At 71.4% G+C, this 57,671-nt stretch carries 35 protein-coding genes (2 of these 35 cut by a window edge); 21 read left to right on the forward strand and 14 right to left on the reverse strand.

Annotated features, from left to right (window positions below; genetic code table 11):
- Positions 1 to 19,343, forward strand: the 3' portion of a protein-coding gene (locus ASF40_RS10685; protein ID WP_157549620.1) for a hypothetical protein. The gene continues 9,577 nt to the left of window position 1, outside the view; 19,343 of the gene's 28,920 nt are visible here — the last part of the coding sequence; its start codon lies beyond the left edge, outside the window; it ends in the stop codon at positions 19,341 to 19,343.
- Positions 19,344 to 19,411: 68 nt separating this feature from the next.
- On the opposite strand, the gene ASF40_RS10690 is transcribed toward ASF40_RS10685, so the two are convergent.
- From ASF40_RS10690 to ASF40_RS10700, 3 genes are all read right to left on the reverse strand, one after another.
- Positions 19,412 to 19,900, reverse strand: a complete 489-nt coding sequence (locus ASF40_RS10690) for a nitroreductase/quinone reductase family protein (RefSeq protein WP_056368870.1) — start codon at positions 19,898 to 19,900, stop codon at positions 19,412 to 19,414.
- A 144-nt stretch (positions 19,901 to 20,044) separates the two neighbouring features.
- Positions 20,045 to 22,141 carry a YhgE/Pip domain-containing protein gene (locus ASF40_RS10695; RefSeq protein WP_200919476.1) on the reverse strand — a complete coding sequence of 699 codons (2,097 nt, stop codon included), beginning with the start codon at positions 22,139 to 22,141 and terminating at the stop codon, positions 20,045 to 20,047.
- On the reverse strand, positions 22,138 to 25,146 hold the full coding sequence (locus tag ASF40_RS10700; protein ID WP_056368872.1) for an MMPL family transporter: 3,009 nt from the start codon (positions 25,144 to 25,146) through the stop codon (positions 22,138 to 22,140). Before ASF40_RS10700 ends, ASF40_RS10695 begins: the two co-directional genes overlap by 4 nt.
- A 135-nt stretch (positions 25,147 to 25,281) precedes the next feature.
- Here ASF40_RS10700 and ASF40_RS10705 point away from each other — a divergent pair, with 135 nt between their 5' ends.
- A complete protein-coding gene (locus ASF40_RS10705; protein ID WP_056368874.1) occupies positions 25,282 to 25,920 on the forward strand; it encodes a TetR/AcrR family transcriptional regulator in 639 nt (212 codons plus the stop codon).
- 92 nt (positions 25,921 to 26,012) lie between these two features.
- On the opposite strand, the gene ASF40_RS10710 is transcribed toward ASF40_RS10705, so the two are convergent.
- Positions 26,013 to 27,014, reverse strand: a complete 1,002-nt coding sequence (locus tag ASF40_RS10710) for an o-succinylbenzoate synthase (RefSeq protein ID WP_056368876.1) — start codon at positions 27,012 to 27,014, stop codon at positions 26,013 to 26,015.
- Positions 27,015 to 27,039: 25 nt separating this feature from the next.
- Positions 27,040 to 27,204: a hypothetical protein gene (locus tag ASF40_RS21255; protein ID WP_162239851.1), complete on the reverse strand. Its 165-nt coding sequence runs from the start codon at positions 27,202 to 27,204 to the stop codon at positions 27,040 to 27,042.
- Positions 27,205 to 27,302: 98 nt separating this feature from the next.
- On the opposite strand from ASF40_RS21255, the gene ASF40_RS10715 reads away from it, so the two are divergent.
- The 4 genes from ASF40_RS10715 (at position 27,303) to ASF40_RS10730 (ending at position 33,396) form a co-directional block, all read left to right on the forward strand.
- Entirely contained in the window at positions 27,303 to 27,638 is a 336-nt protein-coding gene (locus ASF40_RS10715) for a PadR family transcriptional regulator (protein ID WP_056368878.1), read from the forward strand.
- Position 27,639: 1 nt separating this feature from the next.
- Positions 27,640 to 28,614 carry a permease prefix domain 1-containing protein gene (locus ASF40_RS10720; protein WP_056368880.1) on the forward strand — a complete coding sequence of 325 codons (975 nt, stop codon included), beginning with the start codon at positions 27,640 to 27,642 and terminating at the stop codon, positions 28,612 to 28,614.
- A gap of 104 nt (positions 28,615 to 28,718) precedes the next feature.
- On the forward strand, positions 28,719 to 29,516 hold the full coding sequence (locus ASF40_RS10725; RefSeq protein WP_056368882.1) for an LLM class F420-dependent oxidoreductase: 798 nt from the start codon (positions 28,719 to 28,721) through the stop codon (positions 29,514 to 29,516).
- Between the two features lie 175 nt (positions 29,517 to 29,691).
- Positions 29,692 to 33,396 carry a homocysteine S-methyltransferase family protein gene (locus ASF40_RS10730; protein WP_056368884.1) on the forward strand — a complete coding sequence of 1,235 codons (3,705 nt, stop codon included), beginning with the start codon at positions 29,692 to 29,694 and terminating at the stop codon, positions 33,394 to 33,396.
- 110 nt (positions 33,397 to 33,506) lie between these two features.
- On the opposite strand, the gene ASF40_RS10735 is transcribed toward ASF40_RS10730, so the two are convergent.
- A complete protein-coding gene (locus ASF40_RS10735; protein ID WP_056368886.1) occupies positions 33,507 to 36,566 on the reverse strand; it encodes an ATP-binding cassette domain-containing protein in 3,060 nt (1,019 codons plus the stop codon).
- 1 nt (position 36,567) lies between these two features.
- A complete protein-coding gene (locus tag ASF40_RS10740) occupies positions 36,568 to 37,113 on the reverse strand; it encodes a hypothetical protein (RefSeq protein WP_056368889.1) in 546 nt (181 codons plus the stop codon).
- Between the two features lie 76 nt (positions 37,114 to 37,189).
- On the opposite strand from ASF40_RS10740, the gene ASF40_RS10745 reads away from it, so the two are divergent.
- Both ASF40_RS10745 and ASF40_RS10750 read left to right on the forward strand, forming a co-directional pair.
- Complete coding sequence (locus ASF40_RS10745) at positions 37,190 to 38,104, forward strand: 1,4-dihydroxy-2-naphthoyl-CoA synthase (RefSeq protein WP_056368891.1); 915 nt, start codon at positions 37,190 to 37,192, stop codon at positions 38,102 to 38,104.
- Positions 38,105 to 38,117: 13 nt separating this feature from the next.
- Complete coding sequence (locus ASF40_RS10750; protein ID WP_056368893.1) at positions 38,118 to 39,272, forward strand: AMP-binding protein; 1,155 nt, start codon at positions 38,118 to 38,120, stop codon at positions 39,270 to 39,272.
- A gap of 49 nt (positions 39,273 to 39,321) precedes the next feature.
- Here ASF40_RS10750 and ASF40_RS10755 read toward each other — a convergent pair whose 3' ends face one another.
- Positions 39,322 to 39,705, reverse strand: coding sequence for a VOC family protein (locus tag ASF40_RS10755; protein WP_056368894.1), 384 nt, complete (start codon positions 39,703 to 39,705; stop codon positions 39,322 to 39,324).
- 89 nt (positions 39,706 to 39,794) lie between these two features.
- Between ASF40_RS10755 and ASF40_RS10760 the strand changes: the two genes are divergently transcribed.
- A complete protein-coding gene (locus ASF40_RS10760; protein ID WP_056368896.1) occupies positions 39,795 to 40,778 on the forward strand; it encodes a 1,4-dihydroxy-2-naphthoate polyprenyltransferase in 984 nt (327 codons plus the stop codon).
- Positions 40,779 to 40,797: 19 nt separating this feature from the next.
- Here the strand turns inward: ASF40_RS10760 and ASF40_RS10765 are convergent, their stop codons facing one another.
- The gene (locus tag ASF40_RS10765; protein WP_056368898.1) at positions 40,798 to 41,106 is read right to left on the reverse strand and encodes a DUF4229 domain-containing protein; all 309 of its coding nucleotides are present in this window, start codon (positions 41,104 to 41,106) and stop codon (positions 40,798 to 40,800) included.
- Between the two features lie 102 nt (positions 41,107 to 41,208).
- Here ASF40_RS10765 and ASF40_RS10770 point away from each other — a divergent pair, with 102 nt between their 5' ends.
- From ASF40_RS10770 to ASF40_RS10800, 7 genes are all read left to right on the forward strand, one after another.
- Positions 41,209 to 41,700, forward strand: coding sequence for a PLDc N-terminal domain-containing protein (locus ASF40_RS10770; protein ID WP_056368900.1), 492 nt, complete (start codon positions 41,209 to 41,211; stop codon positions 41,698 to 41,700).
- 1 nt (position 41,701) lies between these two features.
- Complete coding sequence (menD, locus tag ASF40_RS10775) at positions 41,702 to 43,543, forward strand: 2-succinyl-5-enolpyruvyl-6-hydroxy-3-cyclohexene-1-carboxylic-acid synthase (RefSeq protein ID WP_056368902.1); 1,842 nt, start codon at positions 41,702 to 41,704, stop codon at positions 43,541 to 43,543.
- 27 nt (positions 43,544 to 43,570) lie between these two features.
- Complete coding sequence (locus ASF40_RS10780; protein WP_056368904.1) at positions 43,571 to 44,494, forward strand: PPK2 family polyphosphate kinase; 924 nt, start codon at positions 43,571 to 43,573, stop codon at positions 44,492 to 44,494.
- 129 nt (positions 44,495 to 44,623) lie between these two features.
- The gene (locus ASF40_RS10785) at positions 44,624 to 44,977 is read left to right on the forward strand and encodes a PadR family transcriptional regulator (protein ID WP_056368906.1); all 354 of its coding nucleotides are present in this window, start codon (positions 44,624 to 44,626) and stop codon (positions 44,975 to 44,977) included.
- Positions 44,974 to 45,864 carry a permease prefix domain 1-containing protein gene (locus ASF40_RS10790; protein WP_056368908.1) on the forward strand — a complete coding sequence of 297 codons (891 nt, stop codon included), beginning with the start codon at positions 44,974 to 44,976 and terminating at the stop codon, positions 45,862 to 45,864. The genes ASF40_RS10785 and ASF40_RS10790 overlap by 4 nt, the downstream gene beginning before the upstream one ends.
- A 67-nt stretch (positions 45,865 to 45,931) precedes the next feature.
- Positions 45,932 to 46,960: an ATP-binding cassette domain-containing protein gene (locus tag ASF40_RS10795; protein WP_056368910.1), complete on the forward strand. Its 1,029-nt coding sequence runs from the start codon at positions 45,932 to 45,934 to the stop codon at positions 46,958 to 46,960.
- Positions 46,957 to 47,763, forward strand: coding sequence for an ABC transporter permease (locus ASF40_RS10800; protein WP_056368912.1), 807 nt, complete (start codon positions 46,957 to 46,959; stop codon positions 47,761 to 47,763). The genes ASF40_RS10795 and ASF40_RS10800 overlap by 4 nt, the downstream gene beginning before the upstream one ends.
- Positions 47,764 to 47,883: 120 nt before the next feature.
- Here the strand turns inward: ASF40_RS10800 and ASF40_RS10805 are convergent, their stop codons facing one another.
- Positions 47,884 to 49,182 (reverse strand): isochorismate synthase, encoded by a 1,299-nt coding sequence (locus tag ASF40_RS10805; RefSeq protein WP_056368914.1) that lies wholly within the window; start codon positions 49,180 to 49,182, stop codon positions 47,884 to 47,886.
- Positions 49,183 to 49,269: 87 nt separating this feature from the next.
- On the opposite strand from ASF40_RS10805, the gene ASF40_RS10810 reads away from it, so the two are divergent.
- Positions 49,270 to 49,578 carry a hypothetical protein gene (locus ASF40_RS10810; protein WP_056368917.1) on the forward strand — a complete coding sequence of 103 codons (309 nt, stop codon included), beginning with the start codon at positions 49,270 to 49,272 and terminating at the stop codon, positions 49,576 to 49,578.
- Between the two features lies 1 nt (position 49,579).
- Here the strand turns inward: ASF40_RS10810 and ASF40_RS10815 are convergent, their stop codons facing one another.
- The 4 genes from ASF40_RS10815 to ASF40_RS10830 are packed head-to-tail and all read right to left on the reverse strand — an operon-like array spanning position 49,580 to position 54,682.
- Positions 49,580 to 50,887 (reverse strand): lanthionine synthetase LanC family protein, encoded by a 1,308-nt coding sequence (locus ASF40_RS10815; protein WP_056368919.1) that lies wholly within the window; start codon positions 50,885 to 50,887, stop codon positions 49,580 to 49,582.
- A complete protein-coding gene (locus ASF40_RS10820) occupies positions 50,884 to 51,873 on the reverse strand; it encodes a T3SS effector HopA1 family protein (protein ID WP_157549622.1) in 990 nt (329 codons plus the stop codon). Before ASF40_RS10820 ends, ASF40_RS10815 begins: the two co-directional genes overlap by 4 nt.
- Positions 51,870 to 52,925, reverse strand: coding sequence for a phosphotransferase (locus ASF40_RS10825; RefSeq protein WP_056368923.1), 1,056 nt, complete (start codon positions 52,923 to 52,925; stop codon positions 51,870 to 51,872). Before ASF40_RS10825 ends, ASF40_RS10820 begins: the two co-directional genes overlap by 4 nt.
- Complete coding sequence (locus tag ASF40_RS10830) at positions 52,922 to 54,682, reverse strand: peptidase S8 (protein ID WP_056368925.1); 1,761 nt, start codon at positions 54,680 to 54,682, stop codon at positions 52,922 to 52,924. The genes ASF40_RS10825 and ASF40_RS10830 overlap by 4 nt, the downstream gene beginning before the upstream one ends.
- A 92-nt stretch (positions 54,683 to 54,774) precedes the next feature.
- Between ASF40_RS10830 and ASF40_RS10835 the strand changes: the two genes are divergently transcribed.
- From ASF40_RS10835 to ASF40_RS10850, 4 genes are all read left to right on the forward strand, one after another.
- Positions 54,775 to 55,413: a DUF402 domain-containing protein gene (locus tag ASF40_RS10835; protein ID WP_327037407.1), complete on the forward strand. Its 639-nt coding sequence runs from the start codon at positions 54,775 to 54,777 to the stop codon at positions 55,411 to 55,413.
- Between the two features lie 10 nt (positions 55,414 to 55,423).
- Entirely contained in the window at positions 55,424 to 56,158 is a 735-nt protein-coding gene (locus tag ASF40_RS10840) for a demethylmenaquinone methyltransferase (RefSeq protein WP_056368929.1), read from the forward strand.
- Between the two features lie 55 nt (positions 56,159 to 56,213).
- Complete coding sequence (locus ASF40_RS10845; protein WP_056368931.1) at positions 56,214 to 57,269, forward strand: polyprenyl synthetase family protein; 1,056 nt, start codon at positions 56,214 to 56,216, stop codon at positions 57,267 to 57,269.
- A 109-nt stretch (positions 57,270 to 57,378) separates the two neighbouring features.
- Positions 57,379 to 57,671: the 5' portion of an FAD-dependent oxidoreductase gene (locus tag ASF40_RS10850; RefSeq protein ID WP_056368933.1), read on the forward strand. Its footprint extends 1,090 nt past the window's final position; only the first 293 of its 1,383 coding nucleotides appear in the window; the start codon lies at positions 57,379 to 57,381; the stop codon falls past the right edge of the window.

The following is a 57,671-nucleotide window of genomic DNA, read 5'->3' on the forward strand; positions in this document are numbered from 1 at the left end:
CTCTCGGCGCAGGATCGGTGGTGGATGCCGCGGCCACGGGCGCAGGGCTCCCCGATGTGTACGCGGGCACGATCACGGGCGACCGCTTCGACCGCTACGGCGTCGGCACCCCGTTCCACGGCGTCGCCATCCAGGCGTCCAGCTCCGAGGATGTCTTCGGGCTCGTGCCGGCGATCGGCGGCGGGTTCGTCGGCGTCGCAGGCGGCATCGCCGTCACGCTGCTCCGCGTCACCACCAAGGCCTTCATCGCGGCCGGCAGCCTCGTGAACACGCTCGCCGGAGCCTCCGCCGCGCAGTCGGTGAACGTGTCGGCGGTCGACCGCTTCAAGTCCCTGACGATCGCCGGCGGCGCGGCGGGCGGATTCGTCGGCGTGGCGGGCGGCATCGACATCGGCATCGCCGACACCAGCGTGCAGGCGGCGATCGGCACCGGCGCCACGGTGCAGGCGAACGACGACGTCGAGGTCTTCGCGCTGTCGGTGAAGGACGTCAGCTCGATCGCGGTGAGCATCGCGGGCGGCGCCGTGGGCCTCGCGATCTCGCTGTCGATCTGGGCGATCGGCGTGCAGCAGTCGGGCACCTACCACCAGGCCGACGGCGGCCGGTTCCGGGGCGACTACAGCTCGACGGTCGCGAACGACGCCGACCTGTTCTACCTCAAGGGCGACGTCGTCACCCACGGCGGCAAGCGCTGGGCGGCGACGATCGACCACGCGAACGACACCCCCGGCACCAGCGGCGAGTGGGAGGGCGAGACGGATGCTGCGCCCACCGCGAAGGACAACACCGACGAAGCCGACTCCATCGCCAAGGGCGACGGCGGCTACAAGGACGCGCTCAACGGCACCACCAGCACGCGGACCTTCACCGCGTGGAGCAACGCGGTCTCGTACGACAAGGACGACGCGAGCTCGTACGTGACCTTCAACGGGCACAAGTACCGCCCCACCGGGAACTCCACGACCGTGGGCGCCTCGCCCGAGGCCAAGCCGTCGGAGTGGGTCATGATCGACGGCGAGGAGAAGACGAACTCGCGCGTCGGCGCCGCCATGGCAGGCGCCTCGTCGGGCATCGCGGGTGCCGCTCCGACCACGGGACTCACCGCCGACGCCCTCGCGATCCCGCCGGCCGGCGGGACGACGGCATCCATCGACGGCATCATCAGCGCGGGCCGGTCGGTGCGCGTGTGGGCGATCGACGACCTCGAGATCCTCGGCATCGCGGGTGCGATCGGCGGCGGCTTCGTCGGCGGCGGCGGATCGGTGCTGGTGCTGAACATCCGCAGCAACACCGAGGCATCCGTCGGCCAGAACGCCCAGATCACGGCGGGCGCGGGCGGGTCCGACGAGATCAGCGTGCGCGCGGTCATGACCGAGCACGGACTCGGCTTCGGCCTCGCCGCAGGCGGCGGCTTCGTGGGCATCGGCGGTCAGGTGACCGTGATCAAGGACACCAGCCGGCAGTTCGCACACATCGACTCCGGGGCGCAGCTGCGCCGGGCCGGGGGCCGGGTGCTGCTCGAGTCCGTCGCGAACCGCTCGCTCGAGGTCTACTCGATCGGTGTCGCGGTCGGTGCGGGAGCCGTCGGGTTCGCCATCGCGTACGTCAGCGTCGACGGCGACAACCGCGCGGTGAGCGGCTACGACCCGGCGACGGCCCTCGAGAACGGCACCGTGGCGGTCGGGGCAGGCGGCGTGGTCGGAAAGTACGAGGCGAAGGTCACCGACAACGTGACGGTGACGGCACTCGGCATCTCGCTGGCGGGCGGCGCGGTCGGCATCGGCGGCGTGCTCACCTTCGTCGAACTGGGCGGCACGGCGCGCGCATCGGCGGCGCCCGTCGGCACGATCGGCGCGGGCGGCGTCTCGGTCACGGCCGACGGCACCCGGACGGTCGGCGTCACGACGCTGAACGTCACGGTCGGCGCCTTCGCGCTCGGTGTGACGGTGGCGCGCGCGAACTCCTCGCGACACCTCGAATCGACGCTGCGCGGGAACACCACGACGACCGGGCAGGTGACGGTCCGCGCGACCGCCGACAACGAGGCGAGCGTGACGGCGCCCGCGGGCGGTGGCGGAGGCGTCAGCGTCCAGATCCAGGTCGTGTTCGCGGTGCTGTCGGGTCACACCCTCGCCGAGGTCGCCGGAAGCATCACGAACGCGTCGGGCATCACCGTCGAGGCGGATGCCGAGAACCGGGCCACCTCCGACACCTTCATGGGCGGGATCGCCCTCATCGGACTCGCCGGCGCGTGGGCGAGCGTCGAGGTCACGTCCGGTGCGTGGGTGCGTGCGACCGTGGCCAGTGGCACGCTGAACTCCACCGGCATCATCGCGGTGACCGCGAAGACGCACGGCGACGGCAGCTTCGCGAAGGCGATCGTCGACGCGATCTCGGGCGGACTCATCGACCTCAAGGCCATGATCGCGATCGCCGAGGTCGACAACGAGGTCGCCGCGACCATGAACGGCGCCGTCACCGGGGCGACGGCGGTGCGGGTGCGCGCGACCGCCGGCAGTACCGCCGAGGCACGCGTGCTGACCGCGGCCATCGCGCTGGTGAGCCTCGCGATCGGCGCAGCCTACGCGCACGTGAGCGGCGAGACGTTCGCCCGTGGTGCGGGCTCGCTCGGTGCGAGCGGCGCGGACTACGACTTCACCGCGACGTCCACGAACCGCGCCACGGCGTTCTCGAACGTCATCACGGGCGGCTTCCTCGGTGGTGTCGCCGTGTCGGCGCCCGTCGCCGAGATCGGTGCGCAGACCGGGGCGGACTGGAGCGGCACCGTCACCTCGGGTCACGACCTCACCGTCGAGGCGGACGCCGACAATGAGGCCACCGCGACGGCCAAGGTGCTGTCGACGGGCATCATCGGGGTCTCGGGTGCCGAAGGCAAGGCGACGATCACCGCCGCCACCGTCACGTCCGCGGTCGTCGGCGATCCTGCCGAGATCTCGGGCCTCAGCGGCAAGCTCCTCCTCGACGCCCACGCCGACAACGACGCGACCGCGATCGCCGGCGGCAAGGGCATCGGTGCCGTGAGCATCGGGGTGATGTTCCCGAACGCCTCCAGCTTCGCCGTCACGAAGGCGCAGCTGATCGGTGATGTCGGCACGACAGCTGTCGATCCGGCCGTCGGCACCGTGGGTATCGCCGGAGCGGGTTCGATCGAGGTCAGGGCCATCGGGCAGGACTCGACCACGGCCAGCGTCGACAGCCTCAGCATCGGGCTTCTCGCGGTCTCGGCCTCTTCCGCCGATGCGACCACGAAGTCCGAGGTGCGCGCCACGATCGGCGGCGGCGAGGTCACGGCCTCCGGCGACGTGACGGTGCTCGCACAGTCGCTGGCCGACGCCGACTCCTACGCCGACGCGACCTCCGGCGGCCTCATCGACATCCAGGCCGGGTTCACGGCCGAGTCCACGTCCGAACCGAAGGTCTACGCCCTCGTCACGGGCGGGTTCGTGCAGGCCGGGGGACTCCTGTCGCTGACGGGCCTGCACGGCGTCGCACCCGGCACCGTCTCCGACGGCACGGTCCTCGCGATCAACTGCAACGGCGCCGACACCATCTGCTTCGCCCTCCCGCACGGGGTGCAGACGGGCGCCAACGTCAGCTACTCCGCCCCGGCCACCGGCATCCCGCAGATCGACAACGGGACGCTTCCGAACCCGAATGCGATCGGCGGACTCGGCGACGGTCGCACGTACGGCGTGATCAAGGTCGACGACACGACCATCCGCCTCGGCGAAGCGCTCGACTTCAACGACCCCGACACCGGCGCGGACGTGAGCGTCGAGGTGGCGACGGGCAGCATCTTCTTCCCGCAGGGCCACAACTTCCGCACCGGCGACAAGGTGGTCTACGACTGCAACGGCTCGGGCGCCATGGGCACGCTGCCCGCTGCGGGTCTCGTCTGCGGCCTGTCGTACTGGATCTTCGCGATCGACGACAACCGCATCCGTCTGTCCACGAGCCAGCTCGACGACGACGGCAACGTCGTCGTGAGCTTCACGACCGTGACCAGCCCCACCGAGATCGCGGTGGCGAACTCGGCGGGACTCGACGGGCGCGCGGTCGTCTACGCGGCACCGGCGACAGTCGACTTCAAGAACACGCTCATCGACATCGACACGAACGGCTCGGGACAGCTGGTCACGAACGGGGACGGCCAGATCGTGCGCGACGGCTCGTGGAACACCATCTACGCGCCGAGCCACGGCTGGTCGACCGGCGACGCGGTGAAGTACTCGGTCACGAACGGTCCCGCGATCACGGGCCTGAACGACGGCCAGACGTACTACGTCTACCTCGGCGACCCGGACGGCCTGTTCGGCGTCTCGGCGGCCGGGCCTCATATGCTCCGCCTCGCGCTGAACCCGTGCCGCGCCGGTATCGGCACGTACAACACGACTCCCGGCGACGGCGGCGTGGGCAACTCGTGCGCCGGCGTCATCCAGGTCATCTCGCTGTCGACGGTGCTGAACATCAGCGACCCGAACTACTTCCCCTCGATCCTCGCCAACCACTCGCTGCGTCGCGTCGGGTACGAGCCGATCGGCCTCGTCGAAGGCAACATGTACTTCATCGACGTCGTCGACGGCACGCACATCCGGCTGCTGGATGCCGCGGGCAACGTCGTCGGCGGTCTCATCGACAAGCTCGGCACCCACTACCTGATCGACCAGGGCATCGCGGTGACCAGCGGCGCGGCGGGCACGCAGCGGCTCTACATCGACCTCGATGCCGGGGGACTGCCCCCCGCCACACCGCACGTGCTGATCGGCGTCGGCGGCCCGGGCAGCCAGGTCGGCCCGTCGGAGAACGGCATCGTGAGCGCCACGTCGACCGGCGTCGGCGGCGGCCTGTTCCGCTTCAGCGACGTGTACTCGGAGGCGACGGTCAAGCCCACCGTGTCGGTCGAGGTGCAGGGCGGCACGCTCCGCGGCAAGGGCGTCCTCGTCGACGGTCGCTCGTACGCGCAGGTCGCCGTGAGCTCGGTGGGCAAGGGCGGCGGCTTCCTCGGATTCGGCGCATCGAACGCCATCGCCGATCTCGTCAACACCGTGCAGACGAAGGTCGCCGACGGCGCCTCGATCTTCGCGAGCGGCGACATCCAGATCACGGCCTTCGGCGAGAGCCGCGCGAACGGCGAGGCCGTCAACCGCACCGGCGGCCTCATCGCCGGCGCAGACACCGACGTCGACCTCGAGATCGGCTACGACATCGATGTCGAGGTCGCCGGCGACCTCTTTGCGAACCGCACGATCCTCCTCGACGCGGCGGCGGCCTTCCTCGGCAACGCCCGGGCCTCCTCCGGGTCGGGCGGTCTCGGAACGAACTCCGACGCGAATGACGACGACCAGCAGGGCGTCGGCATCGGCCGCGAGCACGCGGCATCCGTCGCCACCACCCTCACCGGCACCGCGAGCGTGCGGGGTGCGTTGGTGCAGTACTCGGCGGGCAGCGGCGTGCGCTGGAGCGTCGACTTCGCCGGCGACACGGGCGCCCGTGTCGAGCACGACGAGCTCGCGCGCGGGTTCGCGCGGTCCGACTCCGACGCGTACGCGCTGGGCGCAGATTCGGATGCCGGCGCTTATGTCCACGTCAACGACAGCGTCACCACGACCATCGCGAACGGGTCGGTGTCGGAGGGCGAGGAGGTCCGGCTGCGCGCCGTGCACAAGAACCTCGACCTGCAGGCGATCGCCAACTCCAACTGCGGCTGCGGCGGCGGCGACACGGATGCCCGGGCGCACGTGACCTTCCTCGGCGACTCGCTCATCCGCGGCGTGGACGAGTCGATCGTGCGCACGAGCGAGCTCGTCGTCTCGTCGCTGACGAGCTTCGACCGGCTGTACGCCTACGCGCACCGCTCCGGCGGCCTGTTCGACGTGGGCGGCTCGGACGCGGACGTGAACTACCAGCCCCGCCGCGACATCCTGTGGGAGTCGACCGTCTTCCTGCTCGGGGAGCCGAACCCCGTGCTCATCGTCGACTCGTCCGGCAAGATCATCGCCAAGTCGGGCAACGTCGTCGTGCGCTCGACGCAGTTCGGAGCGCCCCTCGGCATCGGCGACACGATCTCCGGCGACACGATCTGGATCGACCCGATCCTGTACGACGAGAAGCCGGCTGCGCTCTTCGAGGCCAACGACGCCGGCGGCAGCTGCGACGGCGACTGCAGCGGACTCATCCACGGCACGGCCGGCATGTTCTACATGCAGCAGACCTGGAACTCGGTGCTCATCCGCAACAGCTCCGACAAGGCCATCTTCATCAAGGGCACGGCCGACCCCGACAGCGTCTCGATCGACGTGCTCAACGCCGACCTCGACGTGGTGCCGTCCGCCATCATCAGCGTGTCGGTCGACAACGGTCCGCACGCGCCCCCGGCGACGCAGTGGTTCTGGCACCTCCAGCACATCTTCCCCGCGACCGACATCGTCATCGAGAGCCTGCGCGCCACGAAGACGACCGGCTTCGACATCGCCTACGACGGAGACATCCGCAACAACCTCGGCTCGACCCGGATCACGAACCACCGCGGCTCCATCCTTCGCGGCATCGATGCCGGCGACGAGGTCATCACGAGCAACCGCGTCACCCTCGACGCCGAGCAGGGCTCGATCGGCACGATCCCGAACCCGATCACCCTGGTCCTGGTCCAGATCTTCCACACCGGAGAGATCGGCGTCCCGGCCGTCCTCAAGCCCGTCTTCCTCGATGCCGAGGCCGGGCAGAGCCTCTACCTCGACGTCACGACGCTCCGCCGCTCGTCGCTCACCGCGAGCACCAGCCCGATCGCCCCCGTCCTCGGCCCGATCAAGGCCGGCTACGACGCCGTCGTCATCCTCCGAGACGCGGCCGAGGGCATCGACCCGCTCGATGTCGCCGACATCCGCGTCGACATCTACGACCCGAACGACAAGCCCGCCCCGTACGGCTCCGGCAGCCCGATCGAGAGCGTGCAGACAACGTGCTTCTTCCGGCCCGACGGCCCGTCGTGCGCCGGCGGCGTGGATGCACCTGTCGTCGTGGGCGGCACCGTCGTGCTCGTCGGTCTCGGCACCGACCTCGACCCGATCCGCACGAACGTCACGTTCAGCGACATCCGCGCGGGCCACAGCATCGCGATCTTCCACCCGTCGCCGGCGACCGAGGTCACCGTCCTCGCCTACACCGACGGGGACGCGACGTGGACCGACGACGAGACCGGCGCGGTGCACGGCGTCACCGACGGCTCAGGCAAGATCGACGTGCTGACCAACGGGAACATCACCGTGGTCGAGCAGAGCGCGAAGGGCGACCTGCGCGTCGGCCACGTCCACGCCACCGGCCTGTGCTCGGGTGCGACGCCGAAGGCGTGCACCATGGCCACGATCGCCGCCGATGTCACGCTCCGCTCGCCGGCGCGGATCCTGGATGCGGAGCTCGACGCCGGCATCATCGACACCGACGACGACCGCACCTGCGTCGACGCCTACGACCTCGACTGCGCGGCGGGCACGCCGACCGGCGTCGACGTCACCGGCCGCAACATCACCCTCGTCGCCGGCGACAACGGCCTCGGGCAGCCGGGGAGCGTGTCGGGCTCGGGCGGCATCGGACTGGCCGGCAACTTCCTCGAGATCCAGGTCGACGCGGTCGGCGGACCCACCGGGCACCTCGACGCCTTCGACACCGCCGCGGACGACGCGAACACGCAGGGCATCTACATCGACCAGGTCGCCGGGCACCTGCAGATCGGCATCGTGCACACGGCCGGCGACGACGCGCTCACGACCGGCAACGTGTCGCTGCGGACGCGCAGCGGCAGCATCCTCGACACCCTCGACGACGCCGCCGCCGACGTGATCGGCCAGACGATCGACATCGACGCGCACGGCGGCTCGATCGGCGTCTCCGCGAACGACCTCGAGATCGACTCGCTCGTCGGGTCGCCGTTCGCGTGCGTCAACGAGAACTGCGCCGACAACGCGAACGGCACCTCGGATGCCGGACTCGTCGCGGTCGCCGACGACGTCGCCCTCGAGGCATCCGCCGGAATCTGGCTCACCGAGACCGATGCCTACCTCCGTCTCCTCTTCGCCCACGCGACCGGCGGCGACATCCGCATCACCGTCCGGGAGAGCGCGCAGCTCGACGAGGACCTGTTCCTCATCCGCAACGGCACCGCGAACTTCGCCGAGGACGACAGCACGGTTCCGGGCAACAACCCCGACCACCCGCGCGTGATCCCCAACGGCACGGTCTTCGCCGAGGACGGCGGCGTCGAACTGCGGGTCGGCGACGACGTCACGCTGCACCAGTTCACGCAGATCCTGGCCGACCGCGCGATCGACATCCGCGGCGACCTCGGCAACGCCGACACGGGCGGCACGCTCGCGGTTCCCGACCCCGAGCACGGCACCACGATGATCCTGCGCGGTCGGATCATCGCCGACTGCGTCGTCGGGGCGGGCGGCACCTACGGCTATCCCGTCGGAACCTGCTCGCCGTCCTCCGCCAACCCCGTCGGCGACCGCCTGGCGAACGTGTGGGGCGGCAGCGACGTCGATGTCTTCCAGCTCGGCGACCGGTCGGGTCTCGACCTCGCACAGACCAGCAATGCCGCCCTCAACAAGGAGCAGTGGGGCGACGCCGGCTACATCTTCTTCGGCGCGAAGACCATCGTGCACGGCAACGCCACCCTCACGTCGACCACCGCCGACGGCGAGGACGAGTTCACGGTCTGGTACCTGCAGTCGATGGATGTCGTGACGAGCCCGACGGGCCTGCAGTCCGGCACGGGCGCGGGGCACACGCTCACCCTCGACGGCCAGGGCGAGACCGACCACTACTCGATCTACACCAACGGCAGCCACGGCAACATCCGCAACTACGTCATCAACGTCCTCGACACGGGTCTTGCGAACCAGGGCGTCGACGAGCTCGGCATCTACGGCTACGACAACGCGGCCGTGGCGTACAACGGGGCAAGCGGCGCTGCCGACGACATCTGGCTGCTGCGGGCACTGACCTGCATCGACAACGAGTCGCCGTTCGCCCTCAACGCGGGCGTCCCGGCGACGTGCGCGACGCCGACCGAGACCGCCGATCACCCCGCGTTCATCGCCCTGCTCGCCGGCAACGGCAACGCCGACGGCGGCATCGGCCTCTACCGCGACCGCACGCAGGGCAACGAGCCCAGCGCGCTCGTGCAGCGCATCAACTACGACCGTGCGCTCAACGGCCGCATCACGGTCTTCGGCCTGGGCGGCAACGACGCGTTCTACGTCGACGACACGCAGGCCACGATGACGCTCGACGGCGGCGCCGGCAACGACGCGTTCCAGATCGGCCAGATCTTCGGCACGCAGCGCGACGGCGAGGCCGCGCCCGAGGGCGGCGCCCTGCTCCCCGCCGACACGTTCCCGGCGCTCGTCCCCACGACCCGCGGCTGGCTGAGCCCCGGTGCGCACGCCCCGCTGCTGGCCACCGGAGGCACCGGCAACGACCGCTTCATCGTCTACTCGAACCAGGCCGAGATCCAGCTCAACGGCGACGACGACAACGACCTGTTCATCGTCCGGGCCTTCGCGATCGCCGCGGTGTGCGACACCGACGCCGACAACATCGCCGGCTGCGGCCTCAGCGACGTGGACTACCGGCCGGCGGGCGGCGTCTTCCCGCTGGATGCGGCGGACGGCGCCGACGACGGGCAGTGCGTGCTCGCGGGCGGCTACATCCGCTACGACAACAACGGCGACGACGTCTGCAACAACGCCGACGCGCACATCACCTACCACCACGCGCCGGGCAGCAACGTCGATCTCGACCACACGATGTGGCAGGACGACGTGATCCCGCTGGACGCCAACGGCGTCGCCGTGCCGGTGATCGGGCTCGGCTTCTCGACGAACCGTCCGCTCGACATCCGCGCCGGCGGCGGCGAGGACGAGGTCCAGTACAACGTCAACGCGCCGGTCAACGTCGACGGCGGCACCGGCTTCGACAAGCTCGTCGTCCTCGGCACCGAGTTCGCCGACGACTTCGTCATCACCGACAAGGCGATCTACGGCGCCGGGCTCAACGTCAAGTACACGACGATCGAGATCCTCGAGGTCGACGGGCTCGAGGGCGACGACCAGTTCTTCGTCCTGTCCACCGCGTACGGCGTCGCCTACCGCGTCATCGGCGGCCTGGGCTCCGACCAGATCTCGGTCGCGGGCGACGTCACCGCCGACATCGTGACCCGCGAGCTCGAGGGCATCTCGGGGGCGGTCGACCACATCGTCCTCTCGGACGACCCCCGCTACGACGGCATCGTGGTCGACGGCGTGCCCTACAACCTCGCGACCCCCGAGACCGGCGTCGTCGTGATCAAGGAGCAGGGCACTTCGACGAGTGTGCGCGAGGGCACGACGACCGGGCCCATCAGGGAGATCAACCACTACACCGTCGAGCTCAGCCATGCCCCCACCGCGAACATCTTCGTGACGGTCTCGGCCGCGCTCTCGCCCGACGAAGAGGCGCGCGACACCTTCGACAACCCGACGGGCTTCGGGCTCACCGACGGCGTCGCCGACACGATCTGGCTCTGCGTCGACACGTTCCCGTACGGCGACCAGTGCAACGGCATCGGCGACTTCCAGCGCCACTACGTACGGAACGGCGTCGTCGTCGACGAGGCCGGACGCGCCGTGGTGCTGACGTTCACGCCCGGGAACTGGAACACTCCGCAGCGCGTCTACATCCGCGCCTACGACGACCTCCGCTCGGAGGGCGACCGCACCGTGGTGGTGCAGCACTCGGTCATCGCCGCCGACAAGGTCGCGGATACCGAGTTCCACGGTGCGGCGGTGCGCCAGGTGAACGTCCGCGTGTACGACAACGACACCCCGGGCGTCTACGTCACGCACGTCGAGCCGTCGACCGAGAACCCCACCACCGCGCCGAACACGCCGGGCGAGATCGCCTGCGCCGCGAGCGCGCAGAACTGCGTCCTCGACGACCGGGGCGTCGTGATCGAGGGCAGCGGCACCACGCAGCGCACCGACGAGATCCTGGTCCAGCTCGCGAAGGACCCGGGCGCGCTCACCATCACCGTCAAGATCACGATGGATGCCGACTCCCAGCGCATCCTGCAGATCCTCGACCCCGCACTCGGCTCGCGCTGGACCAAGGTCACCGGCGAGGCGTTCGGCACGTACTACCTGCTGACCTTCGACAGCACGAACTGGAACACCCCGGTGCGGCTCACGCTGCAGGCACGCAGCAACCCCGAGCCCGGCGATCCCACCACGGCCATCATCTTCTGGGGTCAGGAGTTCGCGACCCCGGCATACACCTTCCCGAACCTGCGGTCGGGTCAGCAGCGCACCGACGTGCTCGTCTACGACGACGAGACGGCGCAGGTCGTCACGATCCCGACGGGCACCGACACCGTCGTCGTCAAGTGCGGCGACGCGGCGTGCTCGGTGCCGGGCCTCCGCGACGGCTACTACCTCCGCCTGACGACGACCCCGACCGGCGACGTGCACGTCGTCATCACGCCCGACGGTCTCGTCGACGCGGTCTCGATCAACGGGGTCGCGGTCACGCCGGACGACTATGTGGAGATCGGCGGCGACATCCCGTCGCGGGTGTTCCTGGGCAACCTCTCGTTCGCCGGATCGACGATCACGCGGGCGAACGGCAGCGACACCGGCAGCTTCTGGGACGACGGCCTCGCCGTCGGCCAGCGCCTGCGGTTCGCAGCGTGCACGGGCATCTACACAGTGCAGTCGATCTCGGTCGACGGCAAGTCCTTCACGGTGTCGACGCCGCTCGTCGGCTGCAGCGGCGCGGCGACCGGCACGTCGATCAACGTCCTGACCCGGCGAGGGATCTGGGACGGCTCGGCGGCGCTCGCCACGGCGATCGGCGATGACCTGCTCACGCACTTCCGGCTGACGCGCGCCGGCGGCGGCTGGCTCGCCGACGGATTCCTCGAGGGCCAGTGGGTGCTGGTGTGCGACGGGGACGGCGACTGCGTCCGTGCCAAGATCCAGAACATCCGCGGCACCAACCTCGCGCACGACCAGCAGCTCGAGTTCCGCCCCGACTCGTACGACGACTTCTCAGCGCTGTCGGGCTCGGCGTTCAGCGTCGTGAGGATCGCCGCGCAGGCGACCTTCACCGCCGCCGACTGGTACCTCGACCAGAAGGTCGAGCTCGAGGCCGACCTCGGCTATTACCAGCCGATCGTGCGCCAGGGCGTCAAGAACTTCCCGGCGTCGCAGCACCTGCTCACGCGGCTGCGCGGCCCGCTCGCGGTCGAAGGCGGCGTGACGGGAGCCGACCGCTCGCTCGAGCTCGGGCTGAAGCTGCCGGGCGAGCAGGACGGCCCGCTGTTCGCGATCGCGACCCAGGCGCCCGAATCCAAGCAGATCGACGTCCTCAACATCTACGGCGACGGCAGCGTGGCTCACAACTGGGGCGTCATGACCTCGACGACCCTCCGCGGCCTCGGCATGGCGAAGGACCTCGACTTCGGCGCGGCGTACGGCGGATCGCAGAACGAGACGTTCGGCGAGCCTCAGATCTTCCCCGGCGGCATCAGCTTCGGCTCGGTGTCGTTCGTCGACGGCGAGTACGAGACCTCGGCCGGCCGCAGCTCGATCGAGGTGCTCAACCTCTTCCTCGGCGCCGGCAACGACCGCCTCGACATCCAGGGCACGCTCCAGCCGGACGACCCGGTGAAGCTGAGGGGCCAGATCACCCTCGCCGCCGCGCAGTCGTACCCCGGATTCGCGGCGCCGCCGGCCGGTGCGCTCCAGCTCACACGACCGTCGCCGTTCGACTGGAAGGCGCAGGGCTTCCTGATCGGGCAGCCGGTGACGATCAGCAACCAGCCCGGGCGCGTGTTCAAGGTCGTCGGCTTCGCCGACTCCGACCCGAGCGACACCACCGACAACACGGTGATGTACCTGCAGCTCATGAGCGGCGGCGCTCCGACCCCGGGCACGTCGGGCTCCGGTGTCAACGCCCCGACCGTCGTCGCGCAGGACGTCCCGGTGACGATCACGGTCCCGGTGACCGTGGTCGGAGGCCCCGCCGGCGGCACGGTCACCCGTGCGAGCGGCAGCTGGATCGCGGACGGCTTCGTCGTCGGCCAGCTGGTGCGGATCGCGAACATCGCGGGCCAGTGGCGCCTGGTCGCGGTGACGGCCACGACGCTGACGCTCGACCGCGGCGACGTGCTCCCGTCGATCGCGGCGCCCACCTCGCAGAACGTCTTCGTCCCCGGACCGAACGGCGGCCTCACGGCGGTGCACGGCGGCGGCAACACGCCGATCCAGACGGTGTTCGAGATGACGCGCACCGCCCCGACGCCCGCTCAGGCCTCCGCGTTCCCGGGTGCGGCACTCGTCCTCACGCGACTCGACGGACTCAATTGGGCGTTCAACGGCCTGCTGCCCGGCAGCGGGTACTACGCGGGCGACCCGTACCTGCACGCCTCCCAGCACGTGCAGCTCGTGGGCGAGAACTTCACGCGGATGATCCTCGGCTTCCTCGATCTGCCGTTCGCCCAGTGCCCGTACGGCGACCCGTTCCCCGGCTGCGGCAAGGGATCGATCATGATCCTGGGCGGGCCGAACATCGCCCCCACCACCCCCGTGACGCTGCCGCTCGGCACCGGACTCGCGACCGATGTCCGCGTCGCGCAGCCGGTGAAGATCGAGGTCACAACGCCGGTGCAGGTGAGGACGTCGAGCCTGACGCGCACCGACGGCGCGAGCTGGAGCGCGGCGGGCTTCAAGGCCGGCATGCAGGTGCGCATCAGCGGCTTCGCGGGTCCGTTCACCATCTCGAAGTTCTCGGGTGCGAACGACAGCGTCGTGGAGTTCGCGAACGTCGCATGGGCGCCGAGCATGCACCTGAACGCGGCGGGCGCGGCGATCTGGGATGCCGTCACCCTGACTCTCACCGCGTGGGACGAGTTCCGCGCATCGAACGGCGCCATGATCGGCGGCGACGTTCTCACCGTCTGCAACCGAGCAGTGGACAGCCTGCTCTTCAAGATCGCCGCGCAGCCGGACGGCCTCGTCGACGATCCGGTGCGCTGCGACGCGACGCACACGGCCGGCCCCGGCTCGCCGCTGGTGGTCTACGGCGACACGTCGCAGGACGGCGTCTGGTACTCGGGCACGCCGGGCGACAACCTGGGCATGGAGTTCGGTCCCAAGCCGTTCGACCCGTTCACCCACATCCCCGACGGGGAGAACGAGGACGACGAGTGGGTGTTCGGACTCGCGAACCCCTACGACTACAGCGGCAACGACATCATCGACGCGTCCGGTCTGTTCGCCGACCTCCTCCCGGCGAATCTGCCGACCGTGGGCTTCACGGCCTACGGCGGACTGGGCGACGACCTCATCATCGGCAGCCAGGCCGGCGACCACCTCGCCGGCGGCTCGGGCGACGACGAGATCCGCGGCCTCCGGGGCGTCGACCACATCTACGGCGACTCGGGCGTCAACGTCGACGTGCTGACGCGTGCGCTCGACATCGCGACGATCAACCGCAGCCCGCGGCCCACGGTGACCGGTGCGGGCTTCATCCCGAACGGCACGACCCTCACGCCGATCGTGGGTGGCGTCATCGGCGTCGTCGACGACCTGCTCGTCGCCGGGTACGACCTCATCTACGGCGACGGCGCGCCGGGCCTCGGCCTCGGGTCGTTCGCGGTGAACGCCAATGGGCAGCCCGAGTCGGCGTACGACGACATCGTCTTCGGCGACCACGGCGCGATCGACCAGAACGTGGCCGACCCGAACGAGCCCGACCCGCGGCTGCAGAAGATCCAGACGACGGCGCTCGCCTCGATCCTGCGGATCCGCAGCGTCAACCTCGACAAGGGCGCGGACGACATCGTCTTCGGCGGCCTCGGCCGCGACGTGCTCGTCGGCGGCGCCGGCAACGACATGATCGACGGCGACCAGTCCGACGACATCCTGTTCGGCGACGCCGTGTGGTTCGACCGCACGCCGGGCAACTGGACGAGCCCGCGGTTCCAGTCGCTGTGCGGCACGCTCCTCTACAGCCGCAGCGACATCACGGACGCCTCGAACCTCTGCAACGGTGCGCCGACTCCGACCGAGAACAACTCGGGCGTGCTGCTCGTCGACGGCACGCCGCGCCCGTACCGCGACCCCGACGGGGCGCCGTGGTGGGCGGAGTACGACGTGACGAACCTGTTCCACGACGTGGCGTCGGACCGGGGTGACAAGTGGGCCGCGACGTGGGGGAACGACTACCTCGCGGGCGGCGCGGCCCACGACATCCTGTTCGGGCAGCTCGGCGACGACGTCCTGCAGGGCGACGGCGGCATCGAGGGGGCCTTCCGCCGCTGGATCGACGACCACCCGTCCGTCGTCAACGGTGTGGCCGATGCGGCGACCTCGGCCTCCCACGTGGGCGCCTCGCGCACCCCCCTCGGCTGCTACGACAACGACCCCGGCGCGGGCGTGGCGATCCTCTGCGACTACACGGGCGTTCTCGTGGTCGTGCCGTCGTTCGAGGCGGCGACGGATGGCGAGGACTACATCGAGGGCAACGCCGGCAACGACGTCGTCTTCGGCGGTCTCGGCCAGGACGACATCGTCGGCGGATCGAGCGACTTCTTCAGCCTCGACACGGCCGACAAGCGCCCCGACGGCCTGCAGAACCCGGCCCTCAACTACCTGCCCGGTCACGACCGCGGTGCCGACGTCCTCTTCGGTGGGGCGGGCTCGCGCATCGGCATCAACGACCAGACCAACGGCGGCACGATGGTCAGCACGCCGACGACCGGCGGAACGCTCGTCGACGGCACACTGCCGGCGAACATGCACGCCCGCGACGCCGACACGATCGTCGGAGACAACGGCCGCATCGTCCGCATCGTCGGCACGAGCCACGGCGACGTCAACGGGCTGGGCAACACCGGCACGGTCGGGGTCCCGCCGGCCACGGGATCGAACTACCTGACGTTCCAGTACGACAACTACGGCACGCAGAAGCTCATCGTCCGTGGCGTGACGCTCCTCGACTACACCCTCGGCGGGCCGGACTTCGAGCCCGAGAACTTCGGCCTCGGCGTGGGCAGCGACTGCACCAACGGCTCGCCGACGCAGCCGATCTGCTCGAAGGTGCTCGACACCGCGACGGGTCAGTGGCGCAACGTCGCCTACGACCCGACGGCCGGCGCGCAGACCGGCGGTCGCGACGAGGTCCACGGCGAGACCGGCGACGACACGGTCTACACCGGCGCCGACCACGACGTCGTCTACGGCGACGCCCAGGACGACGACATCATCGGCGGCTGGGGCAACGACTGGATCTCGGGCGGCACAGGTCAGGACGGCATCCTCGGCGACGACGGCCGCATCTTCACCAGCCGCAACAGCTCGACCGGCATCCTGACCGGCGGCGCCGCCTGCTCCGGCAACGCGGCCGCGCCCGGCGCGGTGAACGCCTGCTACAGCGAGCGGCTCTACGGCATCACCGCGCTCCTGGCGACAGACCCCGACACCAAGTACTCGAACGGCAACGTGCTGAACGAGTTCATCTACACGCCCGGTCAGGGCCAGACGGCGACGATCAACATCGGCGGCCAGCTGAACAAGGCGGCCGACCTCACGATCTACAACCTCGGTCCCGACGTGAACGCGAGCCTGCACCACGTCGCGAACTCGCCGCTGTACGACGCGAACAACTCCGACGACATCATCTTCGGCGGCTGGGGGAGCGACTGGATCCACGGCGGCGCCGGCGACGACGCCATCTCGGGCGCCGAGGCCATCGGCACCGACCCCGACGACAACCGCCTCGCTCCCAACGGCGTCAACGGACCGAAGCCGGCGGGCAGCGGCTACGCCCAGCACTTCGACCTCGCGGGCACCCTCGTCGGCCTCGAGTACATCGACTTCGCCCACCCGTGGAACCCCGGCGACGTGCTGCACTTCGGCGCCGACACCAACCCGTGGCACGCCAACAACCACAACGAGATGCGCCTGGGCGAGTTCCTCCTCTACGACGAGTACGACCCGCGCCGCGCCATCCTCTTCAACGGCGTCGGCCAGACCTGGGGCTGCACCTCGTGGTCGCCGAGCGGGCACACCTGCACGGGCAGTTCCGACCGCACGCTGTTCCCGAACCAGTTCTTCCTCAACAACGAGGACCTCGTCGGCGACATCCTCGTGAAGACCTGCGTCTCGGTCGACAACCAGGGCAACTGCCTCGCGTGGAAGTTCGACCAGGCCACCGACGGCGACGACGCGATCTTCGGCGATCTCGGCAACGACTGGCTCGTCGGCGGCACCGGCCAGGACACGCTGTGGGGCGGCTGGGGCAACGACCTGCACCAGGCTGACGACGATCTGCACAACGGATGCCTCGTCATGGCGAACAACGGCACGTGCCAGCAGTACGGCGACACATGGCTGAACGACATCGCGGACGGCGTCAACTCGAGCTTCCAGGACCGCGCCTACGGCGGCGCCGGACTCGACATCCTCATCGGCAACACCGCCGGCGACCGCCTCATCGACTGGGTCGGCGAGTTCAACAGCTACCTCGTGCCGTTCGCGCCATTCGGCATGGCCACGGTCAGCCGCCAGAACAACCCGGCCCTGCCCGAGTTCCTGTACGCGCTCAGCCGCAGCCAGGGCGCCGACCCGACGCGCTGGAGCGACGAGGGCAGCGACCCCGTGCGCAACGGCGAGCCGTTCGGTGAGCTGGGGCTCATCCGCCAGGAGGACCACGGCTACTGGCAGACGCAGACGGGCGGCCCGACCGACCCGCAGGCGGGGAACATCCCCGGCGGCAAGCGCGACAGCGTGCGCGGCGCGGACTTCAACGACGGCACACTGCAGGGCTTCCTCACCGACTCGGGCACCTTCACGATCACCCAGGGGGTGCTGACCGTCACGGCGGCGAGCTCGCAGGGCGACGCGGTCGCCGTCTGGTACTCGGACGCCTACCAGACCGTCTACTACGAGGTCTCGGCGCGCATCTCGATGGACAAGCCGACCGGGGGCTGGAAGGCCAACGCGTACATCATCTTCGACTACTTCAGCCCGACCGACTTCAAGTTCGCCGGAATCGACCAGTCGACGAACAAGATGGTGATCGGCGAACGCACCGCCACCGGCTGGTGGGTGCGGGCGCAGGGGAGCGTGCCCGGCGGCGTGAAGGCCAACACGTTCTACAACCTCAACGTCGTGATCAACGGCCTGCTCGTCACGGTCACCGCGGACGGCAAGAACGCCTTCAGCTACACGTTCGCGCCGCGCATCATCGGCGGCCAGCAGGTCGCCCTCAACCGCGGCCTCACCGGCTTCGGCTCGAACCAGGCGAAGGGCCTCTTCGACAACATCGCCCTCACCGTCATCTCGCCCGAGATCACCATCGACCGCACCGAGTTCTTCGAGGGCGGTGGGCCTTCGGCGAGGCAGGACGTGACCGGCACCTGGACGACGGTCGGCGGGCGACTGCAGGGGACGACGGATGCTGCGGGCACCGCGACGTCGCTCATCGGCGTCCCCGTCGGCACGGGCTACAGCAGCGTGCCGAAGCTCGACGCCACCAGCTACGTCCAGCTCACTGCGACCCTGCGGGCGGCGGGGATCACCGGCATCCTCTTCGACTGGTACTCCGCGAAGGACTACAAGTTCGTCGGGATCGACGTCGCCGGCCAGCGCGTGGTGATCGGACATGTGGCGAAGGGTGTCCGCACCATCGATTTCGCCATCGCCCGGGCACTCGCCGGCGGCACAGACTACGTGCTCGACATCGTCCTCAAGGCTACGGTGGTCACCGTCACGCTCGGCGGCCAGGTGCTCGCCTCGTTCTCGTACAACTCGCCGCTCGCCGACGGCCGACAGGGTCTGTTCGCGTTCGGGGTCGGGGTCGGGGTCACAGCATCCGCTGCCGACTATCGCCTGCGCACCGACGACGATGCGTACACGGGATCCCCGCCCGCAGCGCAGGCCGTGCGGATCTCGGACGCGACGGTCACCGAGGGCGCGGCCGGCACCACCAAGACCGTGACGCTCACGGTCACCCGCGACCAGGCAGGCTCGGCGCTGTCGATCGGGTGGAGCGTCGACACCCTCATCGCGAACGGTGTCACATGGGGCGTCGATGTGACCGGCGCCACCTCCGGCGTCGTGACGTTCGCCGCCGGCGCCACCACCGCCACCATCACCTTCACGGTCCGCGGCGACGCCGCGAAGGAACCGGACGAAGCATTCATCGTGACACTGCAGCCGGCGCCCGGCGCCAATCTGGCGGACGCGCAGGGGCTGGTCACGATCAAGACCGACGACGGGTGACCGTCGCCGGCGCCGGCGGGTCGGGTCTCACTCTCCCCCGAGGGACCCGACCCCGCCGGACATGACGCTCAGGGCGCCGGGGTGAGTACGACGACCGGGGTCTCGCGGCTGCGCAGCGCCGCCATCGCGTCGAGGTCGGCGTCGCCCTGCAGGGTGCGCCACACCGCCCAGAGGCGCTCGCGGTCGGCTCCCGTCGCCTCGCGGGCGAGCACGTCGCGCCTGCCGTCGGGAAGATCGACGGATGCCGCGGGCCGCGCCTCGAGGTTCAGCCACCAGGCCGGCGGCGGGTCGCCCCAGCCGTTCATCGCGAGGGTGACGAGGTCGGGGCCGTCCTCGAAGTACGCGACGATCGCGACGCGCGGCTCGCCCGAGCGGCGGCCGACCGTGTGCAGGCGCATCATCCCGTAGACGGTCGGGGACGGATGCCGCAGCCCCACGCGTCCGCGGGTCACCCGGTACAGCGTCCGATGGACGACCCACGCGGTGCGGATGAACCAGCGCGGTGGGATCCGGGCCGGATCGCGGCGCGCCTCGGTCGGGTGCGGGGAGGGGTTCATGCTTGCGATCCTGTCGCGCCGCGGTCCCGCCGGCAATCGGCTGATCGGCCACTGTTCTGCGGCCGATCGGACGAGCTGCCCGCACCCGACACGACACGGCGGAGCCCCGGCCGGGAGGCGGCCGGGGCTCCGAGGACGAGCGGGTCAGGCGGTGGCGGGCGCCGCCTTGAGCAGCGCGCGCGCCGAGGTGCTGCGCCGGCGCGCGACCGCGAGGATCGTCGCGCCGAGGGCGAGCAGCGTCCACACGACGAGGCCGGCGATCGCGGCGCCGAGTCCCGACGCCGAGGTGAGGGCGGCGAGCATCCCGTTGTAGGCGGGCCCGGTGGGCAGCAGCGCCGCGACGCTCGAGAGCACACCGGGCACCGTCGAGACGACTCCGGTCGCGACGGCGAACACGCCGATCAGTGCGGCGATCCATCGCCCGGCACCGCCGAACACGGCGATCAGGGCCTGGTTCACCGCGGCGAACGCGATGCCGGCGACGACCGCCACCAGGGCGAACACCCACCAGTCCGCCCACGCGTACGACGCGGCGAGCTGCACGACGCCGGCCACCAGCATGCCCTGCACGGCGCCGAGCGCCGCCGCCGGGGCGAACGAGCGCAGCGCGAGCAGCGCCGAGGGCTGGCGCGACGTGAGCGCGCGGCGCGAGACGGCCTGCAACGCGACGAAGGTGCCGAGTCCGCCGAACCACAGTGCGAGGGTCGCCAGCAGCGGGATCGCGGAGGCGCCGAACAGCGACGTGCCCACGCCCTCCGCTTCCACGGGGTTCGCCACCACGGTGGCGAGGTCGGTGGCCTGGTCGTCGGTGTACGACGGGAGGGAATCGGATGCTGTGGCCAGCCCGCTCGCGAGCTCTCCGGTGCCGTCCGCGAGCTGGGCCACGCCGTCGGCGAGGCTCGTGGCGCCGTCGGCGGCCTGGGTCGCGCCGGACGCGAGCTGCGATGCGCCGTCGGAGAGTCCGTCCGCACCGCTCTCGATGCCGGTCACGCCGGTCGCCAGCTGCCCCGCGCCCGCCGCGGACTGGTCGATGCCACCGGCGAGCTGGGTGAGGCCGCCCGCGAGCGTGCCGACGCCGGTGCCGATGGTGCGGAACTGCGTCGCGAACTCCTGGGTGACGCCGGTGTTCAGCTGAGCGATGCCGTCTGCCGTGAGCTGGGTCAGGGTCGCCGCACCGGGGTTGTCGGTAGTGGGGCCCGTGCCGTTGAGGATCACGGAGGTCTTGCCGGCCGAGGCCACGGCCGTCCCGAGCTGCCTGCAGAAGTCCGTGGACTGCGTGCAGGATGCGGCGAGCTCCTGCAGGGCTTCGAAGTTCGTCTTCGCCTCTGCTGCCGCCAGACCGGTCGCCGTCGACGCGCCGCCCGCGGCCTGCGTGAGTCCGTCGGGCACGATCCCCGTCTGCTCGAGCGCGGTCGCGCCGGCGTTCACACCGTCGGCGATCTGCTGCGCCCCCGCAGACGCTTCGCGCGTCTTGCCGGCGATCGTGGTCAGACCGGACTGCAGCGACGTCGCGCCGCCCGCGATCTGGCCGGCGCCGCTCGCCAGCTGCGAGGCGCCGCTCGCCAGCTGCTCGTTGCCGTCGGCGATCTGCGAGATGCCGTCGGGCAGCTGCGCCGCGCCGTCGGCGGCCTGGGTCGCGCCGTCGGCGAGCTGCTGCGCACCGTCGGCGGCGGTGCCGAGCTGGTCGCCCAGCGTCGTGAACCCGAGGAAGACGTTCTCGAGGTACACGGTCGACAGCTGCGTGCCCATGGTCGAGGCGGCAGCGGAGGCGACCTGCGCCGTGATGGCGTCGTCCACGATGAGGCTGTCGGGCGGCGTCGTCACCTCGATCGTGGCCTGCTCGGGCGTCTCGCCCGGGCGCGTCGACAGGGCGGCGGCTGTGAAGTTCTCGGGGATCGTGATGACGGCGGCGTAGGTGCCGTCGGCGAGACCGGCGGCCGCGTCATCCGCGTTCGACAGCGTCCAGGTGAGGTTGCTGTCGAGCTCGTCCGAGCCCTCGACGAGCCCGGCGGTGAGCTGGCGGCCGAGCGGCACCAGCTGCCCGTCGACGGTGACCGGCTCGTCCTCGTTCACGACGGCGGCGGTCAGGTTGTCGAGCCGCTCCACGGGGTTGTACAGCGCGGCCACCAGGATGCCGCCGATGACGACGGGCAGCAGCAGCACGCCGATCAGCGTCAGCCACGTGACGGGCCGGGTCGAGCGCGCGCGCTCGACGGCCGTGGTGATCCAGTTCGGGGTCATGCGTTCACCTCTGCGGTGGGGGTGGTCTGAGCGGTGGCGGAGCGCAGCGTGATCGAGGTCACGTCGGGGCGGTGCGCGTCCGCGAGGAGGGCGAGAGCCGCGCTCTCGGTGCGGCCGGTCACGACGAGCGTCAGACGCTGGTCGCTCGCCGCAAGCGCCGCGGCGGCGTCGCGCAGCAGCGCGGCGGCCTGGTCGCGCTCCGCGTGATCGAGCGCGTCGACGCCTTCGATCACGACGAGGCTCGCCTTCCCGGCGAGGGCGCGGCGCAGCGCCGGCACGCGGTCGTCGGCGTCGGCGAGGAGCGCGAGCCCGACGTGCGCGCGCACCCAGGCCCCGCGCTCGGGGAGGAGGTGGCCGGCGACGCGCAGGCGCCCGTCGGTCGGGGCCAGCCGCGCCGCGATCGTGAGCGCGAAGGCCCGCGCCGCGCGGGGGTCGCCGGTCGCGATGAGCGTGCCGCCGGGCTCCGTGCGGAAGGCGGCGTCCTCGAACAGCACGACCTCGCCGGCCGAGCCGCCCGCGTCCGCGCGCACGGCGACGCCGTCGCCGACGACCACGGCCGTCGTTTCGGGCTCCGGCCATGCGGCGAGCGAGAGCTCACGCTCGACGGCCTCGCCCTCGATGTCGAAGTGGGGGAGGATCCGCTCGAGCCAGCGCGGCATCCACCACGCCTTGTCGCCGAGCAGGGTCATGACGGCCGGCACGAGCGTCATGCGCACGAGGAACGCGTCGACGGCGATGCCGACGGCGAGGCCCAGCGCGATCGGCTTGATCGACGAATCGCCTTCGGGCACGAAGGCCGCGAACACCGCGAACATGATGACCGCTGCGGCGGTGACCACGCGCGCCGAGGCCGTGAATCCCGAGCGCACGGCGCCCACCGCGATGTCGCGGCTGCCGCGCGTCGCGTGGCCGCCCGCGGCGCGGCGGGCGTGCACATAGTCCTCGCGCATGCGGCTGACGAGGAAGACCTCGTAGTCCATGGCCAGGCCGAACAGCACGCCCATCAGGATGATCGGCATGAAGCTGATCACGGGGCCCGTACGGTCCACGTGCAGGAGCTCCGCGCCCCAGCCCCACTCGAAGACCGCGGCGACGACGCCGAACGCGGCCATCACCGACAGCAGGTAGCCGAGGGCGGCCTTGATGGGCACCCAGATCGAGCGGAACACGATCATGAGGAGCACGAGCGACAGGCCGACGACGAACACGCCGAACGGCAGCAGGGCGGCGCCCAGGCGGTCCGAGATGTCGATGCCGACGGCCGTGAATCCCGTCACCTTGAGGTCGACGCCGTACTCGTCCTCGAGCTCCGGGGCGAGCGCGCGCAGGTCGCGTACCAGCTGGGCGGTCGCCGGGTCGTCGGGCGCGGTCTCGGGCACGATCTGGATCAGTCCGGTGTCGGCGGTCTCGTTCGGCGTCGCGAGCGCGACCTCCTTCACGCCCGGCACCTTCTCGATCTCGGCCTTGAGGTCGGCCATGAGTCCGAGCGGATCCGTCGACGTCACGATCGTGCCGGTCATGATGAGCGGGCCGTTCGAGCCGGGCCCGAAGTGCTCGGCCGTGAGGTCGTACGCCTGACGCGCCTGGCTCGACTCCGGCTGCTGGCCGGCGTTCGGCAGGGCGAGCGCGAGGCTCGCCGCCGGGATCGCCATGACGCCGAGGGTGAGCACGACGGCGATGGTGGTGACGATCGGGTGCTTGGTGACGAGCGTGACCCAGCGATTGGTCTTCTTCGTCGGGGTTCCGTGGGCCGCCTCTGCTGCGAGGACGGTTTCGTTGTCCTCTGGTTCGTGCGTCTGAGCGGCATCGGTGGCCGCTCGCGCGCGCCGTGAGGTCTCCGCGGGCGCGGCTCCGCTCAGGGAGTCCGAAGCATCCGATTCGTCCGAGGCGGTGGCGCTCGTCTCGGTGAGGGTGTCCGTTTCCGCCTCCGCCGAGCGGCGCGCGCCGGGCAGCGGCATCCCGCGCCGCTTCTTGCCGTGGCCCCAGCCGGCGACGCGGTGCTTCGCGAAGCCGAGGAGCGCGGGTGTGAGGGTGAGGGCGACGACGACGGCGATCGCGACGGCGACAGCCGCGGCGATGCCCATCGTCGTGAGGAAGGGGATGCCGGCGAAGCCGAGGCCGATGAGGGCGATGAGCACCGTGATTCCGGCGAAGACGACCGCCGAACCTGCCGTGCCCGTCGCACGGGCGGCGGACTCCTCGGGCTCGACCCCGGCGCGCACCTGATCCTGATGTCGCGCCACGATGAAGAGGGCGTAGTCGATGCCGACCGCGAGTCCCAGCATGATCGCGAGCATCGGCGTGGTCGATGACACCGAGACGAACGCGGTGGCGATGAAGATGAGCGCGATCGCGAGACCCACGCCGATGAGCGCGGACACGAGCGGGAACCACGCCACCGCGAACGAGCGGAACGTCACGATGAGCACGAACAGCGCGATGAGCACGCCGACCGCCTCGATGAGGGACAGTGCAGGCACCGAGGTCGAGAAGAGGTCGCCGCCCATGGCGACCTGCGAGCCCTCGGGAAGCGTCTCGCGCAGATCGTCGGCGACCTGTTCGAGTCCCTCCTTGGTCTCGTCCGACACGTCGGTCGACTGGCCGTCGAACTGGAGGCGGATGATCGCGGCGGACTCGTCGTCCGACACCATGCCCGTCACCATCTCGTTGAAGGGGTCGGTCACGGCGATGACCCCGTCGAGATGTTCGAGGTGCGCGACCGTGTCGTCGATCGCGCCCGCGTACGGCTCCTCGTCGATCCGGTCGCCGTCGGCCGTCACGATGACGAGCTGCGCGCTCGTGCCGCTCGCCTGCGGGAAGCTGCGATCGAGCAGCTCGATGCCCTCCTGGGCCTCGGTGCCGGGGATCGAGAAGGAGTTGTCCGTCCCGCCCAGGTGCGGGATCGCGAGGCCGAGGGCGATGCCCAGCAGCATCAGCCACGAGACCAGCACCCGCCACGGGTGACGGTAGGTCCAGCGACCGAGCGCATACAGAAGAGTCGACAACAGCGCCTCCGGTTACGGGTGGAGAGTTCGGGAACCGTCGATACAGCGCTGTATCGGATACATGAGTGTATCGTAAGGCGGACCTACCGCCCCAACCTGAGTAGTGCGTGTGAGACTGGACGAGATGGAGGACCGATGACCGACACCCCCGTGGCCGAAGCGACCGGCACATCACGTCGTCGCGAGGCGACCCGGCAGAAGCTGCTGGATGCCGCCGCCCTGGTCTTCGCGGAAGTCGGCTTGGACGCGGCATCCGTCGAAGCGATCTGCGAGCGCGCAGGCTTCACGCGCGGCGCGTTCTACTCGAACTTCGAGACCAAGGACGAGCTCATGCTCGCCCTCACGGAGCGGGTCGCCGGCGAGAAGATCGACGAGGTCGCCGAGCGGGTCGCCCAGCTTCAGGAGCGCGGCGAGGACCTCGAGCCCGGCGCCCTCGTGCGCCAACTGCTCGATGTGGCGTTCGACAAGAAGCAGGGCATCCTGCTGACCAGCGAGATCCGCACGCGCGCGATGCGCGACCAGCGGCTCGCCGAGACCTACCTCGCCTGGCAGGCGGGCATGGTCGAGCGCGTCGGGTCCTTCATCGAGGAGCTCGCGCTCACGTATCGCTTCAGGCTGCGCCTACCGCCGCAGGAGTTCGCGGGTCTCATCCTGCAGACCTGGGAAGACACGTCGGCCTTCGCGGTCATGACCGGCCTGAGCGCGCCAGAGATGCACCAGCTGGTCAACGAGCGCACCGCGCGTGTGGCCACCGCCCTCGTCGACCCCCTCTGACCCCGGGCAGTCGCGCTCCATTCCCGGTCATTGAGCGAGCGAAGCGAGTCGAAACGCCCCGAGGCTTCCGCCGGCACTGAGTCCCGCAGGCATCACTCCGCGGTGCGCAGCACCTCGTAGCACCGGGCCAACCGGTCGAGCCACCACTGGCGGCGGTCGGCGGATGCTGCGTGCGCGGCGAGCAGTGCCGGGTCGGGGGTCACCCGGCCCACGACGAGCGCACCGGCGCGCGGTGTGAGCGGCGGGTCGACCACGTCCGCCGTGAACAGCGACGCCGTGCCGAGTCCGCAGTCGTAGTCGAGCTCGGGGAGGGCCGCGGCCAGCGCGACGCCCATCGACAGCCCGACCGACGTGTCGAGGGCGCTCGACACGATCGCGGGAAGCCCGGCCTCGGCGACGATCTCGAGTGCTCGCCGCACCCCGCCGAGCGGCTGCGCCTTGATCACCAGCAGATCGGCGGCTCCCGCCCGCGCGACGGCGAGCGGGTCGGCGGCCTTGCGCACGCTCTCGTCAGCGGCGATGGGGATGCCCATGTACTTCACGCGTCGGCGGAGCTCGGCGAGCTCCTCGACGCTCGCGCACGGCTGCTCGACGTATTCGAGGTCGAACTCCGCGAGCGCGTGGACCGCGTGCTCGGCCTCGTCGACGTTCCACGCGCCGTTCGCATCGATGCGCACGCGGCCCTCGGGCCCCATGGCCTCGCGCACCGCGCGCACGCGCGCCACGTCGTCCGCGAGCACCTGACCGGGCTCCGCCACCTTGACCTTCGCCGTGCGGCAGCCGTCGAACCGTGCGAGCACGGACGGGACGGATGCTGCCACCACCGCCGGCACGGTGGCGTTGACGCCGATGAGGTCGCGGCGGGCGGCGGGTCGCGGCATCCGTGAATCCTCGATGGCGGCAGCCAGCCACGTCGAGGCCTCCGCGTCGCCGTATTCGGCGAACGGCGAGAACTCGGCCCAGCCCTCGGGGCCCTCGAAGAGGAGGGCTTCGCGCACGTCGATGCCGCGGAACCGCGTCGCAAGCGGCAGTGCGACGACGTGCGCGGTGTCGAGGATCTCGGCGAGCGGGGGGAGCGGAACGGCGGTGGTCACGTACTCAGTCTGCCCCGGTGCGGACTCAGAATCCGCCGGCGTGGAATCGCGCGTCGCGTGTCTCGTAGTGCCCGACCACGCGGGCATCGCGGTACGAGGAGGACTGTGCGCTCCGATACTCCTCGTGGGTCACGGGCTTCCCGAAGACGGCCCACTTCAGGCGCATCCAGCGACTCGGCTTCTCGGACATCGGGGCTCCCGTCTCGCGGTGCCCTCAGCATCCCAGTTCTGATCTGAACTATAAAGTGTCATTGACTATAGTGTGTGACACACAGTATGGTGTGAGGCATGAGCGAAACCGAGGTCCTCGAGACGCACCTGCAGGAGCTGCGGCGCGGCACGATCGTGCTCGCGTGCCTGCGGCTGCTCGAGACGCCGGGGTACGGGTACGGGCTGCTCGAGGAGCTTGGCAAGCGCGGCTTCCCGACCGACGCGAACACGCTGTACCCGCTGCTGCGCCGCCTCGAGAAGCAGGGGTTCCTCACGAGCGAGTGGAACACCGACGAGTCCCGTCCCCGCAAGTTCTACCGCACCAGCGACGCCGGCCTCCGCCTCGCCGGCGCCCTCACCGACGACTTCCGCGCGATCGCCGTCGCGATCGGCGCCCTCCCCGAGGAGAACTGACATGACCAACACCGCCACCCTCACCGACCGCTACGTCGACGCGGCGATGCGCACCGTGCCCGAGGCGCAGCGCGCCGACCTCGCGGCCGAGCTGCGTGCGTCGATCGACGACCAGGTCGAGGCCCGCATCGAGCAGGGCGAGCCGCGCGACACGGCCGAACGTGCCGTGCTCACCGAGCTCGGCGACCCCGACAAGCTTGCCGCCGGCTACACCGACCGCCCCCTGTGGCTCGTCGGCCCGCGCTACTTCCTCGACTGGTGGCGGCTGCTGAAGCTGCTGCTGTACATCGTGCCCGCGTGCGCCGCCTTCGGGGTCTCGCTCGCGATGGTGCTCGACGGCGCCACGTTCGGCGAGATCATCGGCGCGCTCGTGCCGCTGCTGCTCTCGGTGGTCGTGCACCTCGCGTTCTGGACGACGCTCGTCTTCGTCATCCTCGAGCGCACCGGCCACGAGACGATGACCGGCCAGCCCTGGACGCCCGACCAGCTGCCCGAGCCGCGCCAGAAGGGCGTCGGCCTCGGCGACATGATCACGTCGCTGGCGTTCCTCGGGATCATGGTCGGGGTCGTGCTGTGGGACCTGTTCATCGGCTTCGTGCCCACGGAGCCCGGGCTGTCGTTCCTCGACCCGGGGCTCTGGCCCTGGTGGATCCTGGGGCTGTTCGCAGTGATGGCCCTCGAAGCGGTGCTCGCGGTCGTCGTCTACGCGATCGGACGCTGGACCATCGGTCTCGCGGTGGCGAACGGCATCCTGAATCTCGTCATCGCGGTGCCCGCGCTGTGGCTGCTGTTCGAAGGGCGCCTGATCAATCCCGCGTACTTCCCGACGATCATCCCCGACGACGGCGCCGAGGTCGGCCAGATCATCGCCGTCATCGTCGGCTTCGTCATCGCGGGTGTCGCGATCTGGGACACCGTGGATGCCGCGCTCAAGGCGGCGCGTGCGCGCCGGGGGTCGTCACGCGTCCTCAGCTGAGGATCTGACCCGAGATGCGGACCGAGCCCCCGGGGAGCGGTCCGCATCTCGGCGCATTCCCTCGAACGAGGACCGCCCCCTCCCGCCGGCCGTACGCTTTCCCCATGCCCCTCCTCGATACTCCCGTGCGCCTCGGCGTGCAGCTGCAGCCTCAGCACGCGCCCTACTCCGCCTTCCGCGACGCGGTGCTCCGCCTCGAGGAGATGGGCGTCGACATCCTCTTCAACTGGGACCACTTCTTCCCGCTCAGCGGCGACCCCGACGGCCTCCACTTCGAGTCGTGGACGATGCTCGCCGCGTGGGCGGAGCAGACCGAGCGGGTCGAATTCGGCGCCCTCGTCAACTGCAACAGCTACCGCAATCCCGACCTCCAGGCCGACATGGCCCGCACGATCGACCACATCTCGGCGAAGGACGGCGTCGGCCGGTTCATCTTCGCCACCGGATCGGGCTGGTTCGCGCGCGACTACGAGGAGTACGGCTACGAGTTCGGCACCGCCGGCTCGCGCCTGAACGACCTCGCCGCCGGACTCGAGCGCATCGAGGCGCGGTGGCAGAAGCTCAACCCGGCCCCGACCCGCGACATCCCGGTCATGATCGGCGGCGCGGGCGAGCAGAAGACGCTGCGCCTGGTCGCACGGCACGCCGACATCTGGCACAGCTACGTGCGCGCGAGCGATCTGCCTCACAAGCTCGACGTCATCGAGCAGTGGGCCGAGCGCGAGCAGACCGACACCTCGAACCTCGTCATCTCGAACGAGCTGCACCAGCGCGACGAGGCCCACGCCGACGGCCTCTACGACGCCGGCGTGCGCCTGTTCACCATCGGCTTCCAGGGCCCCGACTGGGACTACGACATCATCCGCTCGTGGCTGCGCTGGCGCGACGCCAAGAACGCCTGACGTTCTGAGGGACGGATGCTGCCACCCGGCGCCCTGCGCCGGGCCGCAGCATCCGTCCCGGCCTCGCCCGCACCGCGGACCTGGGCGAGGCCGGACCAGCGTCCGCATCGGGCACGGACCGCGGTGTCCGTCACGAAGGGCGACGCCGAAGACCCCGGCGACTAAAATCGCCGAGGTGACCGCCGCACCGCCCGCACCCCGGTTCGCCCTCGACATCGACGGGGTTGCGAGACCCGAGCGCTCGCAGCAGCTGCTCGACGGTGTGCGTGAGCGCGTCGTCATCGCCGACGGCGCGATGGGCACGATGCTGCAGCGCTACGACCTGTCGATCGACGGCGACTTCCAGGGCCTCGAAGGGTGCAACGAGATCCTCAACGTCTCTCGCCCCGATGTGGTCGGGGAGATCCACGACGCGTACCTCGCGGTGGGCGTCGACGCGGTCGAGACGAACACGTTCGGTGCGAACTGGTCGAACCTCGACGACTACGGCATCGTCGACCGCATCGCCGAACTCGCCGAGAAGGGTGCACGCATCGCGCGGGAGCGCGTCGAGGCCGCCGAGGCCGTCGACGGCCGCGTGCGCTGGGTGCTCGGCTCGATGGGCCCGGGCACGAAGCTCCCGAGCCTCGGGCACACCACGTACGACAACCTCAAGCAGACTTTCGCGCTGCAGGCCGAGGGGCTCATCGACGGCGGGGCCGACGCGTTCCTCGTCGAGACCTCGCAGGATCTGCTGCAGACCAAGGCCGCCATCAACGGCTGTCGTCAGGCGATCGTGAGCCGCGGCATCCGTCTGCCGATCTTCGTCGAGGTGACCGTCGAGACCACCGGCACCATGCTCATGGGCTCCGAGATCGGCGCGGCGCTCACGGCCATCGAGCCGCTCGGCGTCGACGCGATCGGCCTCAACTGCGCCACCGGCCCGACCGAGATGAGCGAGCACCTCCGGCACCTGTCGAAGCACGCGACGGTGCCGATCGCGTGCATGCCCAACGCCGGGCTTCCCGTGCTCGGAGCGAACGGCGCGCACTACCCGCTCACGCCCGTCGAGCTCGCGACCGCGCACGAGCAGTTCGTGCGCGAGTTCGGGCTGGGACTGGTCGGCGGATGCTGCGGCACCACGCCCGAGCACCTCGCCGCGGTCGTCGAGCGCCTGGCCGACTTCCGGTCGTCGGGCGAGCGAAGCGAGACGAGACGCGCCGAACCCGGCGCAGGCAGCGAGCGCGCGCTTCCCGTGCGGGCTCTCGGCGACCGCGCCATCGATCTCGACCCCGGCGTGGCCTCGCTCTACCAGCACGTGTCGTTCCAGCAGGACGCCTCGTACCTCGCGATCGGCGAGCGCACCAACGCGAACGGCTCGAAGGCGTTCCGCGAGGCGATGCTCGAGGAGCGGTGGGACGACTGCGTCGAGATCGCGCGCGAACAGATCCGCGTGGGCGCGCACCTGCTCGACGTGTGCATCGACTACGTCGGCCGCGACGGCGTCGCCGACATCCGCGAGGTCGTCTCGCGGTTCGCGAGCGCCTCGACCCTGCCGCTCGTCGTCGACTCCACCGAGCCCGCGGTCATCGCCGCCGGGCTCGAGCTCATCGGCGGCCGGCCCGTCGTGAACTCCGTGAACTACGAGGACGGCGACGGCCCGACCTCCCGCTTCGGCCGCATCATGCCGCTCGTCAAGGAGCACGGCACCGCGGTCGTCGCGCTGACGATCGACGAGCACGGCCAGGCCCGCACGGCCGAGGGCAAGGTGCAGATCGCGACGCGGCTCATCGACGAGCTGGTCGGCGAGTGGGGCCTGCGGGTCAACGACATCATCGTCGACTGCCTGACCTTTCCGATCGCGACCGGCCAGGAGGAGACCCGCCGCGACGCGATCGAGACGATCGAGGCGATCCGGCAGATCACCGCGAAGTACCCGGGCATCAACACGACGCTCGGCGTCTCGAACGTCTCGTTCGGCCTCAACCCGGCCGCCCGCAGCGTGCTGAACTCCGCGTTCATGCACGAAGCGGTCGAGGCCGGTCTCACCTCGGGCATCATCGACGCCGCGAAGATCGTGCCGCTCGCCTCGATCTCGGAGGAGCAGCGCAAGGTCGCGCTCGACCTGGTGTGGGACCGTCGCGAATACGACGCCGACGGCAACGTCACGTACGACCCGCTGGCACGGATGCTGGACCTCTTCGCCGGCGTCGACACCGCGGCCCTGCGCAACCAGCGCGCGGCCGAGCTGGCGGCGCTGCCGGTGGGGGAGCGGCTCGAACGCCGCATCATCGACGGCGAGGGCAAGGGCCTCGAAGCCGACCTCGACCTCGCCCGCGAGGGCGGGCTGGCGCCGCTGCAGATCATCAACGACCACCTGCTCGAGGGCATGAAGATCGTCGGCGAGCGGTTCGGCGCCGGCGAGATGCAGCTGCCGTTCGTGCTGCAGTCGGCCGAGGTGATGAAGAACGCGGTCGCCCTCCTCGAACCGCACATGGAGAAGTCGGATGCCTCGGGCAAGGGCCGCATCATCCTCGCGACCGTCCGCGGCGACGTGCACGACATCGGCAAGAACCTCGTCGACATCATCCTCACCAACAACGGCTACGACGTGATCAACCTCGGCATCAAGCAGCCGATCGCCGACATCATCGCGGCGGCAGAGGAGCACGACGCCGACGTCATCGGCATGTCGGGCCTGCTCGTGAAGTCGACGGTCGTGATGAAGGAGAACCTCGAGGAGCTCACGTCGCGGGGCCTCGGCAAGAAGTGGCCGGTGATCCTCGGCGGCGCGGCCCTCACGCGCGCCTACGTCGAGGACGACCTCGCCTCACTGTTCGACGGCGAGGTGCGCTACGCGCGTGACGCGTTCGAGGGGCTCGCGCTCATGGACCCGCTCGTGAAGATCGCGCGCGGCGCCGATCCCGCATCCGTCGGGCTGCCGGCGCTGAAGAAGCGGCGGCACGCTGCCGGCTCCAAGCTCACGCTCACGGAGCCCGAGGCCATGCCGGCACGCTCGGACGTGGCATCCGACAACCCCGTCCCCGCCCCGCCGTTCTGGGGCACCCGCATCGTCCGCGGCCTCGCGCTGCACGACTACGCCGCCTTCCTCGATGAGCGTGCGACGTTCATGGGGCAGTGGGGCCTCAAGCCCGGCCGCGGCGAGGACGGCGCCACGTACGAGCAGCTCGTCGAGACCGAGGGCCGGCCGCGGCTGCGGTACTGGCTCGACCGCATCCTCGGCGAGGGCATGCTCGACGCGTCGGTCGCGTACGGCTTCTTCCCGGTCGTGTCGGAGGGCAACGACGTCGTCGTGCTGCACCACGGCGACGATCCCTCGGGAGGGCTCGGCGCAGCCGGCCTCCTCGCCCCCGACGGTGGGTCCGGCGGCACGCTCGGCAGCGACCGCCTGCGCTTCCACTTCCCGCGCCAGCGCCGCGACCGCCACCTGTGCCTCGCCGACTTCGTGCGCTCGCGCGAGTCGGGCCAGGTCGACGTGATGCCGGTGCAGCTCGTGACCGCGGGAGCGAACATCGACTCCGTCACGGCGAAGCTCTTCGCCGAGGACAAGTACCGCGACTACTACGAGCTCAACGGGCTCGTGATGCAGCTGACCGAGGCGCTCGCCGAGTACTGGCACGCCCGCATCCGCTCCGAGCTCGGGTTCTCGCACGAGGACCCGACCGACACCGCGGGCCTCTTCAAGCTCGAGTACCGCGGCGCCCGCTTCTCCCTCGGCTACCCCGCGTGCCCTGACATGGAGGACCGCCGCAAGGTCGTCGAGCTCCTGCGCCCCGAGCGCATGGGTGTCGAGCTCAGCGAGGAGCTGCAGCTGCACCCCGAGCAGTCCACCGATGCCTTCGTCTTCCACCACCCCGAGGCGAAGTACTTCTCGGTCTGACCCGGACGCGCGCGCGAGCGACGGATGCTGCGGGCCGCCGCATCCGTGCTTCCCTTCGCGGTCCGCACGGATCGTGGTGAAACCTCACGACAGCACCGAAGCAGCCGCGCTCACGGTGCTGTTGTGACGTCTCGCGGGGATCGGTCGACCACGTGGCCGGCGACGGGACGAACGGATGCCGCGGGCACCTGCAGGGGCTTGGTGCGGCGCAGGGCCGCGAGGATCGGGCGACCCACGACGACCAGCCCGATGACGGTGGTGATCGCGCGGAGGGTGTCCCAGCTGAGGGTGGAGGTGACCAGCGAGTACAGCAGGAAGCTCGAGAGGTTCACGTCGAGCGGCGCGCTGCCGTCGTACGAGATGCCGGTGCCGTAGCCGACGGCGAACGGCCAGAACCACAGGTTCATCAGCAGGCCGAACGCGTACGAGGCGACGACGCCGTAGACGCTGAGCATCGCGATCTCACTCCCGCGGGAGATCCGCCGGGGGAGGAGCCCCGCGATCGCGCCGACCCACGCGCACGCGAACATCTGGAACGGCGTCCAAGGGCCGAAGGTGCCCGTGATCAGGGTGGACAGGGCGATCGTGGCCATGCCGAGGAGCATGCCGAACCTCGCGCCGTAGGCACGCCCCGCCAGGATCAGCAGGATGAACACGGCCTCGACGCCGCCCACGCCCGTGCCCGCGACGCGCACGGCCGCGCCGATCGCGGCGAGTGTGCCGAGCAGTGCCAGCATGTGCGCCGACCGCACGCTCCCGTCGAGGGTGGCCACGACCACGAGCGCCGCAAGGGGCACGAGCGCGAGCGCCGCGATCGGCACCGCCGCGTGGGCCTGCTCGGGCACGGCGGTCGCGACCAGCGGCCAGCAGAACGCCCCGAAGGCGACGAGATTCGCGGCCGCGAGCGCGGCGAGGGGCAGTACCTTCAGCCGCCGCCTCCGGGCAGAGTTCCCTGTCCGCAATTCAGGACGGTTGGCGGAGCCGGAATGGACGGGTCCCGATTCCTGCGGGTCTCTCGAGGGCCGCAGGGATCGGTCCTGAGTTACGGACGGGGAGGCGGTGGGCGCGAGGTCATCCACGCGAGGGGACTCCCGGAGGTCTCGGCCGCGTGAGGACGGCCGGTGCGGCCGTTCCGGCGTCCGCAATTCAGGACCGTTCGAGCGGCTGGCCTGTGCGCCCGCGGAGTTCCGTGCCTCGCGCGCGGCGGCTGCGCGTTCATCCTGAGTTACGAACGGGGCGTCGGTGAGAACACCGGCGTTCATCGTCAGCGCGCGGTCGGCCCGGGCGGCGAACTCGGGCTCGTGCGTGGCCACCAGCACCGCTGTGCCCGTGGCGGCGAGCGAGTCCAGCGCGGCCCAGACCATGTCGCGGGCGGCGGGGTCGAGGCCGCGCGTCGGCTCGTCGACCATGAGGACGCGCGGCGCGCCCGCAAGCTGGATCGCCAGCGCGAGGCAGCGTCGCTCACCCGCAGAGAGGTCGCGTGGATGCCGCGCCAGCCGTGCGGCGAGGGCCGGGCTGTCGGGGTCGAGACCCAGGAACCCGGCGAACCGTGCCGCGGTCCCCGGCGCCGCACCCGCGTCGCGGCGCGCGGCCCGACGGTCCGCCCGCCGGCATTCGGCGGCGACTGTGTCGGACACGAACAGGTCGTCCGAGGCATCCGGAACCAGCGAAACCTGACCGGCCGACTCGATGTCCGCTCCCCGCGCGGGAAGTGCGAGCGCGGCGAACAGGCTCGACTTGCCGGCGCCGTTGGGCCCGACGAGTGCGACGATCTCGCCGGCGCGCAGTTCGATGTCTGCACCCGCTACGGCCACCGTGTCGCGGTGGCGCACCGTGATTCCGCGGGCGCGCAGCACGACATCCCCCGGTTCGCCGGTTTCGGGGCGCGGCCCGTGCGTTCGGGGCGTATCCCATGCGCCCCGAACGTCCGCCGTGCGCCCCGAACCCGGCTCATCGGGGCCGACCGCTGCGACCTCGCCGCCGTCGATCCGCAGCACCGTGTCGGCGATCCCGGAGAGCGCGTCGACGCGGTGCTCCGCCACCACGACGCACATGCCGGCTTCGTGCGCGAGGGCATCCAGGAGCCCGGCGATCCGCACCCGCGCGTCGGCGTCGAGATCGGCGAGCGGCTCGTCGACGAGCAAGAGGATGGGGTGCTCGACGATCGCGGCGGCGATCGCCACCAGCGTGGCCTCGCCCGCCGAGAGCCCGCGCGTGGGGCGGTCGAGCAGCGCCGTCACGCCGACCCGGCCGGCGATCTCGGCCACGCGCGCGGTCACGAGAACGGGCGCGACGCCCCGCAGCTCGAGCGAGAGCCCGATCTCGTCGCGCACCCGCTCGGTGGCGAACGCGTCACGCGGATGCTGCAGCACCACGCCCACGCGCTCCGCGAGGTCGCGCGGGGGCACGGTCGCGCGTTCGCGGCCGACGACCGACAACGACCCCGCGATCCAGCCGCCGTCGGTGTGCGTGTGCAGGCCCGCGATCGCCCGCAGCAGCGTCGACTTGCCCGACCCGGTCGGCCCGGCGACGAGGGTGAGCGTCCCCGCCGGGAGCTCGAGCGAGGGCGGAAGACGGATGCCTCGTCTCGCAGCGCCATCGCCGAACCCGATCTCCACACCCTCGGCCTGGACCGGTGCGAGACAGTCTCCGTCGAGCCCCCGTCCCGCGAAGCCGCGCAGCTCGAGGGCGGCGGCCACGGCCCCCGCGCGCTCGAGTGTTCGTTCCAGCAGGGGAAGCAGCATCCGTGCCCCGCCGCGCTCGCCGCGGAGGCGCTGCGCGAACCGCACCGCGCGGGCGCCGTCGGCGAGCGAGGGGAGGGTGGCCGCGGCGATCGCGAGCGCCCGTGCGATGCCGCGCAGCGGCCCGCGCCGCGAGGCCGGCGCGAGCACGCGGTTCAGGTCGACCAGGGCGTTCACCACCCCGAACGCGAGGATCGTGAGGGCGATCGGCAGGGCGCTGGCGGCGGCATCCCACAGTCCATCGATCGTGACGGGACCCAGCAGCACCACATGCGCGAACGGCGACGGCAGTCGCACCGCCGGAAGGTCCAGCAGGACGAAGCCGTCGCCGTCGGCGCCGTGGAAGAGGACGCGGTAGACGACCCGGGCCGCCACGAACCCTGCGGCGAGGATCGCCGCGGCTCGCAGGGGACCGGGTCGGAACGTCATGTCAGGATGTCGGCGCTGCCGGCTCTCCGTTCAGGGTGAAGAGCAGTTCGACACCCTCGCCCGGCTCGAGTTCGAGGGTCGAGGCGCCCTCCTGGGCGTAGTCCCACTCGCCGCCCGCGGGCTTGACCCACAGCGACCAGTACGCGTACTCCGGAGCCATCGTCTTGCAGGTCTCGAAGTACTCCGAGCCGTCGGGCGCGGTGATCGCCTGGTCCTCCGCAGGCACGCCGTTGACGCGGCACACGACCTGGTCGCCGTACTGCTCGGTGCCCTCGGTCGTGACATTCACGAGCGTGAACGCATCGGCGGCGACGAGGGCCTCATCGGTCTCGATGCACCACTGCTTGCCGTCTTCGCCCAGGGCGGAGGCGTCCACGGCCACGGTGATGCCGGCGTCGTCGGCGCACGCCGCGTCGCTGACCTGCACGGCCTGCGTGTCGGAGGCCGTCGGCGCCGCCTCCGGGGCGCCGGACGAGCAGGCGGCGAGGGCGAACAGCAGGGCAGCGGATGCCGCGGCAGCCGCCACGGCGCGAAGAGTCGAAGTCACCGATCCAGGCTAGGCCCCGGCTGCCGGTGTCCGGTTGCACATGACGTCCGCACGGCGCCCGCCGTAGGCTGGCCGAGTGAGCGTTTCGGAACTGTTCGACGAAGACGAGTGGGCGACAGCCCCCGGCCAGCCGGACGGCGGCTACACCGACATCACCGCCCACGTCTCGAAGGACGGCCGCATCGCGCGCATCGCGTTCGATCGGCCGGAGGTGCGCAACGCCTTCCGCCCGCACACCGTCGACGAGCTCTACCGCGCCCTCGACGTCGCTCGCCAGGACCCGCGCGTGGGGGTCGTGCTGCTCACCGGCAACGGGCCGAGCCCGAAGGACGGCGGCTGGGCGTTCTGCTCCGGCGGCGACCAGCGCATCCGCGGGCGCGACGGCTACAAGTACTCCGAGGACGAGACGGCCGTCCCGGCCGAGGCCCAGGCCCGGGCCGGCCGGCTGCACATCCTCGAGGTGCAGCGGCTCATCCGGTTCATGCCCAAGGTCGTCATCGCCGTGATCCCCGGGTGGGCGGCGGGCGGCGGGCACTCGCTGCACGTCGTGTGCGACCTGTCGATCGCCTCGGCCGAGCACGGCCGGTTCAAGCAGACCGACGCCGACGTGGGCTCGTTCGACGCCGGCTACGGCTCTGCGTACTTCGCGCGGCAGATCGGGCAGAAGTTCGCCCGTGAGGTCTTCTTCCTCGCGGAAGAGTACTCGGCGCAGCGCGCCTACGAGATGGGCGCGGTCAACCGGGTCGTGCCGCATGCCGATCTCGAGCGCGAGGCGGTGTCGATGGCCCGAACGATCCTCACCAAGTCGCCGACCGCGATCCGCATGCTGAAGTTCGCGTTCAACGCGGTCGACGACGGCTTAGTGGGTCAGCAGGTGTTCGCGGGGGAGGCTACGCGCCTCGCCTACGGCACCGACGAGGCCGTCGAGGGTCGGGACTCGTTCCTCGAGAAGCGCGACCCCGACTGGTCGCCCTACCCCTGGCACTACTGACCCGGCGCCCGCGATGAAGCTCGTCCCCGTCATCGGCGATGACCCCCGCGAGATCCTGCGGGGCCTGCGCGGTGCGCTGCACGGCGCAGGACCGGCTCTCGGCCTCGGCCTCGTCAGCGGACTCCCCGGGGAAGTCCGGGCGGGCACCGCGGTGGTGGTGACGACGTCCGGGTCCACCGGCATCCCGAAGAGCGTGGTCCTCAGCCGCGACGCGCTCACCGCGAGCGCCCTGTCGACCGCCGACCGCATCGGCGACGGCGCGTGGCTGCTGGCGCTGCCGGCGAGCTACGTCGCGGGTCTGCAGGTGCTCGTGCGCTCCCTGGTCGCCGATCGCGAGCCCGCGATCCTCGCGGGGGCTTTCACTCCGCAGGCGTTCTCGGCGGCCGCGCTCATGATGGTGTCGACCGAGCACGGCGAGCGGGTGCCGAGTTACACCTCGCTGGTCCCCGCGCAGCTGTCGAAGCTGCTCGACGCGGCCGAGCACGACCCCTCGGTTCTCGCGGCGCTGCGCTCCTTCGAGACGATCCTCGTCGGAGGCCAGGCGCTCCCCGCCGCGACCTTCGAGCGCGCCGAGGCCGCCGGCGCGCGCATCGTGCGCACCTACGGCTCCACCGAGACCAGCGGCGGCTGCGTGTACGACGGCGTGGCCCTGGGCAACGTGCGACTGCGAATCGAGCGCGGCGAGGTGCAGATCTCCGGACCGACCCTGGCCGACGGCTACCTCGGCAACGACGAACTGACGGATGCTGCGTTCCTCCGCGACCGCGACGGAGCCCGGTGGTACCGCACCGGCGACGCGGGACTCCTCGAGGACGGGGTCCTGCGCGTGCGCGGCCGCATCGACAACGTCATCGTCTCGGGCGGCATCAACGTCTCGCTCGACCGCGTCGAGCGGATCGTGCGGGGGATCCCGGGACTCGCTCTCGCCGTCGTCGTCGGGATTCCCGACGAGCGGTGGGGCGAGGCATCCGTCGTCGTCGCCTCCCGGGGCGAGGCATTGCGGCGCAGCGAAGCGGTGCAGCTGGAGGAGGCGCGCGCCGCCGTCCAGGCCGAGATCGGCGCACACGCCCGTCCGTCGCGACTCGTGCTGGTCGACGAGCTCGCGGCGCTCCCCTCGGGAAAGCCCGACCGCGAGGCGATCCGCCGCGCCGTGATCGCCCTGCACTGACGCGCGCTTCGACAGTTCGGCGACCGGCGTGCGGGGCAGCGACCGGGGGTCAGCCCCGCGGGTACGGGCCGGTGTCGACGACGCAGAAGCGGTTGCCCTCGGTGTCTTCGAGGACGATCCAGTCGGCGTCGTCGGGGTAGTCGTGCCAGTCGACTTCGCGGGCGCCGAGCCCGAGCAGGCGCTGCACCTCGGCCGCCTGGTCCTCGGCGTACAGGTCGAGGTGGATCCGCGGCGGGTAGTGCTGCGGGTACCCGGTGACCGACAGCGCGAGGCTCGCGCCGGGCGCCGACCAGTCCGCCTTACCCGGCGGATCGAGGATCACCCAGTCATCGCCCGGCTCGTTGCGGTTGACGTAGCCGAGGGCCGCGCGCCAGAAGTCGCCGGCGCGTGAGATGTCCTCCACGGTGAGGACGATGGATCCGATGCTCAGCATGGGCTTCATCCTCGCCCCGGGCGCCGACATCCGTCAGGGGGTTGACCCGAGCAGGTGTCACATCGACTCGGCCCCTAAGATGTGCATTCGTGGCAGGAACCCCGAGCAAGAAGCGCACCACCGCCGGACGCAAGAAGCAGCCGCCCCGCGGAAACCCGCAGAAGGCGCACGTCTCGCGCGACCCCGCGCACGTTGCGAAGCCCACCGCGCGCGACTGGATCGGTGCGGCGCGCCTGCGCACCCTGCCCCTGGCGATCACGCCCATCCTCGTCGGCACGGGCGCCGCGATCCTGGTGGTGGACGTCTTCCACTGGGTGATCGCGCTCTTCTGCCTCATCGTGTCGGTGTCGCTGCAGATCGGCGTCAACTACGCCAACGACTACAGCGACGGCATCCGGGGCACCGACGACTTCCGGGTCGGCCCCGCCCGTCTCACGGCCGGCCGCAAGGTGAAGCCGCGCACCGTGCTCATCGTGGCGCTGGCCTTCTTCGCGATCGCGGCGATCGCCGGACTCGCCATCACCATCCGCACGCAGCAGTGGTGGCTGATCGCCGCCGGCGCCGTCTGCATCCTCGCCGCGTGGTTCTACACCGGCGGCAAGCGCCCCTACGGCTACTACGGCCTCGGCGAGCTCTTCGTCTTCGTGTTCTTCGGTCTCGTCGCGACACTCGGCACGACGTGGGTGCAGGCCTTCGCGCTCCCGCAGGAGGCCTGGTTCGGCGCCGTCGGCGTGGGCCTCATCGCCTGCGCGGTGCTGCTGGCGAACAACCTGCGCGACATCGACCAGGACCGTGCCGCGCACAAGCGGACGCTCACCGTGCTCATCGGCCGCACGGCGACGCGCTGGCTGTTCACCGTGTTCCTGCTGGCCGCGTTCGCCATCGCCGCGTTCCTGGCATGGATCGGGTACCCGATCGCCTGGCTCACGCTGCTCGCGCTGCTGGCCGGTGCGCCGGCGATCCTCATCGTGTGGACCTACCGCGACCCCCGCGAGCTCGTCGTCGCCCTCGGCCTCACGTCGCTGACGTCGGTCGCCTACGGCGCCTTCCTGATGTGGGCCTTCATCGGCTGACGGATGCTGCGCCCCGGCGTCAGGCGCGGGGGCCGGGGGCTTCGCCGTCGGGCGTGGCGGGGGCGGCGGCGTCGGCCGCGGCATCCTCCGCCTCCTCGTCGCTCGCCGCGGAACGCGCCTGGGCGCGGCGCTCGGCAAGGCCCGACGTGACGTCGTCGAGGGGCTTGCGCAGGAACAGCACCGAGAGGCTCAGGCCGATGAGGGCGGCGAAGATGGCGGCGAGCCAGTAGTACTCGCGCATGATCGGGAACAGCATCAGGATGCCGAACGGCACGAGGAACGCCAGCAGCCGCAGCACCGAGTAGACGATGGCAGAGCGCGCTTTCACCCATCCATCCTACGTTCCGTCACGGAGACCGCTTCTGCGACGGTTGCGTCACGGAGCGCCTGCGAACGCCCACTCGGGGCCCCGCCCGCCTAGGATGGGAAGATGCCTCGGGTGCTGCTGATTCTGGCCCTGGTGGCGACCGCGTTCTGGGTCTTCACCATCGTCGATTGCGCGGTCCAGCCCCCGACCCGCCACCGCGGCGTGAGCAAGCCGGTCTGGATCCTCATCGTCGTCCTGCTGCCCGTGCTGGGCGGACTCCTCTGGCTCATCGTGGGCCGCGGGCGCGCCCCGTCGGTCGCTGCACGCAGAGCTCCCGATGACGACCCCGAGTTCCTCGGACGCATCGGCACGATCTCCGACCAGGACGAGCGCATCCGCCGACTCGAGGAGGAGCTCGCGCAGCTCGACGCCGAGGGCGACGACCCCCGCTTCAACCCGCCGGGTTCCGCCGCGTCCGACGACACCGCCGCACCCGGCAGCGCGGCAGCCGCGGGCGGCACCGCGACGCCGGGCACCCCGCCGCAGCCGAAGCCGCCGATCCGTCCTGCAGACGGCGACGACGACGCCCGCGGTCAGCGCGGGGTCATCGGCTGACGTGACCGACTCCGACAGCGCCCCAGCACCACTCGAACCAGCTGCCGCGCTCGACCCGGCGCCCGCGACCGACGCCGCCGCGGCACTGCTGTGCCGGCTCGTCGAGCTCGGGGTGCGCCACGTCGTGCTGAGCCCGGGCTCGCGCTCGCAGGCGCTCGCCCTGGTCGCCGCCGAGCTCGAGCGGCGGGGCGTCCTCCGCCTGCACGTCCGCATCGACGAGCGCGTCGCGGGCTTCACGGCGCTCGGCATCGGACGCGAGACACGGATGCCGGCGGCCGTGGTCTGCACGTCGGGCACCGCGGTCGCGAACCTGCTGCCTGCCGCACTCGAGGCCCATCACGCCGGCGTGCCGCTGCTGCTGCTCACGGCCGACCGCCCCCCGGAGCTGCGCGGGGTCGGTGCGAACCAGACCACGCGCCAGCCGGGGATGTTCGCGCCCACCGTGCGGCTCGAGACCGACGTGCCGGTGCCCGAGGCGCCCGATCCCGACGGCACGCACGAGCAGAGCGCGATGCTCCGACTCCTCGCCGAGGACGCGGTCGCCGCGGCGCTGGGCGCGGGCACGCGGTCGCCGGGTCCGGTGCACCTGAACCTGCCGTACCGCGAGCCGCTGTCGGGCGCCCTCCCCGCGTGGATGGGCGTACCCGCCGCCGAGCTCGAGACCGCCGTCGTCGACGACCCCGACGGCCCCCCGGTGGCGATCGACGCCGAGGACGAGGCATCCGGTGCCCTGTATCAGGGCGGTGGCGGCATCGGCGAGGCCGACCTCCCGACCGAGCCGGAGGACGCGCCGCTCGTGCTCGAGCGCGGTCCCCGGACCATCGTGCTCGCGGGGTCCGACGCCGGTCCCGACGCGGAGGAGCTCGCCCACGTCGGCGCGTGGCCACTCGTCGCCGAGATCGTGAGCGGTGCGCGCTTCGGGCGTCAGCTCGTGCACGGCTACCGCGCGCTGCTGCGCGACCCCCACCTGGGCGGCCGCATCGAACGGGTCGTCGTGCTCGGCCACCCGACTCTCAGCAGAGAGACCGCCGCGCTGCTCTCCGACCCCGAGATCGAGGTCGTCGCGGTCCGGGGTCCGGGCGAGCCGCTCAACCTCAACGGCGCCACCCTGGCCGCCGACCGCATCGCGGTCGCCACGGGCGACCCCGACCGCGAATGGCTCGGGGAGTGGATGCAGGCGTCGCGCGCAGCATCCGTCGATCTCACGCCGCCGGCGCCCGATGCCGACGGTCTCTCGTCGGCGGTGCCGGGGGAGAGGCTCGGAGCGATCGCGGCGGAGCTCGGCGTGATCCGCGCGCCCGTCGACCGTGCTGCGCTCGTCGACGCCGTCTGGCGCGCGACGTGGCCCCATGACCGCCTCGTGTTCGGCTCGTCGCGCCTGGTGCGGGTCGCGGACCAGGTGCTCCCGGGCAAGAAGGTGCCGGTGCATGCCAACCGCGGGCTCGCCGGCATAGACGGGACGATCGCCACGGCGACCGGCATCGCCCTCGCGAGCCAGTTCGGCGGAGGCGCGGGCGTCACGCGCGTGATCCTCGGCGATCTCGCGCTGCTCCACGACGCCGGCGCGATGCTCCTGCCGCCACAGGAGCACGAGCCGCGCCTCCAGCTCATCGTCGGCAACGACGGCGGCGGCACGATCTTCGACGGGCTCGAGGTGGCAGCCGTCGCGGGCGCCGACGTGATGGACCGGGTGCTGCTGACCCCGCACACCGTGCGCCTCGAGCAGCTCGCACTCGCGTACGGCTGGGAGTACCGCCGGGTCACGACGCGGGCGGCGCTCGACCAGGTGCTCACATCGCCGGCCGGCGGTCGTCAACTCATCGAGGTTCCGCTCGAGCGCTGAGCCCGCGGCATCCGCCATGATGGCTCCATGATCGCCTCGAGGCAGAAGCACTGGAGCGGCGACGTCGCCGATCTCCTCCGTGTCGGGGAGGGCTTCGTCCTCGCCGACGTCGACACCCGCTCGACCCCGGGATACGAGAAGGACAAGGCCCACGCGGCCGACGACCTCCAGTCCGGCGCGGCCGAGCTCGACGAGTACCAGGAGCGTCTGTACGCGCGCAGCCGCGTCGATGCGACGATCCCCACGCCCCCTCCAGACGCCGCTGGCGCGTCGCCCGGAGCCTCCGGGCGCGTGGGCCCAGCCTCGGTGCTGCTGGTGCTGCAGGCGATGGACTCCGCCGGCAAGGGCGGCATCATCCGTCACGTCGTGGGCTCCGTCGACCCGCAGGGCATCGTGCTCTCGGCGTTCAAGAAGCCCACGGAGGAAGAGCTGAAGCACGACTTCCTGTGGCGGGTGAAGCAGCGGCTTCCCGTCTCGGGCATGATCGGCGTCTTCGATCGCTCGCACTACGAGGACGTGCTCATCGGCCGGGTCAGGCGCCTGGCCCCCGAGCAGGAGATCGAGCGTCGCTACGCGGCGATCAACGACTTCGAGCGTCAGCTGACCGATTCGGGCACGAGGGTGGTCAAGGTCATGCTCCACATCTCGCCGGATGAGCAGAAGAAGCGCCTGATGCAGCGCCTCAACCGTCTCGACAAGCACTGGAAGTACAACCCGACCGACGTCGACGAGCGTGAGCTGTGGCCGCAGTACATGGCGGCGTACCAGACCGTGTTCGAGCGCACGTCGACCGAGCACGCGCCCTGGTTCGTCGTGCCCGCCGACCACAAGTGGTACGCGCGGCTCGCCGTCCAGAATCTGCTGCTGGAGGCGCTCGAGGGCATCGACCCGCAGTGGCCGAAGGCGACGTTCGACGTCGAAGCCGAGAAGCGGCGCCTCGCGGCCACCTGACCGCTGCGCGCACCGAACGCCCTCCCCGCCGGATCATCGGCAGGGAGGCGTTCGTCGTGGAGAGGGCGGGTATTCGAGCTCGCAAAGTAGTCGATGTTCATGAGTACTTGACGTGATACAGTACTTGACATGACACAAGACGACGCGTTCGCGGCCGACCTGCTGCGCGGCCACACCGACACGATCGTGCTCGGTGTGCTGCGGCGCGGCGACGCGTACGGCTTCGAGATCTACAAGGCGATCCGCGATGCGACCGGCGGCGATCACGAGATCAAAGAGGCGACGCTGTACGCCACGTACCGCCGGCTCGAGAAGGACGGACTCGTCGAGTCGTACTGGGGCGACGAGTCCCAGGGCGGCCGTCGCAAGTACTACCGCATCACCGACGCCGGCCGCGCGGTCTTCCGCGGCAACGTCGCGGCCTGGACCGCGACCCGGCGCATCATCGACTCACTGCTCGACGTGAAGGAGAGCCAGCAATGAACACCGACATCCATCGCCTCCTCGACGAGGCGTTCCAGGGCATCGAGATGACGCCCGACGCCCAGGACCTGAAGGAGGAGGTGCGCGCCAACCTCGTCGCCCGCGCCGACGAACTCGAGGCGGCGGGAGTGCCGCCGACCGAGGCCGCGCACCGAGCGATCGCCGAGCTCGGCGATGTGCGTGCCCTTCTCGATGCGACGACGGATGCTGCGCCCCGCCCGCACGCGGACGGCTATGCGGCCCTGCAGCAGCGTCATCGCGTGCGTCCGAAGCCCGGCTTCGTCGTGCGGGCGGTGGTGTGGTCCATCGCCGCGGTGATCGGCATCACGCTCGGCATCCTCGGGGCGGCCGGCGTGTGGCCGATTCCGCTCGGTGCCCAGATCGGCGCCTTCGGGTTCGCGGCGACCGCCCTCGGCCTCCTCGTCGGCGACTCGCTCTCGCAGGAGACGACCACCAACCACCCGATGCCGCAGAACCGCGCCGCCGGGTACTTCCTCGCCACGCTGCTCGGCGCGTACGGGCTCGGCTTCGTCGCTCTCGTCGCCTTCGGTTCGATGCCGGTGTGGGGCGTGGTGTTCGCGGCGCTCGGCATCATCGCGTCGATCATCCTGTTCGCGTTCCTCGGAGCGAGCCAGACGAACCGCCACAAGGCATGGACGCGCCAGGCGCACACCAGCGAACCGCCGAACCGGTTCGAGCGCGAGCCCGAGACCGCCGCACGTTTCGGCATCTACAGCGCCGTCATCTGGCTGGTGACCTTCGCCGTCATCGCGGTGCTCGTGTTCACCGTGGGCTGGTGGTGGGCGCCGGTCGCCTTCGTCGGCGGGTTCGCGGTCATGATGCTCGTCCTCGCACGCATGCTCTTCAGCCCCGAGAAGAAGTCCTGACACGTCGGGCGACGCCGCGCGCCGCCCGACCCCTCACACACCCATTCGCAGGAAGGGATGCTTCGCCATGCCCGAAAACTCCATCGCCGACGATCGCGCGATCGTCGCCACCGACCTCGTCAAGGTCTATCCGGGTCGCGGCCGGAAGCCAGGCGTCCGAGCGCTCGACGGCCTCGCGTTCTCGGTCCCCGCCGGCCGCGTGTTCGGCCTCCTCGGCCCGAACGGCGCCGGCAAGTCCACGACGACCAAGATCCTCACGACGCTGTCCCGCCCGACGAGCGGCACCGCCGTCGTCGCGGGGCACGACGTCACCACCGACCCGGCGTCGGTCCGCGCCGCCATCGGGTACGTGTCCCAGGGGGCGAGCACGGATCCGCTCCTCACCGCCCGCGAGAACCTCGAGATCGCCGCACGACTGCGCGGCGTCGCACCGGGTGAGGCCCGCGGCCGCGCCGCGCGTCTGCTCGACGAGTTCGGGCTGGCCGAGGCATCCCGTCGTCCGGTCGGAACCTTCTCCGGCGGCATGCGCCGGCGACTCGACGTCGCTGCGGCGCTCGTGCACCGGCCGCGCGTGCTCTTCCTGGACGAGCCCACCACGGGACTCGACCCCGAGGCACGCGCCACGATGTGGGCGGAGATCCGCCGTCTCTCCGGGGAGGAGTCGCTCACCGTGGTGCTGACGACCCACTACATGGAGGAGGCCGACCGGCTCGCCGACGAGCTGCTCCTCGTCAACCGCGGCCGCGCGGTCGTGCAGGGCACGCCCGGCGAGCTCAAGGCGGCGCTGCACGGCGACTCGCTGCGGGTCTCGCTCGTGGAGCCCGACCCCGCCGCCGTGCGCGCGGCCATCGGGCGCGTGGCGGGCCTGCGGGACGTCGTGATCGAGGCATCGGGCGTCGACGGCGTCCTCGCTGCGCGCACCGACGACGCCTCGGCGGCGGTCGGGGCCGTCATCGGAGCATTGGATGCCGCGGGCATCCGCTTCGGCCAGGTCGCGGCATCCCACCCCACCCTCGACGACGTGTACCTGCACTTCGTCGGCCACACCTTCGGCGACGCGGCAGCGCCTGCCCTCACGGAAGGAGCCGCAGCATGACGACTCTCGCCCTGACCGGCGCCGCGCCCCGCGCGGGCTGGTTCACGCAGGCCGGCCAGGTGCTGCGCCGCTGGCTGATCGCGACCCTGCGCCAGGTGTGGGGGCCGGTCATGTCGCTGATCCAGCCCGTCATCTGGATCGTGCTCTTCGGGCAGGTCTTCCAATCGCTCGGCGCGCTGCCGCAGTTCGGCGGTGCCGGCTACATCGACTACCTCGTGCCCGGCATCCTCATGATGACCGTCCTCTACTCGGGGGCTTGGGCGGGGACCGGCTACATCGACGACATCAATTCGGGCGTCATGGATCAGTACCTGACCTCGCCGGTGTCGCGGTCGGCGATCATCACCGGGCAGCTGACGCAGCAGCTGATCATCAACCTCGCGCAGTCGCTCGTCGTGCTCGGCATCGGCTGGCTCGCCGGTGCGCGGTACCCGGGCGGGGTGGGCGGCATGCTGGTCGCCCTCGGCATCGCGACGCTGCTCGCGACGATCTTCTGCTGCGCCTCGACGGCGGTGGCCCTCATCTCGCGCAGTCAGATCGCGCTGATCAGCCTGTCGCAGCTCATCGTGCTGCCGGCCACGTTCCTGTCGACGACGATGATGCCGGCCGACCTGATGCCCGAGTGGGTCCAGGACGTCGCGCACTGGAACCCCATGACGTGGGCGGTCGAGCTCGGCCGCGGCGGTCTCACCGGCGATCACCCTGCGAACGGCTGGTGGCAGCTCGGCGGCCTCGCGGTGCTCGCCGCACTGGCGTTCGTCTGGGCGGTGCGCTCGATCCGCGCCTATCAGCGCTCGGTGTGACGTGACGTCTCCGTCCTCCCGGGTTGGGGCGCGGGAGGTGCGTCCGGGGCGCACCCGATGCGCCCCGGACGTGCGCAGCGCGCCCCGAACCCGGCTGACGTCGCCCGGCGGGGCCGCCCCTCAGGCGAGCGCGTCGACGATCGGGCGGAACTTGACCCTGGTCTCGAGCAGCTCCTTGTCGGGGTTGCTCTGGGCGACGATCCCGGCGCCCGCGTGGGCGACGACCGGGATCGTCGCGCTGTACTCGGCGACGTTGCGGGGCGGCTCCCCGCCGATCTGCGCGCAGCGCAGGGCGATGGCCCACTCGCCGTTGCCGTCGCCGTCGATCCAGCCGACCGGCCCGGCGTAGCGGCCACGGTCGAACGGCTCGAGCCGGCGGATCAGTTCGAGCGCAGCGTCGGTCGGCGTGCCGGCCACAGCTGCGGTGGGGTGGAGTTCGGCCACCAGGTCGAGGGCCGAGGCGTGGTCGGCCAGGTCGCCCGCGACGTCGGTCGCGAGGTGCCAGAGGTTCGGCAGCTTGAGCGTGAACGGCTCGGGATCGGCCCGCAGATGACGCACGTGCGGCCCCAGCTTCGCGAGCACGCTCTGCACGGCGAAGCGGTGCTCGTCGAGGTCCTTCGCGCTGTGCGCGAGGGAGGTGGATGCCTCGGTGTCATCGTGCGCATCGGTCCCGCGCGGGATCGTCCCGGCGAGCACGCGTGCGGTCACCACGCCGCGCGAAGCGGTGACGAGGGTCTCCGGGCTCGCCCCGATGAGACCGTCGACGGCGAAGGTCCAGGTATCGGGGTAGTCGTCGGCGAGGGCGCGCACCAGGCGGCGCACGTCGGCACCGGCGGGGATCGTGCCGACGAGATCACGCGCGAGCACGACCTTCTCGAGTTCTCCGCGCACGATCGCGTCGACGGCCTCGCGGACCGCGGCCTGGTAGCCGGCGGGATTGAGCGTGCCGGGGCCGAGCGTGGCCGACCAGTACGGGCCGTACGGCGCGGGCTCGACGACGGCGTCGCCGAGGTCGGCGGCGACGCGTGCGATGCGCGTCACCCACGAGCGTCCGCGGTGGCGCCCGATGACGGCCTGCGGGATCACGAGCCGGCTCGTGGCCGACGATCTCTCGTCGAAGACGAGCGCGCCGAACGCGACCAGCCCCGTTCCGGGGAGGCCGAGCGGATCATCGATCTCCGCGGTCGCGGCGATCTGACGCCACGTCTCTGCCGCCGACGGCAGCGCCGCCGGGTCGCCGCCGGGAGCGGAGTGGGGTCCGCGCTCGTAACCGCCCAGCTGGCCGATGCCGACGATGCCGTCGCCGCGTCTCAGCCAGGCGAGGGGCTCACCGGGAGAGGCGTAGGCGAGGAGGTCGTCGACGTGCTCGATCTCGCGGGTCTCGACCACCAGCGCAGGCGGGCGGCGCGAAGGTGTCACGACTCCAGCCTAGACTCGCCGATCCGGGCCCGACGCCGGTCACCGCCGCCCTTGTGCGTGCCGCAGCGCCGGGGTGAGGATGGCCGCGTGAGCGTGCGCTATCTGATCACCGTCGACCCCGATGCCGACCAGGGCACCATCGAGGCAGGCCTTCGCGACGCGGGCGCCGAGTCGGTCTCGCCGCCCGCGCCGGAGCTGCCCGATGTGTTCATCGCCACGGTCGACGAGTCGGTCGCCGACTATGCGGATCGTGCGCAGGCCGTGTCAGGCGTGAGGATCGCCGAGCCCGACGCGTGGGTCGGCTTCGGGGGAGAAGGCGGCGCTGAGACGCGCGACATCGGCCTCATGCCCGTCGACGAGCCGCTCGAGGAGCCGCCCGCCGGCGACGTGCGCTGAGTCACCGCAGCCGCAGCGGCGGGTGCGCGACGCTCGCCAGGGGACCGGCGCAGCGCAGCAGCGTCAGCACGACGCCCGCGGTGCCGTCGAGGACCGCCGGCGACCGGCCGCCCCGCACGCCGTGGCTGAACGTCGCGCTCCCGTCGGCATCGATGCCCGCGGCGATGACGGATGCCTCGGACCGTGCCGCGCGCCGGTGCTCTTCGCGGGACGCGGCATCGGTGGACCACGCCGCCTCGGCGCCGGCCAGGTGCAGTTCGACGATGCCGGAGCGGCCGTGGCACAGGGTGGCGTCGTCGCCTTGCTCATCGGGGAACTCGCGCCGGGCGCGCTCGACCGAGCGGAGCGCGCGCAGGTAGGTCGCTTCGCCCTCGAGGGCATCGTCCCCGTCGATGCGCGAGCGGAGCGCCGCCGCGATCCCGATCCCCGGCGCTCCGTGGCACCATGCCAGACCGATCGCCGGCTCATCCAGGCGCAGGTCGTACCAGCCGCCGTCCTCGGCGCCGTAGCCCGCGTCCTCCCACGTCCACGCGGCATCGGCGAGCGCTCGGTCCGCGCCGACGACGCCCGCCCAATCCGCGGCGAGCAGCGCCAACCCGATGCCCGAGGAACCGTGGGCGAGGCCGGTGACCGCACGGTCGCCGTCGGCCATCGGCCAGCGAGCGCCGCAGACGTCGACGACGGCGCGAGCGCGCAGGTCGCGCACGAGCCGCTCGGCGGCCGCCGCCCGATGCCGCTCCGCGCTCGCCGGCAGTGCGGCGGCGAGCACGGCGAGCAGATGGCCCGCCGAGCCGTCGAGAAGGTCCGCGTACCCGGGGAGCCACGAGTCGTCCGCCGTCGCGAGCGCCGCGACCGCGCGCGCGGCGAGCACACGGCCTCCGTGCGCGAGGTCGGGCCGGCCGAGCAGGTCCGCGATCCGCTCGGCGGCGATCGCGATCCCCAGGTCTCCGCTCTGCCAGCCGAGCTGTCCGCGCCGCGCGGCACGGCGGCGGTCGAGAACGTCGGCGAGCGTCGCCTGCGCGAGCAGTGACAGGGATGCGTCGCGCGCGTGCCGTGCCGCCGCCGCGAGGGCGAGGGCGATGCCTGCCCGCCCGGTGAGGAGGCCGTCGTCGACGGGCCCGGTCTTCAGGACGGATCCGTCGGGGCTCGCGGCGAGGTCGATCTCGTCGCCGATCCACTGCGGCGCTCCGCGGTCGTCGACGCCCACGTCGGCAGCGAGGCGGCGTGCCAGCACGATCGCGGCGATGCCGAGTTCGGCGGGCGACCGCACCGCGGCCGGCGCACCAGGGGCCAGGGCGACCGCAGTCATGGTCGTGCCTTCCAGGGGCGTGTCACGTCGAGGCCGACCGCGTCGGCGGCCTCGCGCAGACGGTGGGGTGCAGCATCCGTGTTCTCGGCCATCGCCGCGATCGCGGCGACCTGGGCCGTTCGCAGCTGACCGAAGCTGGTGCCGTCGGCGGGATCCTCCGACATCCCGATGCCCCGGGCGATGCGTCGCGTCGTGGGCGGGATCGCGGCATCGACGTGCGGCGCGATGTCGACGGCCTGCCGACGAAGCGACGCAGCCACCCGCGCCCGGACGACCCGAGGCGTGTAGACGACGAGCGCATCGGGCCGTCCGTACCCGGCGGGAGTGGGCAGGCACTTGAGCGAGAAGGCGCTCCCGGCGTCTGCGAACGCGCCCATCAGCGCAGGCAGCAGGGCCGCCGAGTCCTCCGGAGAGCGGGAGTGCGTGTACCAGCGGTCGAGGGGGCCGTCGGGGACGCCCTCACCGGAATGCGCCCACCACCATCCCGACTCGCGGTCCCATCCCGACGACCCTCGGGTGATCGTCACCAGGTCGCCCGGGGCGGGGCGGCAGCCGGGCCGCGAGGACGAGACGATGCGGTCCGTCGCGATGCGGAGGTGGCCCGGCGGGGCGGAGGAGGGAGGCCGGGATGCCACGACCGTGACCGTCCCATCGCCCACGGCGAGCACGATCCACGCCTCGGACGTGCCCGCCGCCCGGCGTCGCATCGCCTCGAGCAGGCCGACGCGGGGGAACGCGGGAGGGGCGACGAGGGCGCGCTCCGGTGGTGTGATCGCATCGCCGGACTCGGCGGTCCACCAGTTCGCATACAGCCACTCCGCGAGGGGGTTCTCGATCTCGACCCCGGTCGGAGCGCTCCCGCGCAGTTCGCGTGCGTCGTCCGAGGCCTCGACGAGCGCGAGCGCCCGGCTCAGTGCGCGCAGTGTCGCCTCGGCGGCGCGCTCGCCGCGGGCGACCGCCGCCTCGGCTGCGGCTCGGGAACTCATCGTGCGAGGCATGAGCGCAGCTCCTCCGTCAGTGTGGTCAGGTGATCCTGGTGTCCGATCGCGAGGCCCGCGAGCCCGTGGGACTGCTCCTCGTCGCCGTGCTCGCTCCGCTCGGCGACCTCGAGGGCGAACTGCGCGAGGCGCAGCACCGCGGCCAGCGCGACGCGCTCCGCGAAGAGTCCTGTGGCGCGCGACGAGATCCGCGCGGCTTCGCCGTAACCGCGCACGAGCTCACGGCCCGTCGACGACAGCCCGGCCGCCTCCGACCTGCCGCGCAGCAGATGCTCGGCGACGAGGCATCCGAGATCCCAAGCCGGATCGCCTGCCCCCGCGAGCTCCCAGTCGACGATGACGGGGGAGGGGCCGGGTGCGACGGCCACGTTGTCCCACTTGAGGTCGTGGTGCACGAGAGCGCGCCCTGCGGGCGTGCGCAGACGCGCGGCTGCGGCCATCAGGGCCGGCTGCGCGCGAAGGAAGCCGATGAGGTCGCGCGTGGCCGCGGCGAGGCCGAGCGCGTCGCCGCGCTCGCCCGCGCGCAGCACGTGGAGCACGAGCGGCGGGCGCGCCGGCGGCAACGGCAGCCCGGCGGTGGCGCGGTGCACGGCGCCCACGCGGGCACCGAGGAGACGGAAGAAGGCATCCTCGTCGCCGATCGTGCCGGAGACGAGGGCGAGCGACGCCGGGTGCCCCGCCCCGAGGTCCTCCACGACGAGGATGCCGTGCTCCTCGTCGACGGCCGCGGGCGACGGGATCGCGTCCTGTAGGGGGAGGCACCAGCGCGCCATGCGCTGCACGAACAGCTCCGCGCCGAGTCCTTCCTGGGCGGAGTCGGTCGATCCGTCGGTGGGCGGCGTGAACGCGCCGGACTTGACGACCACGCGGCGGCCGTCCGGCAGGTGCACGGCCCACACCCCGTGGGCGCGGGAGAGGTCGACGGGCTCGGCGCGCAACAGCTCGGTGGGACCCAGCAGCCCCACCGCGCGCAGAGCGGTGACGGACGGATGCGGGGTGGTGCCCGCATCCGTCCGCACCATGGTCGCGTCGGCGATCACTCGTCGAACAGCCCCTCGCCGTAGGCGTCGCCGCCGCCGGACTGGAGCTCCTCGATCGCCGCGGCATAGCCGGCGGCGAAGCCGGCCTCGTAGTCGCCCTGCTCGACGCCGAACGGGTCGGCGCCGCCGGGCTGGGGCCCGGGTCCCGGGCCCGTCACGGTCGTCGGGACCTTGGTCACCGTCGTCGTCACGGGGCACGCGATGTGGATCGACTTGATCTTCTTGCACTGCAGCGGAAGGACGGTCTTGATCGTCCCGCACTCCGGGAGGGTGATCGTCCTGGGTACGCAGGCCACCACCGGAGTGCGCAGCTTGACGGTGATCGTCGGCTTGAGGACGATCGGCCCTCGCGCCTTCAGCACCGCCGCACTGGCGTCGAGCAGCCCCCAGCCGTACCTGTCGTTCGGCACGGGATCGCTCGCGACGTCGCGCAGCGGCTTCGCCGTCGAGCGGAGGATGTCGCCGATCTCGGTCGCCGTCAGGCTCGGCTTGACCGCCTTCACGAGTGCCGCGACACCCGCCACGTGCGGCGAGGCCATCGACGTGCCGGCCATCGTGGCGAGGCCGCCGGCGAGGTACGTCGACAGGATGCCGACGCCCGGCGCCGAGATGTCGATGTGCGGTCCGGTCTGCGAGAACGCCGCGCGCGACTCGTTCGACTGGATCGCGGCGACCGCGATCACGTCCGGGTAGGCCGCGGGGAAGCTCGGCGAAGAGCTGCCGTCGTTGCCCATCGCGGCCACGACGACCACGCCCTTGCTCACCGCGTACGCCACCGCGCTCGCCTCGACCGAGGTCGAGGACGGGCTGCCGAGGCTCATGTTGATGACGTGGGCGCCGTTGTCGGCCGCGTACCGGATGGCCGCGGCGACGTCGGCCGACGAGCCCGTGCCGCTCACGCGACCGTCGCTGATGCGCACCACGCGGGTGAGCGCCTTGATCGGCATGATCCGTGTCTGCCACCCGACGCCCGCGACGCCGACGGCGTTGTTGGACACGGCGGCGATGGTGCCCGCGACGTGCGTGCCATGGCCGACCTCGTCCTCGGGGATCGCGTCGCGCCCCGCGAAGTCGCCCTCGAAGCGCCACCCCGGGTTCGGCGTGGGGTTCGGACCCAGATCGACCATGTCGAACCCCGGGACCAGCAGCGGCGCCAGCTCGGGGTGGTCGAGGTCGACGCCCGAGTCGATGACCGCCACGACGACGCTCGCGGATCCCTTCGTGACGTCCCACGCGTCCGGGGCGTTGATCTTGGTCAGCCCCCACTGCGCCCCGAACTGCGGGTCGTCAGGGATGACGCTGGCCTCCCGCCACCGGTTCGGCTCGGCGACCTCGACCTCGTCGAGGGCGTCGAGCTCAGCCGCCGCCTTGTCGGGGGCGACCTTCGCGTCGATGCGGACGCGGAACGAGCGACCGAGGATCGATTCCTCGGGCTCGGGCACGCCGTCCAGGGCCATCACGGAGCGCGCAATGCCCTGCGAGGGCGGGGCGAGCCGGGTGATGTCGTAGGCACCGAGGCGTGCGAGCACGGCGTCGACGCCCGACACCCCCAGCGAATCGGCCATCGAGACGCCGCGGCCGCCGGGGTGGATGGGCACGGATGCCGTCATCGCATCGGCGGCGTCGGCTTTGAGCGTGACGATGACCTCGCCGGGAATGACGTCGTCGCCGTCGATGTAGAGCGGAGCGGAGGCACCCAGTTCCGCCCGAGGAGCGGACGTGCGCTTTCGCGACGAGCCGCCGGATGTTGCAGCCATTTTCGGACTTCTCTCCTCAAGGGCCGCGAGGTTGCGGCCACCGTGGAGGAGGGATGGCGGGAAGAGACTGATACAGCCCTACACTGAGGCGGGTGCCGACCCCGATGCACCTCTCAGGTCACCCGGATTCCGACCGCCCCGAGCCCGGAGCCCCGCTCCAGTTCCGCTGGCGCAAGTGGGACGGCGGCCCGCACTGGGTCAACGACTGCATCTACCTCGGCAGGGACCGGTGGGGCGACTGGGTCGGTCAGCCCTCCGGCTGGCGCAACGTCCGTCCGGGGCTCGAGTTCCTCGCCGACGGACCCAACGTCACCCTCATCCCGCCGAGCGGCGACTACGCGATGACGGTCCACGGGGCGCCGCGGCGCGTGCGCATCTACATCGACGTCGCGTGGGACATCCGCTGGGAGGGCCACGAACCCCGCGGCATCGACATGGACCTCGACGTCGTGAAGGCGATCGACGGGCGCGGGCTGTTCATCGACGACCGTGACGAGTGGGATGAGCACCGCGTCGCGTACGGCTATCCGCTCGACCTCGTCGACAGGCTCGAGGCGCTCGCCGTGGACCTCGAGCGCCGCGTCGCGGCGGCGGAGGCGCCGTTCGATGACGCGACGCCCGATGCGTGGCTCGCCCGGCTCGCGTCCTACGACGCCGTCGCGCCGCCCCCACCCGTCTCCTTCGCAGCCGCGGGCGACGGCGGCCCCGGCACAGACGGCACCGCCGCCTAGACTCGAAGCCGTGGCATCCCACCCCTCCGATCCCGAGCCGAACCGCGCCGACCTCCACAAGGACCCGACGCGCGTGAGCGGCATGTTCGACCAGGTCGCGGCCGGCTACGACCGCACCAACACCGTGCTGAGCATGGGCAACGACCGGTTCTGGCGCGCCGCGACGACGCGCGCGGTGAACCCGCGCGCCGGGCAGCGCATCCTCGACCTCGCCGCGGGCACGGGCGCCTCGAGCGTCGCCCTCGCGGGCCGGGGCGCCACGGTGGTCGCGGCGGACTTCTCGCCCGGCATGATCGCCGAGGGGCGACGCCGGCACAGCGGCATCCGGAATCTCTCCTTCGTGCAGGCCGACGCGACCGACCTGCCCTTCGGCGACGACGAGTTCGACGCGGTCACGATGTCGTTCGGGCTGCGCAACGTGAACGAGCCGAAGAAGGCGCTGAGCGAGCTGCTGCGTGTCACGAAGCCCGGCGGGCGCCTCGTCGTCTGCGAGTTCTCGCACCCGCCGTCGAAGGCGTTCAACGGCCTGTATCGCTTCTACAACGACCGTGTGCTGCCGGTCGTCGCGAAGTCCGTCAGCTCGAACGCCGAGGCCTACGACTACCTGAACGAGTCGATCCGCGACTGGCCCGACCAGCGCACGCTGTCGGCGTGGATCCGCCAGGCCGGCTGGACCGACGTGGCGCACCGCAACCTCTCGATGGGCATCGTCGCGCTGCACCGCGCCACGAAACCCCAGGCCTAGCAGCGGTCGCCGCTCGGCGGACCGCGACGAAACGCGCCCCCGGTAGGCTGGGCGTGTGACACCGACAGCGCCGGGCTCGCATATCGCGGGCAAGCTGGGCCTCACCGACCGCATCTTTGCGGGCGCGCGATCGCGCGGCCTGCTCAAGACCGTCGAGGCGGGGCTCAAGCGCGTCGACAGCGCCCTCGAGCGCGAGCTGCGCGTGGCCGACACCCTCGCCGACGCGACCAGCCGGTACCTCTACGACGCCGGCGGCAAGCGCATCCGTCCCATGCTGTCGCTGTTGACCGCTCAGCTCGGCGACGGCGCCACCGACGAGGTGATCGACGCCGCGACCGCTCTGGAGATGACGCATCTCGGATCCCTCTACCACGACGACGTGATGGACGCCGCCGACAAGCGTCGCGGCGTCCCCAGTGCGCACGCCGTGTGGGGCAACAACATCGCGATCCTCACGGGAGACCTGCTGTTCTCCCGCGCGAGCCAGATCATGGCGCGTCACGGCGAGGACGCCATCCGGCTGCAGGCCGACACGTTCGAGCGGCTCGTGCTCGGGCAGATGCACGAGACGGTCGGGCCGTCCGACGAGGACGACCGCGTCGCGTTCTACCTCCAGGTGCTTTCCGACAAGACGGGTTCGCTCATCGCGGCGGCCGCGCAGTCGGGCATCGTGTTCTCCAACGGGCCCAAGCAGTTCGAGCAGCCGATGGTGACGTTCGGCGAGAAGGCCGGCGTCGCGTTCCAGCTGCTCGACGACGTCATCGACCTCTCGGCCGACCCCGACGAGACCGGCAAGGTGCCCGGCACCGACCTGCGGGCCGGCGTGCCGACCATGCCGTACCTCGTGCTCGGGCAGCGGACCGATGCCGCCTCCGTCGACCTGCGGGACCGCATCGACGAGGGCGTGGCGCGCATCGCCGACGGCGCCGACCCCGCGATCCTCGACGAGCCGCTCGCGCAGCTGCGCGACCACGAGGCCACCCAGGCGACCCTCGACCTCGCCAACGCGTGGTCGACCGAGGCGATCGAGGCGCTCGCGCCGCTGCCCGACGGCGCGGTGCGGGAGGCCCTCACCCGGTTCGCCCAGGCCGTCGCCGACCGCTCCAGTTAGACGTACCCGCGTTTCGTCTCGCGCAGACCCGGGTCGAGCGAGCGAAGCGAGTCGACATCTCGCTCAACGACCGGGGGACGCGACGAGCCGACCTCCCGAAAGGACCACCATGACCAAGCTCCGACTGGCGATCGTCGGCGCAGGACCGGCGGGCATCTACGCCGCCGACATCCTGCTGAAGGCCGAGCGCAAGTTCGACGTGTCGATCGACCTGTTCGAGCAGCTGCCCGCACCGTACGGGCTGGTCCGCTACGGCGTCGCCCCCGACCACCCCCGCATCAAGGGCATCATCACGGCCCTGCGCGAGGTGCTCGACCGCGGCGACATCCGCCTCTTCGGCAACGTGCGCTTCGGCGAGGACATCACCCTCGACGACCTCAAGCACCACTACAACGCGGTCAT

Origin of the sequence: Microbacterium sp. Leaf288, assembly GCF_001422925.1 — a bacterium.
Taxonomy (GTDB): Bacteria; Actinomycetota; Actinomycetes; order Actinomycetales; family Microbacteriaceae; genus Microbacterium.

Excerpts from the sequence above, each read along its gene's own strand:
- ASF40_RS10690 (WP_056368870.1), bottom strand. The coding sequence starts at position 19,900 with ATGAACCCCTCCCCGCACCCGACCGAGGCGCGCCGCGATCCGGCCCGG.
- ASF40_RS10725 (WP_056368882.1), top strand. The coding sequence starts at position 28,719 with ATGCCCCTCCTCGATACTCCCGTGCGCCTCGGCGTGCAGCTGCAGCCT.
- ASF40_RS10790 (WP_056368908.1), top strand. The coding sequence starts at position 44,974 with ATGAACACCGACATCCATCGCCTCCTCGACGAGGCGTTCCAGGGCATC.
- ASF40_RS10815 (WP_056368919.1), bottom strand. The coding sequence starts at position 50,887 with ATGACTGCGGTCGCCCTGGCCCCTGGTGCGCCGGCCGCGGTGCGGTCG.
- ASF40_RS10770 (WP_056368900.1), top strand. The coding sequence starts at position 41,209 with ATGCCTCGGGTGCTGCTGATTCTGGCCCTGGTGGCGACCGCGTTCTGG.
- ASF40_RS10720 (WP_056368880.1), top strand. The coding sequence starts at position 27,640 with ATGACCAACACCGCCACCCTCACCGACCGCTACGTCGACGCGGCGATG.
- ASF40_RS10830 (WP_056368925.1), bottom strand. The coding sequence starts at position 54,682 with ATGGCTGCAACATCCGGCGGCTCGTCGCGAAAGCGCACGTCCGCTCCT.
- ASF40_RS10780 (WP_056368904.1), top strand. The coding sequence starts at position 43,571 with ATGATCGCCTCGAGGCAGAAGCACTGGAGCGGCGACGTCGCCGATCTC.
- ASF40_RS10755 (WP_056368894.1), bottom strand. The coding sequence starts at position 39,705 with ATGCTGAGCATCGGATCCATCGTCCTCACCGTGGAGGACATCTCACGC.
- ASF40_RS10705 (WP_056368874.1), top strand. The coding sequence starts at position 25,282 with ATGACCGACACCCCCGTGGCCGAAGCGACCGGCACATCACGTCGTCGC.
- ASF40_RS10735 (WP_056368886.1), bottom strand. The coding sequence starts at position 36,566 with ATGACGTTCCGACCCGGTCCCCTGCGAGCCGCGGCGATCCTCGCCGCA.
- ASF40_RS21255 (WP_162239851.1), bottom strand. The coding sequence starts at position 27,204 with ATGTCCGAGAAGCCGAGTCGCTGGATGCGCCTGAAGTGGGCCGTCTTC.
- ASF40_RS10800 (WP_056368912.1), top strand. The coding sequence starts at position 46,957 with ATGACGACTCTCGCCCTGACCGGCGCCGCGCCCCGCGCGGGCTGGTTC.
- ASF40_RS10750 (WP_056368893.1), top strand. The coding sequence starts at position 38,118 with ATGAAGCTCGTCCCCGTCATCGGCGATGACCCCCGCGAGATCCTGCGG.
- ASF40_RS10695 (WP_200919476.1), bottom strand. The coding sequence starts at position 22,141 with ATGACCCCGAACTGGATCACCACGGCCGTCGAGCGCGCGCGCTCGACC.
- ASF40_RS10820 (WP_157549622.1), bottom strand. The coding sequence starts at position 51,873 with ATGAGTTCCCGAGCCGCAGCCGAGGCGGCGGTCGCCCGCGGCGAGCGC.
- ASF40_RS10785 (WP_056368906.1), top strand. The coding sequence starts at position 44,624 with ATGACACAAGACGACGCGTTCGCGGCCGACCTGCTGCGCGGCCACACC.
- ASF40_RS10715 (WP_056368878.1), top strand. The coding sequence starts at position 27,303 with ATGAGCGAAACCGAGGTCCTCGAGACGCACCTGCAGGAGCTGCGGCGC.
- ASF40_RS10795 (WP_056368910.1), top strand. The coding sequence starts at position 45,932 with ATGCCCGAAAACTCCATCGCCGACGATCGCGCGATCGTCGCCACCGAC.